56 protein-coding genes and 7 pseudogenes (1 of these 63 running past the window's edge) are annotated in these 57671 nt (G+C 51.3%); 24 read left to right on the forward strand and 39 right to left on the reverse strand.

The genetic code is table 11. The features are described from left to right. The 12 genes and pseudogenes from JK208_RS15915 to JK208_RS13305 form a co-directional block, all read left to right on the forward strand. Positions 1-236, forward strand: a pseudogene (locus JK208_RS15915) (hypothetical protein); the annotation flags it as partial. Between the two features lie 170 nt (positions 237-406). Further along, complete coding sequence (locus JK208_RS13255; protein ID WP_211576430.1) at positions 407-1366, forward strand: IS110 family transposase; 960 nt, start codon at positions 407-409, stop codon at positions 1364-1366. 310 nt (positions 1367-1676) lie between these two features. Next, positions 1677-2051 carry a hypothetical protein gene (locus tag JK208_RS13260; protein WP_211571860.1) on the forward strand — a complete coding sequence of 125 codons (375 nt, stop codon included), beginning with the start codon at positions 1677-1679 and terminating at the stop codon, positions 2049-2051. 65 nt (positions 2052-2116) lie between these two features. After that, positions 2117-2886 (forward strand): IS5 family transposase gene (locus JK208_RS13265; RefSeq protein ID WP_211571868.1). Its coding sequence is split into 2 segments (ribosomal slippage): positions 2117-2453 and positions 2453-2886, totalling 771 coding nucleotides; the frame shifts between segments, so codons are not numbered across the junction. Positions 2887-3171: 285 nt separating this feature from the next. After that, the gene (locus tag JK208_RS13270; protein WP_211571861.1) at positions 3172-3381 is read left to right on the forward strand and encodes a WGR domain-containing protein; all 210 of its coding nucleotides are present in this window, start codon (positions 3172-3174) and stop codon (positions 3379-3381) included. A 128-nt stretch (positions 3382-3509) separates the two neighbouring features. Further along, a complete protein-coding gene (locus JK208_RS13275; RefSeq protein WP_211571869.1) occupies positions 3510-4088 on the forward strand; it encodes a site-specific integrase in 579 nt (192 codons plus the stop codon). A 90-nt stretch (positions 4089-4178) separates the two neighbouring features. Then, on the forward strand, positions 4179-4808 hold the full coding sequence (gene parA / locus JK208_RS13280; RefSeq protein ID WP_211571870.1) for a ParA family partition ATPase: 630 nt from the start codon (positions 4179-4181) through the stop codon (positions 4806-4808). Then, positions 4805-5041, forward strand: coding sequence for a hypothetical protein (locus JK208_RS13285; RefSeq protein ID WP_081109572.1), 237 nt, complete (start codon positions 4805-4807; stop codon positions 5039-5041). Before parA ends, JK208_RS13285 begins: the two co-directional genes overlap by 4 nt. Positions 5042-5109: 68 nt before the next feature. Further along, positions 5110-5994 (forward strand): replication initiator protein A, encoded by an 885-nt coding sequence (locus tag JK208_RS13290; protein ID WP_231100940.1) that lies wholly within the window; start codon positions 5110-5112, stop codon positions 5992-5994. A 268-nt stretch (positions 5995-6262) separates the two neighbouring features. Next, positions 6263-7174 carry a 3'-5' exonuclease gene (locus JK208_RS13295; RefSeq protein ID WP_211576431.1) on the forward strand — a complete coding sequence of 304 codons (912 nt, stop codon included), beginning with the start codon at positions 6263-6265 and terminating at the stop codon, positions 7172-7174. Between the two features lie 469 nt (positions 7175-7643). Then, positions 7644-7880 carry a DUF4160 domain-containing protein gene (locus tag JK208_RS13300; protein WP_062446233.1) on the forward strand — a complete coding sequence of 79 codons (237 nt, stop codon included), beginning with the start codon at positions 7644-7646 and terminating at the stop codon, positions 7878-7880. After that, positions 7870-8277 carry a DUF2442 domain-containing protein gene (locus tag JK208_RS13305; RefSeq protein WP_062446236.1) on the forward strand — a complete coding sequence of 136 codons (408 nt, stop codon included), beginning with the start codon at positions 7870-7872 and terminating at the stop codon, positions 8275-8277. Before JK208_RS13300 ends, JK208_RS13305 begins: the two co-directional genes overlap by 11 nt. A 239-nt stretch (positions 8278-8516) precedes the next feature. On the opposite strand, the gene JK208_RS13310 is transcribed toward JK208_RS13305, so the two are convergent. The 3 genes from JK208_RS13310 to JK208_RS13320 all read right to left on the reverse strand — a co-directional run bounded on the left by JK208_RS13310 (position 8517) and on the right by JK208_RS13320 (position 9442). After that, positions 8517-8786 carry a hypothetical protein gene (locus tag JK208_RS13310; RefSeq protein ID WP_211571863.1) on the reverse strand — a complete coding sequence of 90 codons (270 nt, stop codon included), beginning with the start codon at positions 8784-8786 and terminating at the stop codon, positions 8517-8519. 43 nt (positions 8787-8829) lie between these two features. Beyond that, positions 8830-9084: a conjugal transfer protein TraD gene (locus JK208_RS13315; protein ID WP_211571864.1), complete on the reverse strand. Its 255-nt coding sequence runs from the start codon at positions 9082-9084 to the stop codon at positions 8830-8832. Between the two features lie 64 nt (positions 9085-9148). Then, positions 9149-9442, reverse strand: a complete 294-nt coding sequence (locus JK208_RS13320) for a conjugal transfer protein TraD (protein ID WP_211576432.1) — start codon at positions 9440-9442, stop codon at positions 9149-9151. A gap of 161 nt (positions 9443-9603) precedes the next feature. Here JK208_RS13320 and traA point away from each other — a divergent pair, with 161 nt between their 5' ends. Together traA and JK208_RS13330 are read left to right on the forward strand one after the other, a co-directional pair. Beyond that, positions 9604-12462, forward strand: coding sequence for a Ti-type conjugative transfer relaxase TraA (traA, locus tag JK208_RS13325; protein WP_211576433.1), 2859 nt, complete (start codon positions 9604-9606; stop codon positions 12460-12462). Next, positions 12456-13085 carry a hypothetical protein gene (locus JK208_RS13330; RefSeq protein WP_211576434.1) on the forward strand — a complete coding sequence of 210 codons (630 nt, stop codon included), beginning with the start codon at positions 12456-12458 and terminating at the stop codon, positions 13083-13085. The genes traA and JK208_RS13330 overlap by 7 nt, the downstream gene beginning before the upstream one ends. 400 nt (positions 13086-13485) lie before the next feature. Here the strand turns inward: JK208_RS13330 and JK208_RS13335 are convergent, their stop codons facing one another. The 13 genes and pseudogenes from JK208_RS13335 to JK208_RS13395 all read right to left on the reverse strand — a co-directional run bounded on the left by JK208_RS13335 (position 13486) and on the right by JK208_RS13395 (position 26540). Further along, a complete protein-coding gene (locus tag JK208_RS13335) occupies positions 13486-14562 on the reverse strand; it encodes an IS5 family transposase (RefSeq protein WP_211576435.1) in 1077 nt (358 codons plus the stop codon). A gap of 252 nt (positions 14563-14814) precedes the next feature. After that, a complete protein-coding gene (locus JK208_RS13340; RefSeq protein WP_077804040.1) occupies positions 14815-15741 on the reverse strand; it encodes a LysR family transcriptional regulator in 927 nt (308 codons plus the stop codon). A 33-nt stretch (positions 15742-15774) separates the two neighbouring features. Next, positions 15775-17370 carry an OprO/OprP family phosphate-selective porin gene (locus tag JK208_RS13345; protein ID WP_149026834.1) on the reverse strand — a complete coding sequence of 532 codons (1596 nt, stop codon included), beginning with the start codon at positions 17368-17370 and terminating at the stop codon, positions 15775-15777. Positions 17371-17397: 27 nt separating this feature from the next. Then, on the reverse strand, positions 17398-18330 hold the full coding sequence (locus JK208_RS13350; protein ID WP_086649673.1) for an AEC family transporter: 933 nt from the start codon (positions 18328-18330) through the stop codon (positions 17398-17400). Next, on the reverse strand, positions 18324-19199 hold the full coding sequence (citG, locus tag JK208_RS13355; protein ID WP_099287729.1) for a triphosphoribosyl-dephospho-CoA synthase CitG: 876 nt from the start codon (positions 19197-19199) through the stop codon (positions 18324-18326). The genes JK208_RS13350 and citG overlap by 7 nt, the downstream gene beginning before the upstream one ends. Next, positions 19196-19729 (reverse strand): citrate lyase holo-[acyl-carrier protein] synthase, encoded by a 534-nt coding sequence (citX, locus tag JK208_RS13360; protein ID WP_077804036.1) that lies wholly within the window; start codon positions 19727-19729, stop codon positions 19196-19198. Before citX ends, citG begins: the two co-directional genes overlap by 4 nt. A 25-nt stretch (positions 19730-19754) precedes the next feature. Further along, a complete protein-coding gene (gene citF, locus JK208_RS13365) occupies positions 19755-21272 on the reverse strand; it encodes a citrate lyase subunit alpha (protein ID WP_077804035.1) in 1518 nt (505 codons plus the stop codon). Positions 21273-21283: 11 nt separating this feature from the next. Beyond that, complete coding sequence (locus JK208_RS13370) at positions 21284-22150, reverse strand: aldolase/citrate lyase family protein (RefSeq protein ID WP_077804034.1); 867 nt, start codon at positions 22148-22150, stop codon at positions 21284-21286. Further along, complete coding sequence (citD, locus tag JK208_RS13375; RefSeq protein ID WP_077804033.1) at positions 22147-22443, reverse strand: citrate lyase acyl carrier protein; 297 nt, start codon at positions 22441-22443, stop codon at positions 22147-22149. Before citD ends, JK208_RS13370 begins: the two co-directional genes overlap by 4 nt. Then, positions 22433-23503, reverse strand: coding sequence for a [citrate (pro-3S)-lyase] ligase (gene citC / locus JK208_RS13380; protein WP_086649678.1), 1071 nt, complete (start codon positions 23501-23503; stop codon positions 22433-22435). The genes citD and citC overlap by 11 nt, the downstream gene beginning before the upstream one ends. 14 nt (positions 23504-23517) lie before the next feature. After that, on the reverse strand, positions 23518-23979 hold the full coding sequence (locus JK208_RS13385) for a lipocalin-like domain-containing protein (RefSeq protein WP_077804031.1): 462 nt from the start codon (positions 23977-23979) through the stop codon (positions 23518-23520). Positions 23980-24230: 251 nt separating this feature from the next. Beyond that, positions 24231-24749 (reverse strand): annotated as a pseudogene (locus JK208_RS13390) (transposase); the annotation flags it as partial. A gap of 105 nt (positions 24750-24854) precedes the next feature. Continuing rightward, positions 24855-26540 (reverse strand): alpha-keto acid decarboxylase family protein, encoded by a 1686-nt coding sequence (locus JK208_RS13395; RefSeq protein WP_077804030.1) that lies wholly within the window; start codon positions 26538-26540, stop codon positions 24855-24857. 104 nt (positions 26541-26644) lie between these two features. On the opposite strand from JK208_RS13395, the gene JK208_RS13400 reads away from it, so the two are divergent. The 4 genes and pseudogenes from JK208_RS13400 to JK208_RS13410 form a co-directional block, all read left to right on the forward strand. Beyond that, entirely contained in the window at positions 26645-27547 is a 903-nt protein-coding gene (locus JK208_RS13400) for a LysR family transcriptional regulator (protein ID WP_077804029.1), read from the forward strand. A 121-nt stretch (positions 27548-27668) separates the two neighbouring features. Beyond that, a pseudogene (locus JK208_RS13405) lies at positions 27669-27788 on the forward strand (transposase); the annotation flags it as partial. Positions 27789-27875: 87 nt separating this feature from the next. Further along, positions 27876-28007 (forward strand): annotated as a pseudogene (locus JK208_RS15920) (IS701 family transposase); the annotation flags it as partial. Between the two features lie 61 nt (positions 28008-28068). Then, a pseudogene (locus JK208_RS13410) lies at positions 28069-28677 on the forward strand (IS5 family transposase); the annotation flags it as partial. A 106-nt stretch (positions 28678-28783) separates the two neighbouring features. Here the strand turns inward: JK208_RS13410 and JK208_RS13415 are convergent. From JK208_RS13415 to JK208_RS13430, 4 genes are all read right to left on the reverse strand, one after another. Continuing rightward, positions 28784-29080 carry a DNA-binding transcriptional regulator gene (locus JK208_RS13415; protein WP_077804027.1) on the reverse strand — a complete coding sequence of 99 codons (297 nt, stop codon included), beginning with the start codon at positions 29078-29080 and terminating at the stop codon, positions 28784-28786. After that, complete coding sequence (locus JK208_RS13420) at positions 29077-29418, reverse strand: type II toxin-antitoxin system RelE/ParE family toxin (RefSeq protein ID WP_015075038.1); 342 nt, start codon at positions 29416-29418, stop codon at positions 29077-29079. Before JK208_RS13420 ends, JK208_RS13415 begins: the two co-directional genes overlap by 4 nt. A 519-nt stretch (positions 29419-29937) precedes the next feature. Continuing rightward, entirely contained in the window at positions 29938-31083 is a 1146-nt protein-coding gene (locus JK208_RS13425) for a hypothetical protein (protein ID WP_077804026.1), read from the reverse strand. Then, on the reverse strand, positions 31083-31577 hold the full coding sequence (locus JK208_RS13430; protein WP_077804025.1) for a DUF4365 domain-containing protein: 495 nt from the start codon (positions 31575-31577) through the stop codon (positions 31083-31085). Before JK208_RS13430 ends, JK208_RS13425 begins: the two co-directional genes overlap by 1 nt. A 389-nt stretch (positions 31578-31966) precedes the next feature. Here JK208_RS13430 and JK208_RS13435 point away from each other — a divergent pair, with 389 nt between their 5' ends. After that, positions 31967-32638 (forward strand): hypothetical protein, encoded by a 672-nt coding sequence (locus tag JK208_RS13435; RefSeq protein ID WP_077804024.1) that lies wholly within the window; start codon positions 31967-31969, stop codon positions 32636-32638. Between the two features lie 246 nt (positions 32639-32884). On the opposite strand, the gene JK208_RS13440 is transcribed toward JK208_RS13435, so the two are convergent. The 10 genes and pseudogenes from JK208_RS13440 to JK208_RS13490 form a co-directional block, all read right to left on the reverse strand. Then, complete coding sequence (locus tag JK208_RS13440) at positions 32885-34201, reverse strand: glycoside hydrolase family 28 protein (RefSeq protein ID WP_077804023.1); 1317 nt, start codon at positions 34199-34201, stop codon at positions 32885-32887. A gap of 113 nt (positions 34202-34314) precedes the next feature. Then, positions 34315-35685, reverse strand: a complete 1371-nt coding sequence (locus tag JK208_RS13445) for a hypothetical protein (RefSeq protein ID WP_077804022.1) — start codon at positions 35683-35685, stop codon at positions 34315-34317. Positions 35686-35736: 51 nt separating this feature from the next. Continuing rightward, positions 35737-36840: a Fic family protein gene (locus tag JK208_RS13450; protein WP_211576436.1), complete on the reverse strand. Its 1104-nt coding sequence runs from the start codon at positions 36838-36840 to the stop codon at positions 35737-35739. A 208-nt stretch (positions 36841-37048) separates the two neighbouring features. Continuing rightward, positions 37049-38073, reverse strand: a pseudogene (locus JK208_RS13455) (IS5 family transposase). A 109-nt stretch (positions 38074-38182) separates the two neighbouring features. Continuing rightward, a complete protein-coding gene (fdhD, locus tag JK208_RS13460) occupies positions 38183-38998 on the reverse strand; it encodes a formate dehydrogenase accessory sulfurtransferase FdhD (RefSeq protein ID WP_077804020.1) in 816 nt (271 codons plus the stop codon). A 105-nt stretch (positions 38999-39103) separates the two neighbouring features. Beyond that, positions 39104-41406: pseudogene (locus JK208_RS13465) on the reverse strand (FdhF/YdeP family oxidoreductase). A 4-nt stretch (positions 41407-41410) separates the two neighbouring features. Next, the gene (locus JK208_RS13470; RefSeq protein WP_077804228.1) at positions 41411-41872 is read right to left on the reverse strand and encodes a nitrate reductase associated protein; all 462 of its coding nucleotides are present in this window, start codon (positions 41870-41872) and stop codon (positions 41411-41413) included. Between the two features lie 372 nt (positions 41873-42244). Continuing rightward, complete coding sequence (locus tag JK208_RS13480) at positions 42245-43069, reverse strand: IS5 family transposase (protein ID WP_077804227.1); 825 nt, start codon at positions 43067-43069, stop codon at positions 42245-42247. A 101-nt stretch (positions 43070-43170) separates the two neighbouring features. Further along, positions 43171-44334 (reverse strand): EAL domain-containing protein, encoded by a 1164-nt coding sequence (locus tag JK208_RS13485; RefSeq protein ID WP_211576437.1) that lies wholly within the window; start codon positions 44332-44334, stop codon positions 43171-43173. A 132-nt stretch (positions 44335-44466) separates the two neighbouring features. Further along, positions 44467-45372 carry a LysR family transcriptional regulator gene (locus JK208_RS13490; RefSeq protein WP_077804225.1) on the reverse strand — a complete coding sequence of 302 codons (906 nt, stop codon included), beginning with the start codon at positions 45370-45372 and terminating at the stop codon, positions 44467-44469. A 107-nt stretch (positions 45373-45479) separates the two neighbouring features. Here JK208_RS13490 and JK208_RS13495 point away from each other — a divergent pair, with 107 nt between their 5' ends. Next, positions 45480-47120 carry an NAD-dependent malic enzyme gene (locus JK208_RS13495; RefSeq protein ID WP_211576438.1) on the forward strand — a complete coding sequence of 547 codons (1641 nt, stop codon included), beginning with the start codon at positions 45480-45482 and terminating at the stop codon, positions 47118-47120. 3 nt (positions 47121-47123) lie between these two features. Next, entirely contained in the window at positions 47124-48572 is a 1449-nt protein-coding gene (fumC, locus tag JK208_RS13500) for a class II fumarate hydratase (protein ID WP_211571181.1), read from the forward strand. Positions 48573-48641: 69 nt separating this feature from the next. Here fumC and JK208_RS13505 read toward each other — a convergent pair whose 3' ends face one another. The 3 genes from JK208_RS13505 to JK208_RS13515 all read right to left on the reverse strand — a co-directional run bounded on the left by JK208_RS13505 (position 48642) and on the right by JK208_RS13515 (position 51461). Continuing rightward, a complete protein-coding gene (locus JK208_RS13505) occupies positions 48642-49523 on the reverse strand; it encodes an MBL fold metallo-hydrolase (protein WP_167369419.1) in 882 nt (293 codons plus the stop codon). Positions 49524-49614: 91 nt separating this feature from the next. Next, positions 49615-50397 (reverse strand): SDR family oxidoreductase, encoded by a 783-nt coding sequence (locus JK208_RS13510; protein WP_194268044.1) that lies wholly within the window; start codon positions 50395-50397, stop codon positions 49615-49617. Between the two features lie 137 nt (positions 50398-50534). Next, positions 50535-51461: a LysR family transcriptional regulator gene (locus JK208_RS13515; protein WP_077804244.1), complete on the reverse strand. Its 927-nt coding sequence runs from the start codon at positions 51459-51461 to the stop codon at positions 50535-50537. A 149-nt stretch (positions 51462-51610) separates the two neighbouring features. Between JK208_RS13515 and JK208_RS13520 the strand changes: the two genes are divergently transcribed. Further along, positions 51611-52543: an SDR family oxidoreductase gene (locus JK208_RS13520; RefSeq protein ID WP_235993405.1), complete on the forward strand. Its 933-nt coding sequence runs from the start codon at positions 51611-51613 to the stop codon at positions 52541-52543. Here JK208_RS13520 and JK208_RS13525 read toward each other — a convergent pair. The 3 genes from JK208_RS13525 to repC form a co-directional block, all read right to left on the reverse strand. Then, positions 52437-52688 (reverse strand): Fic/DOC family N-terminal domain-containing protein, encoded by a 252-nt coding sequence (locus JK208_RS13525; RefSeq protein WP_235993406.1) that lies wholly within the window; start codon positions 52686-52688, stop codon positions 52437-52439. The genes JK208_RS13520 and JK208_RS13525 overlap by 107 nt on opposite strands. 382 nt (positions 52689-53070) lie before the next feature. After that, positions 53071-53355, reverse strand: coding sequence for a DUF2312 domain-containing protein (locus JK208_RS13530; RefSeq protein ID WP_077804220.1), 285 nt, complete (start codon positions 53353-53355; stop codon positions 53071-53073). Positions 53356-53407: 52 nt separating this feature from the next. Beyond that, on the reverse strand, positions 53408-54652 hold the full coding sequence (gene repC, locus JK208_RS13535) for a plasmid replication protein RepC (RefSeq protein ID WP_077804219.1): 1245 nt from the start codon (positions 54650-54652) through the stop codon (positions 53408-53410). A gap of 572 nt (positions 54653-55224) precedes the next feature. Between repC and JK208_RS13540 the strand changes: the two genes are divergently transcribed. After that, positions 55225-55572: a hypothetical protein gene (locus tag JK208_RS13540; protein WP_149026847.1), complete on the forward strand. Its 348-nt coding sequence runs from the start codon at positions 55225-55227 to the stop codon at positions 55570-55572. A 68-nt stretch (positions 55573-55640) separates the two neighbouring features. Further along, on the forward strand, positions 55641-55934 hold the full coding sequence (locus JK208_RS13545; RefSeq protein WP_194268045.1) for a hypothetical protein: 294 nt from the start codon (positions 55641-55643) through the stop codon (positions 55932-55934). A gap of 33 nt (positions 55935-55967) precedes the next feature. Here JK208_RS13545 and JK208_RS13550 read toward each other — a convergent pair whose 3' ends face one another. The 3 genes in view from JK208_RS13550 to JK208_RS13560 are tightly spaced (at most 48 nt apart) and all read right to left on the reverse strand, a layout consistent with a single transcriptional unit that may run on beyond the window. Further along, positions 55968-56495, reverse strand: a complete 528-nt coding sequence (locus JK208_RS13550) for a hypothetical protein (RefSeq protein WP_194268046.1) — start codon at positions 56493-56495, stop codon at positions 55968-55970. Next, complete coding sequence (locus tag JK208_RS13555; protein ID WP_211576439.1) at positions 56492-57505, reverse strand: thiol:disulfide interchange protein; 1014 nt, start codon at positions 57503-57505, stop codon at positions 56492-56494. The genes JK208_RS13550 and JK208_RS13555 overlap by 4 nt, the downstream gene beginning before the upstream one ends. 48 nt (positions 57506-57553) lie before the next feature. Then, positions 57554-57671 carry the 3' portion of a hypothetical protein gene (locus JK208_RS13560; protein WP_328750155.1) on the reverse strand. The gene runs 311 nt beyond the window's last position, so only the last 118 of its 429 coding nucleotides appear in the window; the start codon falls outside the window, past its right edge; its stop codon occupies positions 57554-57556.

A 57671-nucleotide genomic window follows, 5' to 3' on the forward strand; every position in this document is an offset into this window, starting at 1 on the left:
AAGCTACCCCAAAAACCGTCAATCAAATCGCCAAAAGCCTGAAATCAGAACCAAGGCACATCAACCAACGGTTCTTCAATCCCTCCAACTTAGGGCGAAGGCTCAAGACCCTAAACGGCCTCACCCCTTACGAATACATCTGCAAAATCTGGACTTCAGAGCCAGAAAGATTCATCATCAATCCAAACCATCGAAACACGGGACTAAACACCTTATGTGTTTCCAGCCTGATATGATGACCTCCTGAACGACCCTGGCCAGGGTCGTTCAGGAGGTGAGATACAGCGCTTAACATCTGGTAGCCTGACCACGTTTTCTAGCAGGCTGATCTCGCCTCTCTTCACCGTCTCGAACAGTTGACGGCGGCCCGGTTCTGGGACCGCGAACATAAGAAAGAGAGAGTGATATGTCTGCGGAAACCATCATCGGAATAGATGTGTCCCGAGACTGGCTTGATGGCTTCTGTCTGCCCGGAAAACAGAGATTCCGTTTGCAAAATTCACCTGATGGCTATGCCAGATTACTGGAAACCCTTCAGAGTATGCCGGACGATCTCAAGGTTGGGTTTGAAGCCACAGGCGGACAGGAATGGGCACTCTGGCGTGTTCTCATAAGTATGGGGATCAATGCGGTCCAGTTGCCACCAGCACAAATCAAGGCTTTCGCATTCTCCATGGGGAAGAGAGCGAAGACCGACCAGATCGACGCGGAACTGATTGCGCGCTTCATGGTTGTCCGCCCAGAGGCCGGCCGAGCACTGCCAGATGAAAAACTTCAGCTTCTCCGGGCATTAACGGCTCGCAGAGCTCAGATGGTAGACGCGCGTAAACGGCTTTCTGCCCAGATTTCGGCGCGTCGCAAGCAGGGTGTGAGCGCTGAACTGGAGGATATGGACAGCAGTCTCAAAGCATTTCTTGAGAGCCAGATCAGCGAGCTCGAACAACGGATTGAAGGAGTCATTGCACAGGGCAAAGAACTCTCTGCCAAAGCAGAACTTCTCCGTTCCATCCCCGGTATCGGCCCGGTATCAGTCGCCATGCTTCTCGCAGAAATGCCAGAACTCGGCCGTATGACAGCGACCGAAGCCGCTGCCATGACCGGACTTGCACCAATGTCTCACGATAGCGGCGCGCTGCGCGGGAAACGTGTCATTTCAGGGGGACGAAGATCTCTTCGCCATGTCCTGTTTCAGGCCGGATTGGCAGCTTCATGTCATAATCCGGTTCTGAAAGCTGTGGCAAAGCGCATGAAACAGCGGGGCAAGTCACATAAACTAGTCATCATCGCGATTGCGCGGCGTCTCGTCACAATCGCAAATGCTGTCCTGAAAACAGGCCTGCCGTGGCGCATTAGCCCCGTCGTTTAAACACAGTTGCTAGGAGAACGCTCCAAGTAGGTTACCAAGCCCACTCAACCGAGCAAGCCGCTCTTCAACGTCCAAGAAACCGGGTTGCGTCATGAGCCACTCCTCCAGTCATCACACAAGAGATGGAATTACAGAGAAAAGCTCAAAACCAGAGAATTTTTCGCCCCCTCCAGGTTCGGGTCTGTCGTTTCAGTTGCGAGATTGATGTAAAGCGCGTCCATCCCGCCACACGCGCAAATATTCGAATTAGATTAACTGTTTGTTATTCTCTCCAGCGCAAAATAGTTTCATCACAGATGGAGATATAACCATGACAAGTCAGATCGACTGGGACGCCGCCGAGAAAATGGGACTTGTCCTTCCTCTTTCCGACAGTGAATGCGTCGACATTTCATCTGGCCAACTGAACGTCTCTGGTGCCTCTTATCAGCTTGAAATTCCGCAATCACCATTTCAAAAATTATTAGAAAAACCGATAATGGATGCGACAAGCGACATTAAGTCGGCTGCCAATGAGCTTCTCCAAACTTACGGAGAAAAGGCGGCTATGATCGCAAGCGACCGAGCTACTTTCGCTTCGTATGCTCGGACCAAAGCCCGAAGGGATTTCTGGGTAGGTGTTTTCACTGAAATTCGTCGGACTTCTGTGAAGCAGCTACCTGTCACTGAGAAGGAAAATACCTAGGGCCTGTTAGGTCTTGAAAGACTGGCGGACGTGCATAGCTTTGTGTGATGAGCACGATGCAGTCTGTGATTTCCGATGATGCGTGGCAAGTCTGGGAGCCCCTGATCGAGGCCGTTCGCCCGAAAGGCAAAACGCCGCCGCGTGACCTTCGTCGGACCATCTCGGCCATATTCTGGCGCCACCAGAATGGATCGAAATGGCGCTCCGTCCCGTCGGACCTCGGCCCATGGTGGACCGCAGCACAGCTCTTCCTTCGCTGGACAAAGCTCGGGGTATGGCAGGCTCTTTTCGAGCGATTGAAAGACGGTGACCCGTCCCTCGGCATGGTCTTTCTCGACGGCACAAACATTCGGGCGCATCACAAGGCGGCGGGAGCCGCCAAAAAGGGGGACTCAGAGGCAGCCGAAGCGATCGTGAAGCACTTGGTCGCTCACGTGGAGGCTTTGGCAGCAAGGTCTGTGTCGCTGTAGACGGACGCGGAAAAGCCCTATCGTTTACCCTGACGCCAGGTCAGACACATGAATTGCCGTCAGCGATGGCGCTCCTTAACGCATTGCCGCACGCCCCACGCTATGTCGTTTGCGACCGTGGATACGCCTCGAACCAGTTTCGAGAAGCTTTATGGGACAGAGGCTCGCGCCCGGTCATCCCGCCGAAACGCAACGAGGCTCCGGTCGCCTGCCCCAAATGGGCCTATCGGCACCGACATCTCGTCGAAAACTTCTGGGATCGTCTTAAGGAGTGGAGGGCGGTTGCTACAAGATACGAGAAAACCGCCGCTTCCTTCATGGCCATCATCTGCATCGCAGCAACCGCAGATTATCTCAAGACCTAACAGACCCTAGTGGTCTCTGGCCTATCCGAGGTTAACAATAAGAATTTCAGCCATCGATAATGAAATATAAGAAAAAATCATTTATGAATTTTAAATATCAAAGGAAGCTGTGTGTTACCCTATTACCTATAGTGTAACACAACGCGCCTTCCGCTCCCATGCCTGGGGACACAGCTCCTCCCTGTTCCGCTCTCACAATCGGCGGAAAAGACCCGAAAACCTGCATCCCTGGAGAAAAAGCCCCTGACGGTTCTGATCCGGACCTGTTACACTTTTCGGGATCTGATGCCCAAAGCTCCGAAAACGGCCCCGTCCCGCCAGTTCAGCCTCTTTCCCGAGAGCGCCCGTCTGCAGCGGATTGATCCGGCGACCAACTGCTGGCGGTTCTACCGTCTGACCCTGCAGGATGATCTCTTTGGTGATCCGGTTGCCGCTCAGAAAGAGTGGATGCTGGTAAAGCAGGGTCGGGGCTATCGAGAGGATATGGACGGATGACAGCAAGCGATGTGACGGTGAAAACGAGGGCGCTGCCCTCGCGCTCCCGGCAGGAGCCTCAGGCTCCTGCACCTCGGGGGGGTAACAGGAAGACGCCGTCTGGCGGCGGCGGGGCGCCGCAGACGGGGATGCAGCTGTTTGATCCCTCGGGGGCACGGAAATATCTGACCGTTTCCGAGCGCACCGCTTTCCTGAAAGCGGCCGAGCGGGCGCCGCGCGATGTCCGCACCCTCGCCATGACCTTGGCCTGGTCGGGCTGCCGTCTGTCCGAGGCCCTGGCCCTGACCGCCGACCGGGTGGATCTGGCTGGCGGCGTATTGGTGTTCGAAAGTCTGAAGAAGCGTCAGGACGGGATTTACCGGGCCGTGCCCGTCCCCCCTGCCCTGCTCGACGCCCTTGATCTGGTGCACGGTGTCCGCGAAGCGCAGGCGCGTCGGGACCGGGGCCGCTCCCTGCGTCTGTGGCCGGTGGCCCGCATGACCGGCTGGCGGATGGTGCACCGGGTCATGGATGAGGCTGATCTGTCCGGACCGGCCGCCTCCCCCAAAGGTCTGCGGCATGCCTTTGGCGTGGCGGCGGTCTCCACCGGCATTCCGCTCAATCTCGTGCAGAAATGGCTCGGTCATGCCCAGCTTTCCACCACCGCCATCTATGCCAACGCCTCCGGCGACGAGGAGCAGACCATTGCCAGAAAAATGTGGAATTAGCTCAAACCTGAAAATCGTACAAAATTATTACATTAAATGCGATTGAACATTTTTACGCTTAATCGTAAAAACACAAAAAAGGAATTCGGTATGATAATTGGTCTTCTGAATCAAAAAGGCGGGGTTGGGAAAACGACCCTGAGTGTTAACTTGGCGGCAAGTCTTGCCCATACTGGTGCTCGCGTACTCCTGCTCGATGTTGATCCCCAAGGTAGCGCTTTAGACTGGGCAGCCGCCCGTGAAGGAAAACCACTTTTCCCGGTGGTGGGATTGCCGCGGGCCAGCGTACACAAAGATATAGATCAGATCGGAAAAGATTACGATTATATTATTATCGATGGCCCACCCCGTGTCACCGATTTGGCACGCAGCGCTATCATGGCATCAGATCTCATTCTAATCCCAGTACAGCCTTCCCCATATGATATTTGGGCTGCTGACGAGGTTGTCAAACTCATTGAGGAAGCTGGAATTTATAAAGAAAAATTGAAATCTGCTTTTGTGGTTAATCGTAAAATCGCAAATACGGCGATAGGTCGAGATGTAAAGGAAGCTCTCTCATCATATTCTGTTCCGGTTTTCACATCGAGCATTACTCAGCGTGTGATTTTCGCTGAAGCTGCGGCTCAAGGAAAGTCAGTACACGAAATAGATCCACAGAGTTCAGCTGCCCTAGAAATAGATGCTGTTAAAGACGAGTTGGTGGGATTCATCAAATGAGCGCAAAAAAAATCCAAATAGGTATGAAGCCTACGAACAAAGCCATCTCACCATCAGCTGATGCGTGGGTCGAAACACGGAAAAACCCAGATGAGCCTGAAGCGATGAAACGGCTTACGATTGATGTTCCAGCTAGCTTGCATCGAATGATTAAATCTTCTTGTGCCATGCGTGGGACAAAAATTGCCGATGAAGTCCGTGAACTTCTTTTACAGAAATACGGAAATCAGTAGAAATTTATAATCGTATTTAAGGTTTTCTGTCTTTTCGGATGAAACGGTGGGATAAGAGAAGCAATAAGATGTCCATTCGCAAAGCTCCAAAAGCAGAAAGCCAAGCAGATTTTTTTGTGCCCACTCTTTATGATGTAGGTACAAAGGACTCTCGTAGTATTATGGATGTAGCGGTCTTTCGCTTATCTAAACGAGATCGCCGTGCAGGTGAGATCATTCACTATGAACTCTCAGATGGTCATGTAACAGTTTCTGGTGGAGCTGCTGGTATGGCCTCAGTCTGGGATTATGACTTAGTCCTTATGGCAGTCTCGCATCTTACAGAACAAATGAACCGCTTCCGTGAAGGAAAAGCCGAACGTCCTAGCCGGATTTTTCGTCCGCATGTTGCAGATGTTTTGCGTTTTTGTCGCCGTTCCGATGGTGGCAAACAAAAAGATGACCTAGTCGAAACCTGCATCAGATTAAACACAACACATGTCGCAGTTCAGAGATTTAAAAAAAATAGTAAAGGTAAAACAATAACTGTTGATGAGGGGGAACCTCTTATTAGTAGATACAAAGTTATAAAAAGCGATACTGGAAAACCAGAATATATAGAAATAGAATTGGCAGATTGGATGTATAGAGAAATAACAGATGGAAAAAATCCAGATGTTTTAACTGTTCACCCAGATTATTTCTTAATAGATCCGGGCATAGGACGATTTATTTACAGGTTAGCTCGCCGTGCAGCGGGAAAGACCGAAGCAAGATGGTCATTTCAAACTATTTATGATCGGAGCGGTAGTTCAGGAACTTTGAAAAAATTCACCGAAAACTTGAGAAAAATTATTAATTCTAACGATTTACCTGAATATAATATTAAAGAAGAACTAGGAAATTCTGGTCCATTATTGGTTATGACTTATAGGAATTCGTCTCTCCAGATGGGGAACAATGCTGGTCCCTAATGTACGGACAGTTCGAATCTGCCTCTACGACACAAGATAGAAGCAGCCTTTTCCATCCTCAACAAGGCAAAAACAGACGTATGGATGTGAACAAACCGTACATTGGGGACCAAATCCCGTACATTGGGGGCCAAATCCCGTACATTGGGGGCCAAATCCCGTACATTGGGGGCAATAAAAACATTCAAGGTACTGAAAACAAACGAATAATCATCCATTTTTTGAGCTAAAACCTTTTAAAACCCTTTAAAACTATCTTGAAACCTGAATGCCTGTGGACAACTTTCCTCTTCCTGACCGCACTCTGGACGCTCTGGCTAACCGTCTGGAGGCTTCGGAAGATTACCGAGTACTCAGACGCCTGCGTCCTTCCGTTCTGAACCACAGACCCGAGGGCAGAGGGCTGCGTACCGGTCTGTTTGTGGATCTGGAGACCACCGGCCTCGATCCCCGACAAGACGAAATCATCGAAATCGGCATGGTCCCGTTCATTTACCGCATCGACGGGATCCTACTTGGAACCCTACCGGCCTTCAGCCGTCTGCGAGAGCCTTCCATTCCAGTACCTTCCCTTGTCCAGGATCTGACAGGGCTGACGCCCGAACGTCTGGCCGGCCAGACCGTCTCGGCTGATGACGTGGCGGCTTTCGCCCCGGATGCCAGTCTGGTAATTGCTCATAACGCCGCATTCGATCGTCCTTTCCTCGAACGTTTCTGCCCGACTTTTGTGAACAGACCCTGGGCCTGCTCCATGGAAGACGTTCCTTGGGAGCAGGCAGGCTTTGAGGGGCGCAAACTGGGACATCTGGGTCTGCAGGCCGGATTTTTCTTTGACGGGCACCGGGCCGTGGATGACTGTCAGGCTGCCATCGCCCTTCTGGGCCATACAGGCTTCCCGGAGAGCCGCTCCGCCCTGTCCCTCCTGCTGGAACGTGCCAGAACAGTCTGGAAGCGTCTGTGGGCCGAATACGCGCCCTTCGAGCTCAAGGATATACTCAAAGCTCGGGGATACCGCTGGAACGACGGTTCCGATGGTCGGCCCAAAGCCTGGTTCATCGACAGGCCGCCCGAAGAAGTCGAAGAGGAGATCCGCTTTCTCTGCTCTGAGATCTATCAGCGGAAGGTGGACATCACCGTCCGTTCCGTCGAAGCCGGAGACCGCTTCACCAACCGGGTCTGAGGATACGGATTCCGAGAAGTGAAACTGTAACAGAGGTTGGAACAGTCAAAAATCCAGCATTACGGACCTTCGATGGAGGGAAACGAACATTGGCTCTGATGATGGCGGAATCATGCTTGGACCACGCCAAGATGGCTGCCCCAACTGCCGGAGAGACTGACCGTCAAGCCCGGGCAGGGCGAGTTGCATTGCCCTGAAAAGTAAAAAGGCAAGGTTGGAAATGAGCTGTCTGATGTCAATCTTCTGCTCATACTGGCTATTGTTACTGACGGACAGGTTTGTCCGAAAACGCCCCTGTCAGGGTTCACAACTGTGCTAAGAGTATAGGATCACTTTGCAGGCGCGGCTGAGGCTCAAGCGTGATGAGAGTACTGGATACGGTATGGCTTCTGGCGCATTGCCGTATCATCCAGGCTAACAGCTTTTCGTTTTATATTGAAAAACCCAAGCGTTCAGGTTATGAGAGAACATGCCAACGCTTCTTCGCATCAATGGATTTCGTGTTGTGATTTACACGGCAGACCATGAACCGATGCATGTCCACGTGATAAATGCAGAGGGCGAAGCAGTGATCGTGATTGGCAGAAAAGCCCGGCTGATCCGATCAGGCGGCATGAAGGATAAGTCTATCCAGAACGCACTTGAGATTGTTCAGGACAATGCCGGGATGCTGGCCGAAGCATGGGAGACGATACATGGCGCATGACGTGAATTATCAGGCTGCTCGTGAAGCAGGAGACCTTCACAGGACTGCTGTTCCTCATGCCGTGTCTGCACGATTGATCCGCGCACGACGTGCTCTTCATGTCGTGCTTTCGAACGGTGTTGAAATGAGCGTGCCTGTGGACCTGTTGCAGGACCTGCAGGGAGCCTCTCTGGCAGACTTGGCCGAGATCGAGATGACTCCGTTGGGCACGGGTCTTCACTGGCCGCGTCTCGACGCTGACGTTCTGGTGGAGGGACTGATCCACGGTGTTTATGGCACCAGACGCTGGATGGCAGCGGAGATGGGACGTGCCGGGGGATCATCATCGAGTGAGGCAAAAGCCGCCGCTGCTCGGCGGAATGGCGCAAAGGGCGGCCGACCGAAGAAAGTGGCGTGATACAGACGATCAGGCTGTTGATACCGATATCCTCAGGGGTGATCTTCTCATTGCGAGAAGGAAACTCGCCCTGTCCTGGTGGTGTAATGGCTTATGAAAACATCGTTTTGCACAGGACAGCCCAAACAGCGTCTGGGTTTTCTGACGGGAAAGATTCAGATATCGGAGGATTTTGATCGCATGGGGCAGGACGACCTTCTCTCCCTGTTCTTCGGTCTGGAAGGTCATCCGGATGTTTCTCAGAACGACGACCAGTCCGTTCCGGATGAGCCCGGATCGGACGTTGCCGCTGGAGCATGATGAGCACTGTCATGATGATGGGACTGTGACGGGTATGAGGTCATCAGTTCCGTCAGAACAAGATCAGTGTTCGGGAGCGGAGCTGAGGAAGACGTTTCCCCTTTCTGATCTGAGGAAAGACCTTCCAGCCGTTTCAGAATCCTGGGGATCAGAATGGCTAGTCCGATCAGGCTGACCGGGAGCATGCAGGCAATCAGAATCTGGATCATGCAACGATTTTCCCCCGCGACTTCCGGCTTCCGTTCTGAACGATCATAACCCGTTTCCTTCGTCGTTCTGACGCTCCGCGCGGAAGCGGTTCAGCCCCCGTCGTCGCCAGCGTGTTTTCAGGTCAGTGATAGACGGGTTTTCATCTCCCTGAAGCTGCTCTACCAGCTCCAGGAAGGCTCCGAGCAGTGTGGCCCGGTCATCGGCAGTCAGCTCGACGAGACCGGCCTTCTGCACCAGTCCCCCGAGCTCGATCAGATGCCTGGTCCGTTCCCGCCGTTCCTTTACCCAGTCCCGCATGTCGCTCCGTGCCTTTCGTGCCTGATGACGGGCGATCAGGACGTCCTGTCTGCCAATCCGTTTTTCAAGCGTCAGAAGCTGCGTTCTGACGGTTTTCAGTGCCCTTCCGGCTGTGCTTCTTTCCGCCTGCCTGAAAGAAGGCGTGTCCACGTTCGCTCCACCTCGCGACAGCTTCCGGTTTGTCCGTAGCCTGCTCGACGGCTGCCAGCAGGATCCCCGCCAGAGCCTCGACGGCCAGCGTGTCCGCTCCCGTTGCCTCAACCAGCTCTCCCAGCTGGATGGTCCGCTGTGCTCTGAGCTGTTTCGCTTTTTCCTGAAGGGCTTTCAGTTCGGCATCAATATCCCGCGGTCTGCGCATGTCCCTGTTCCGTCCCGTAAGGTTGTCCTGCATGCCTGCGGCGCAGCGCGCCGCCCGTCACGTCTCCCTTATGACTGACCAACCGTTTACGTTTCGTTAGCGAGTGCGCGCTTATACGTCATTGCATGACGTGCGCTTTTTCGAACTGACCCGCTGACGCCATGGCGATCTATCACCTCTCGGTCAAACTGATCAGCCGTGCGACCGGTCGGAGTGCCGTAGCTGCGGCGGCTTACCGCTCTGCGTCCCGGCTCGAAGACGACCGCCTGCAGCGGACGCATGATTTCACGAACAAGACCGGGGTCGTGCATTCGGAAATCCTTCTTCCGACTGGCGCTCCAGAGCGATGGAACGATCGTTCGGTTCTGTGGAACGAGGTTGAGCGGACTGAAACCCGCAGGGATGCCCAGCTGGCGCGGGAAGTCGAATTTGCCCTGCCCAGAGAGCTGCCAAAGCATGCGGCCATTGCCCTGGCGCAGGACTTCGTGCGCGAACAGTTTGTCGCTCGCGGTATGGTGGCCGATCTCAACGTGCACTGGGATATCGGAGAAGAAGACGGACTGCTTCGACCCCACGCCCATGTCATGCTCTCTCTGCGGGCTGTTGAGGAAGTTTCCGGACCGGACAGTGCACAGAAACGGACCGGGTTCGGCCTCAAGAAACGTGAGTGGAACAGACCGGCTCTGCTGGCCATCTGGCGGCAGCGTTGGGCAGAGCAGGTTAATGCCTGTCTGGCTGAGCATGATCTGGATCTGAGCGTTGATCATCGCTCGAACGTAGCCCGGGGCATCGCTCTTGAACCGCAGCACAAGATCGGTGCTTCCGCCTTCCGGCGGAAGGTACGTGGTGAACAGAGTGAGCGTGTTTCGGACCATATCGGGATTGCACGCCGTAATGGCGACCGGCTGCGGGCTGAGCCCTCTCTGGTGTTGGAAACCCTGACCCGGCAGCAGAGTACGTTTACCCGTCAGGACCTGGCCCGGTTTGTGGACCGGCACACGGCGGACCCGGAGCAGTTCGTTCAGGTAATGGCGAAAGTGGAAGCCTGTCCGGAGTTGCTGGCGCTCGGAAAGGACGGACGCGGTCAGGAGCGGTTCAGCACGCGTGATATGGTTGCAGTGGAGCAGCGGCTGGCCGAGATGTCTGTGACGCTTGGGCAGACACAGGGCCATGCCATGTCCCTGCGGATCCGGCAGGCTGCCATGCGCGTACCCGGGCTTGGGGAGGAACAGGCTCTCGCGGTGGGAGAGGTGACGAAGTCCCGAGATCTGTCTGTCGTGGTGGGCTATGCCGGAACAGGCAAGAGCACCATGCTCGGTGTGGCCCGCAAAGCCTGGGAAAAGGCCGGGTACCGGGTGCGGGGTGCGGCGCTGTCGGGGATTGCCGCGGAAGGACTGGAAAGTGGATCCGGGATTGCAAGCCGGACACTGGCGTCTCTGGAACTGTCCTGGGGTCATGGAGACGGTCTTCTGGAACGCGGGGATGTGCTGGTGGTCGATGAGGCCGGCATGGTGGGGTCACGTCAGATGGAGCGGGTGCTGTCTGCGGCCTGTGCGGCCGGGGCCAAGGTGGTTCTGGTGGGAGATCCCGAGCAGCTGCAGGCGATCGAGGCGGGTGGAGCGTTCCGGGCGGTGGCCGAGCGGGTCGGGTCGGTGGAGATCACGACGGTGCGCCGGCAGCGTGAGGAGTGGCAGCAGGGGGCCACAAAGGAGCTGGCGACAGGCCGGACAGGATCAGCACTGGAGCGTTATGAAACAGCCGGCCTGGTACAGGACCATCAGACGCAGGAAGAGGCACTGTCCGGTGTGGTGGCGGACTGGGACACCGAACGTCAGGCGCATCCCGGAGAGAGCGCGATCATGCTGGCGCATCGGCGGGTGGATGTCCGCGCCCTCAATGAGGCGGCGCGCAGGATCCGTCAGGAGCGTGGCGAGCTCGAGGCGGATGTTGAGCTTGCGGTGATGACCACTCAGGGAGAGCGGCAGTTTGCGCAGGGGGACCGGCTGTATTTTCTGCGCAATGACCGGCATCTGGGCGTGAAGAACGGAACTCTGGGGACGGTGCGGGGACTGTTCGGGATGGAGGACGACAGGGTCCTCCTGTCCGTACAGCTTGACGGACCGGACGGTACGGGCACCGGACGGACCGTGGCCGTACGGACTTGGGAATATGACGCGCTGGATCATGGTTATGCGGCGACCATCCACAAGGCACAGGGCGTGACGGTGGACCGGACGCATGTGCTGGCGACGGGAAGCATGGACCGGCATGGGGCTTACGTGGCGCTCTCGCGGCACCGGGACAGTGTGTCCGTCCACTGGAGCCGGGATGATGTGGGCAGCCGGGAGGGGCTGGTGGCGAGGCTTTCCCGCGAACGGCTGAAGGATACCACGCTGGATTATCCTGTCCGGGATGAAGACGCCGTATCTCCCAGACGACGTGGAGGGGATGTTTCAGAAGATGGAATGGCCTCCGGGGCTGGCAAAGAGGGGTCTGTCCCATCCAAACCCGCGCAGACATCAGATCCGGAACACCCTGATCTTCTGTCTCCTGATTTTCTGCAAAAGGGACGGGCTGAAGCCCGGAAAGTTTATGGGGACTGGCAGCGCGAGAAGGCGCTGGCCGTGCAGGCTGAACGCTGGTGCCAGGACTGGGGGCAGTCCTGGCAGGCCTATGCTCAGGCCGTTCATGGTCTGGTTCCCGGACAGGCCGTGTCTGAACAGGTGAAGAGGGGTCTGTCTGACTGTGCCCGTGCCCTGCAGCAGGATGCCCCTCTCCGGCAGAGGGTTCTGCGGGACTGGGAGCGTCTGGATCCGGTCAGGAAGGGGGAAGCGTGGTTCAGGAATGTGGTGCGGCAGAATGTGGAGGCGTCCCGGACGCTGTATGCGGGTCTGTCTGCCCATGAACAGGGCGTTCTGGACAGGATGCGACAGCAGCGCCGGATGATGGAGGAAAGCCGGAAGCTGCAGAGCCTGCGTAGCATTCCGTATCAGCCGGAGAGGGATCGGACACCATGGTAAGTGAAACGGAACGGCGGATCTTTGGTCTGCTGGAAATGGCTGAGCGTCAGCAGGCCCTGTCCGGGGATCTGTTGCAGGCACTGACACGGGAGAAAGAGGCTCTGGCGCGGGAGCGTCAGGAGCAGCACGCGGCCCATGAACGATGGAGGCGGGATGTGCGGCAGGCCACGCAGACGGAAGTGCGGCGCGGTCTGGAGGACATGCTGGCAAGCGGGACGGAAAGTGTACGGCTGACCCTCTCAGGACTGCGCTCCGAACTGAATCATCTGCCGTTGCAGACGAGCCGCGCCGTGCAGGCTCTGGAGCGTCTGGTCCATTACGCCACCTGGGGGCTGTTTCTGCGGGTTGTGGCAGGGTTGCTGGTGCTGGGAGGCGGGCTGTGGCTGATCACCTCCGGACTCCTGCTGTGGCAGCAGGGACGTCTGGTTCAGCTGGAGGACCGCAAAGCTGTTCTGTCGGAAGAGCTACGGCATATGGAGCAGCGGGAACAGGACTGGAAACAGGCCGGGATGTTGCAGGATATAACCCGCTGTGGCCCGGAGCAGCGATGGTGTGTGCTGACTGATCCCGAAGCCGGATCTTATGGAGATCACGGCGAGTTCAAGGTGCTGCAGGGAGGGTAATCCGGAAGAATTTACGATTATTTAGTAAAGAAAATATAATGTAAAAATTATATATAGGGGAGTAAATATGAATAAAATAGAAAGAAAATAAAAATATCATGAAGGTTACGAATCTTTCGTTGTTAGTCTAGATTGTGAAATAACAGAATATGATTTTAATTGTATTCATCCATTCATACCGGTTTTGATGAATGAAGGTGAGAAAGACATATTTGGTGCAAGCTGCGGGTGTGCCTTTTTCACAGCCGTTGCGATGAGGCGTGCAGATGGAGGGATCGAAGAACCGTTGATTGATGTGCCTTGGTTCTGATTTCAGGCTTTTGGCGATTTGATTGACGGTTTTTGGGGTAGCTTTTGATCTGCGTTTTGAGCAGATCGAGGATTGGCACCCGCTGAATAGCTACGCGCTCGCGTTCAACCTCTCCAGGAACAGAAAGCGCCGCATGTTGTAGACGATATTGGCCAGGCCGATCCTCATGGTGGCCCGGGTGATACCCACGGTTCGGGCGAACAGACCCGTCTGCGATTTCTGATCGGCAAAGACATGCTCGACACGCGACCGGATCACCGACTTCCCTGCGTTGGACCGCTGNTGGCGGGGCATGGGCTTGAGATGCGGCTTTTTCCTGTGGACCTTTGAGACAAAGCCCTGCTTTTCCATGAAGTCTTCGTTGGCTTTCGAGCGATACGCGGTATCGGCCCAGACGCCTGAGGCGGTATTGGCTTTATCCAGCAGGCCCTCGCGCAGCCTGGCACCATCACTGGCAGCGGCATCCGTCGTCTTCCATTTCCGGATCAGTTGAAACTTCCGATCGATGGAGATGTGCGATTTGTAGCCAAAGAACGGGATGGCGAGGTCCATGGACGGCATGGTTCCATCTTCCTGCCGTTTTGCTTTCGTGAACTTCAGCGTCCAGCGCGCATGCCTGTCCTTGTGGGACAGTTTTGCCGACTTGTCTTCCCAGCCTTCGGGGATCCGTCCTGCCCGGAGATCTGCCTTCTCAGCGTTTGTATTGCGCTGCTTTGGAGCTGCCACCAATGTCGCGTCCAAGATCTGGCCTGACATGGGCAGATATCCGGCGTTGCGCAGGGTGGTATCAAAACGATCAAACAGCCTTTCAATCGCACCAGCCTGCGTCAGGCGCTCGCGGAACAGCCAGAGTGTTTTGGCGTCCGGCACACGGTTCGACAGTCCCAGACCAAGGAAACGCATGAAGGACAGGCGATCGTTGATCAGATACTCTGTCCGCTCATCAGACAAATTGTTCAGCGTCTGGATCACCAGAATCTTGAACATCAGCACCGGATCAAATGGCGGACGCCCGCCTTTACGGCCGTCCGAATAGGCCAAAGCCTGCTCCAGATCAGGGCGGAACACCTCAAAATCCACAGTCCGGGAAAATGCTTCGAGCTGATCGCCAAGCCCGCTCAACCGGGCAAGCCGCTCTTCAACATCAAAAAAGCCAGTCTGCTTCATAGCGCCATTCCCACAGTCAGAACTGGACAAATGGAATCACAGAGCTGGTTTCAAAACCAGAGGGTTTTTCGAACCCTCCAAATGGGTCTGTTCGTCCGAACTGTCGGTATCACCCGGGCCATCATGAGGATCGGGCTCGCCAATATCGTCTACAACATGCGCCGCTTTCTCTTCTTGGAGCGCATCAACCAACAGTTTTTCGATCCATCCACCTCTATTCGAACTATCTATATTATAACCGTACAGACTATATCATATAGTTTGTATTGTAGTATCTATATTATCTTTCGCAAACAATTTTAGCTCATCAAGAAAAATACGAACACTCCTTTTTACATATGACTTCGAAGGTAATACAGCATATAAAGATATAATTTCTCCGTTATAATTAGGAAGTATTCTTACAAGCTTTCCTGTTTGTAAGCTCTCCGATAAATCCCAATATAATTTATATGCAATTCCGTTACCGGAAAGTGCCCATCTATGTATAATCTCTGCACTCGTACTGCTAAATTTGGGCTCAACCTTAATGATAAATGATTCTTCATTGTTTTCCATCAACCACTGATTAATAGCTTCCATGGTTTTATAACGTCTCAAACATAGACATGTATGCTGCTGAAGCTCTTGTGGAGACTTGGGCTCACCATGTATCCTAATATATTCAGGAGAAGCACATGGCACACGAATAGTCGATGCAATTTTTGTGACGATTGCGCTTGAAGACTCTGGAAGTCCTATACGAATAATTATATCTAAATAGTCATCGAAATTATATGAGCCTTCAGTCGCCACTGCAAGATTAACATTGATGTTCGGATATTTCTTCACAAATTTTTCAACGAATGGCGCTATTTTATTTGATCCAAGCTCTAATGGAGCACCTATGCTTAAAAAGCCCTCAATTTTTTTGTCTGAAGAAGAAATTCTATAATCAAGTTCATCAATATCTGATAATATCAATGATCCTTTTTCGTAGTAATAATGCCCATGATCGTTTAAATGAAAATGTCGTGTATTTCTTTCTATAAGTTTTATTCCGAGTCTTTTTTCTATTTTACTTAGACGCCTCGAAACAGAAGGTGGTGTTACACCAAATCTCAGTGCCGCGCTTGTAATACCGCCTGCGTCTACCAGGTCGACAAAAAATCTTAAATCGCTGATTTCTTCGAGACTCATCTTCAGTATTCCACAGCAACCGAAATTTCGATATTAGAAGGTTATAGACATTCTTCCACCGAGAGTATTACCGGAATTGTAACCGATATACAAACCATGTGTATTTAAAACATTAGCATGCGTAAAATTAAACATAAAACGAGCGTAATTCAAAAAATACCAATTAACTCCTAATGTAACGGTAGATGCATTCGAACTACCCAAGCTCCGGGATACACTCGCACGATCATATCGAAGAGAAACTTCCCACGCACCCAATCCGCCTTGTGTTACTGGATGGAGAACTCTTGGTGCAGCCCAAACACCTGAATGCGCGAAGTAATTAGGCGTCTCACCCGTCAAAAAAACGCCTCCTTGAACACTAAGGGCCTCTTCGGAGCCAGATTTTCCGGCCCAAAGAGCATAATTTGGATACGATGAATACGTGCGCCTTAGCGATAACTTTCGTAAGCCAAACTCGAATAATGCCCAAAAAGATTTCCAAATACCAAAAAGCTCAACGCCACCAGATAAAGAATGAGAAAGAGGAGCTGTTGGTCCGACCTGAAAATTAAATGCGTTATCCGTATAATTTAATAAATTCACGTTCTGGGTAAAATTTTGTGTCGGTTTTGAATCTTCGTAGAACCCCCAAAACCCTAAATGAATTAACGATACCTTATCCTTGAAAGGTATATAGTGAGCACGCAGAAGATACGTTAAATCATCTCTAACGTTGTTAGTATTATTTGTTGAATTGACTTGATCGCCAGATATTTGCGTCGCAATATGCCAGTTTTTACCATATATCTTATATGCACCGCCTAAGCCGTACCAACCCATCATGGGCACTAACAGATTGGCAACAATATCTCTATTAAGAAATACGGTATCACTCGACCCCGTAGAGCCATCAAAACCTCGTTCAGAAAATTTATTTCCGATTGTGTATTCTGATAGTAACCCAGCTGTTTTGTCAGTCCAGGTTGCAAATGCACTCATGAGTTGCAATGTATTGCTAGAAAAATCCCCTTCCAATACCCACGATAAATTACGGGCCCTACCTTGAACCCCTAGTCTAGCCGCGCGAAGTATTGTTCTTGAAATATTTTGTTGCGGAAAGCGGCTCGAAAACGACGCACCATAATCTGCCAATATTCGACCACGAACTCTGAAGCTATAATTGCCATCAGGCGTCGAGAACGATGGTAAACCTTTTCCCCATTTTAATACTAAACCATCAAACTCAGTAGTTCTATTTGGTATTTGTGATGATATACCCAAAATAGAACCGGAATTTGAAGGCATATTTGAGACGGCTCCAAATGTTCCTGGAGGAGATGCAACCAATGGGAAATTTATATAATTATTATTAATTTCTCTATGTGAAATTTTAACAGACCTAAACTTCTTCTGCTTATAATATGGAATGTCTAATATTGAATGATCATTATAATTATTTTTTACTTTCTGCTTTTGATAGGAATGCCCTTGCAGTTCAATAATTTCTTTTTCTAAATATCTAATTCTTTTATCTTGTTTTTTTAATTCATTGACCAATTCAGATATTCCTGAATTGGTCTGGGCGAACGATACGGATGTTGAAATAAAAAAAGACAAAAATGAAAAAATGAAAAAAGATTTTTTCATCGTAATAATTGCCAAATCTTTATTTATTCACGATGTGAGAGCTATGAGTGCTCCCATCGTGAATATGGACACCACTGTAGAAAAGAATACGGTTGATGCGGCCTCTCTCTCACCTTTTTTAATTTGATTTGATAAAATCACTATCACTGATGCTGAAGGCATAGCAAATGTTAATACTGCTTCCCTTAAGTAAAAAGGAGAAAGGTGTGCAGCAATAGCTAACCCCCATGCGACCATAGGTGCTGCGATATTTCTGAAAAATACCGATGTAATGACCATCTTGTTGATCATTGGTTTCATAAGGCAAAGTAAAATGCCAGCTGCGAACATCGCAGCTCCGCCAGTTGTCTTTCCAAGCATTATGAAAGAAATATCAAGTAATCTTGGAATCGGAATACCTGATAAAACCCAGATAAATGCGCAGAGTGGTGCTAAAACGACAGGTTGTTTTAGCGCATTTTTCAAATGAGAAACCCAATTCTCGCCATTCCCCATAGTCTCCTTATTGTCACTAGACAGTAAAAAAAATACTACAGGAATAAGAATAACATTTATTGTTAAGCTCGCCAAAGAAACGGCAAGCGCACTTTTCCCACCGAAAAGAAATCCCAAAACAGCAGATCCCACAAATGGGACCGACGGATTTCCGATAGCCAAAGCCTGAAGTGTCGCAAGCGACACTGATCGCTTAAAAACAAAACGCGAAATCCAATAGGTTATAAAAAAGCTGCCAATCATCCAGAAAATAATAATTGCTGCAAAACTACCAGAATGTAAAATTTGCGTACGATCAATTTTAGAAATTCCAACAAATAAATCCATTGGAAGTGCAAATTTAAGTACCATTCGATTTATCGCAGTTGCTTGATCGCGATCAAACATACCCATAGAAGCACCGAGATATCCGAGCATCATCGATACTACAATCGGGAAAATAGCTCCGCAAATAATCTCTAACATACGCTCTCTCCATTCAAGAAATAACGCTCGAAATCAACAAGAAATAACATCACGGACAAAAGGTCGGCACTTCCACCTGGGCTGATATTCCGTGAAATAAATGCAGTATTCATCTCAGAAACCTCTGTTTCAAAATTTCCAAAACCTTTTTCCCGCAAAGTATTTAAAGCTTTTTTGGAGAAAACCTTAGCGTAGTTCAATCCATATATTCCGGATCTTGAAATAACATTTGTGTCATTATTGTTTGATATTAAAGAAATAAGCGAAATTAACTCGGATTCAACTGCGGAGTATCCATCGCACAAGGCATCGCGATAAGCGGGAAGCGCATAACGTTGAACGGTTAAGAAGCCAGATTCTGCTTCAGCTCGTGCACCACCGAAGCCGTATTGTCGATAAATAAGCTGCCCCGCTGTAGGGGGTGCGCATCTTTCATTTCCCGATCTTAAATCATTGTGCAATAACCCGTCGCAGATCCGGCTTACTTCGATGCAGACGTTTTCTATAGTACATTCCTGATTGTTAGAAATTAATCTTCCTGATGCACCACATAAAAGACCAAGAGCGAAAATCCCACCTTTATGGGTATTGACTCCATTAGTCGCGGAAAACATTGCATTTTCACATTTCACGCCGACTTTACGCAAATCATTAAGCGCCTCTTTCGAAGACGTCGACGCACAGCCGGATTCATAAAATAACGAAAAAAAAGGACTTATTGCATCTATGCTCTCTAAAAATAGAGCATGATCCATATCTGAATGGGCACCGTTATCAAAACGATCGACCAGCCCTGGCTTAGGCGAAAGATTAATTTCTTTAAGCAAAGCACATCGTGCTATTTGGGATATCTTCTCTGACGTAATCAATTTTTTTTCTCCTTTTCGAAGAGAAAAAAAATCCGCTTCATCTCTCTACGAAGGTCCTCTATGGAGTGTTTTCTACTTCTCGCACAATTCATTGCAATATCGGAACACAAAAGACATCTACGCGCAGGGAAATCAAAATTTTCTCTAGAAAGGGAAAATTGATCTGGTGCGATAACATCCAGATCCCACAACCTGCCGAGAGGATGCGTTTCCTCTAATAGCATAGTCATTTTCTTGATATCGATTTGAGACAAAGCCGATACCACAAAAATCGCCTCCGGCCCCGACGAGCTTACACTTGCTTCTTCCAGCAAAACACGTGAGCCCGAACTTTTAACAGTAGAGCAAATACTCTTACGCGCTTCGGAAAATATTTCCATTATGATAGGAGAACATTTATCACTCCCTGGAGAAACAACCGTTACCGAAATAATCGGGCGTTCGAAGCGTCTCAAAATAAATAACTGCCTGCGAGCGCGCTCTTCGCGCGCTCGCAGGATAGAATCAAAAATCTCAGGACCTTCTGTCATTTCATCAGGTCTCCGCGCTATCGTCTTACGACGCAACCTGACGAACGATATCCATCACACTTCCATCGCGATAGCGGACTACAGCAACTACTTTATCTGTGTACTGAATAGGATCAGGTTTTCCGGCGAGGAGAATAGCTTTTTTCTGAAGCTCCTCAATAGTTGTAACAGGAAGTCTCGCATCTACGAGGCGTTTTTTGAGATCTACATTATTCGGATTAACGGCGATCCCATGATCCGTCACCACTACGTCGACAGTTTTTCCTGGTGTGACCACCGTATTCACACAATCAACAATACAGGGCATTCTTGCTCGAAGAAGAGGCGTAACAATAACCGTCAAATTTGCAGCTGCAGCAACGTCACAATGCCCGCCAGAAGCCCCACGTAGTACGCCATCTGAGCCAGTTAGCACGTTAACATTAAAATCGGTGTCTACTTCAAGCGCACTTAGCAAAACAGTATCTATACGATCGACGTATGCACCCTTTGACGAAGGATTTGCATATTCATTCGCGGAAATTTCGGTGTGAGCTGGGTTATCTCTTAATGACTGAGCTGCGTCGACGTCAAAGGACTGTACATCAGCAATCGCTTCAATCATGCCTTTTTTTAACAAATCAACGATAGAACCCGTTACACCGCCAAGCGCAAAACTGGCTTTAATATTCTTTTCAATCATCTTCTCTCCCAAGAAGATGGTAGTTGCAGTTGCAGCACCACCGGATCCTGTTTGAAGAGAAAATCCTGCTTTGAAATAACCTGAATTCTCAATGACAGATGCCGCAATTCGTGCCAGCAACAGATCTCGAGGGTTTTTTGTAAGCCGAGCTGCGCCAACACTGATGAGAGATGGGTCTCCTACTTCGTCAACCTGCACAACCGCGTCTACCTGGTCTTGAGAGAGGCTTGCTGGATAATTCGGAAATTCCACTATATCTTGTGTTAAGACCGCAACATAGCGTGCGTATGCAGCGTCAACCTTTGCATACCCCAACGATCCACAGCTTAGCTCACCATGACTTCCATTCGCATTTCCAAACTCATCTGATGATGCAACGCCCAGAAAAGCCACATCAATTGAAATTTCGCCCGTTTGAATAAGATGAACACGCCCACCATGAGAATGAATCTGAACGGGTGTGTTCATGATCCCCTTAGAAATAGCTTCTCCCAACTCACCACGCAGGCCTGACGTAAAGATTTTCGCAATCACGCCCGATTTAATAAATTCAAGAAGTCCATCGTGACAATTCAACAGCGAACTGGGAGCAATGGTGAGATCTTTAAAGCCCATTTCGGCAAGTTTTTTTACAACCTGCAAAACTACTTTATCGCCTTCGCGAAAGGCATGATGAAAAGAAATCGTACCGCCATTCTTTAGACCTGAAGACTTTATAACGTCCTCAAGAGAAGGCTTTAACTTACGCTTCTGTTTCGTCGTAATGTCTTCCAGCTGCGGAGAATTAGCGAAAACTCCTTTAAAAGCTGGGATATTATTCTTTGCCGCATAATCTTCGGCTGCTTTTTTATTGTAAGCCATTTCTTTCCTCCTCAAGAATGTTCAGCTAGGAGAAGTACACGCTGCGCTTCATGCACAACCGGCGGATCAATCATTTTTCCATCAAGTGAAATGACCCCAAGACCTTTTTTTTCGGCATCTTCAGCTGCCGCGACAACTTTTCTAGCGTGATCGACATCTTTCTGGGCCGGAGCATATGCTTTGTGTAAGAGCTCGATTTGGCGAGGATGAATCAGCGATTTCCCGTTATACCCAAGATTTTTTGCAATCTCGACTTCGCGTAAAAATCCCTCTTCATCATTGACGTTTCCATAAGCGACATCGAATGCGTCAATTTTTGCTGCTCGGGCAGCATGCAGTACTGCAGCTCGTGCGTAAAATAGCTCGGGCTCACTGCCTGAGCTCCGGGAGGTCTGCATGTCAACCAAGTAATCAAAACCCGCCAAAGCAATTGCCACCATACGCGGTGTCGATTTTGCAATGGCGACTGAGTTTACGACGCCACAAGCAGATTCAATAGCGGCCATAATTTTTGTATCGCCGATTGTGCGTCCACAATCTTTTTCAATTTTTGCGATACGTTGCTCGAGCTCTTTGACTTCTTCTACAGTTTCTGTTTTAGGCAAGCGAACAATCTGCACACCTGCTCTTACGGCCATATCAAGATCGTCTTCCCAAAACGGCGTTTCTACCCCGTTAATGCGAACAACAGTTTCAATATCGCCATACAAGTTTTCTTTTAATGTATTGAATACCAGAAAACGTGCACTATCTTTTTCTGTCAAACTCACTGAGTCTTCCAGATCAAACATCACTGAATCAGGTTTGTAGATATATGAATTAGACAACATTCCAGCGTTAGCTCCTGGAATGAACATCATACTACGGCGAAGTCTCATGACAGATCTCCAAATTTTACGGTTTTTTCGTCAGAAGCCCGGTAAACAGCGGCTTCAACACGCGCTCTGATTACACAGTCCAACGCACCCTGATCTCTCACGTCAACTACTGCTGACAAAACACCGCATTTTGTGAGTGTATCTTTGACTGTTTTTCTGATCGAAGAACCGAATTGTTTTTCAACTTTACTCTGCACAATCAATTTTATTTCTTGAGAATCATGGGGATTAATTACCACCATGACATCACTAGACTCTAGCGTGCCTGCGATACCACGTTTGTTAATTTTCATGACACGATTTCCTTTCTTCTTTTTCATTCACAAAGAATTTGTTGAGATATAGATATGTTGACTTTGGAACCAAATCCGCAGTTTCTCTATATCTATTTTCCTGAATTAGGCTTCTTACACGAGAAGCCGATACAGCTATATCTTGAAATTTTACTCTTTCTATCTCTTTTAATTCGATTTTCTTATCTGAATAAGAGCAATCTTCTAAGAACTTCTTCAAAACAACGTTGTACATAGCTGTTGTTTTGTCCGTTGGCTCTGTCCCAACATACCTGATATTTATATTTAATGATGGCGCGATATATTTCCGAAACATTAAGGCATCGATTGCAGATGCTTGTTCCGTGATTTCTTCGTCCTTTTTAAGAAAATATTGAGGAAATGTTGCGTGAGAAATAATATAATCAGAACCCTCATGAACAACGACATTTCTTAAATCGGAAACTCCGTCTCTGACGAGAGTGAGGCGAGTGTCATACGAAAAAAAGGAGACATCTTCTCGTACTAGAAAAACATGTACCCAATCACACTCTTTAGACGCCTGCTCTACCAAATATCGATGGCCATTTGTGAAAGGATTAGCATTCATTACTATGCTTCCTATACGCTCTCCTGCCCTTAAGGTTGATTTCAAAGTATCAAGATAATATTCTAACTGCGTAGAATCATAATCCATAAACGAGACTACATTTGGAATTTCAACTAGGGACTTAAATCCCCATCCATCAAAAATCCTAGAATTTATATATTTTGTGAATAAAAAAAGGTCATCGTAACCTTTAGACAATCCTTGCATTATAACTTCTGTACCAAGGCGCACACTCAGACCAGAACCACGAAGCTGCTTGTCAACGCAAACACATTTAACAACATTCTTGTCCAATCCAGCACAAGCGACAATCCGTTCATTATCCTGGCTCAAGGCAACTACGAACGTCGTAACTTGATCATCGATACGCAGATCCCCGGTCGCTAAAAAATCGATGATATCGTGTTTCTTTCTTTCAAGGTCAGATCCCGAAAGAAGAGAAATCGAAATATCATCTGAGTTCCGATACATATCGATAACTGTTTCTAGTGTGCACGGACGAATTTAATGATACTGCGCGACATTTGATCTTTTGCCCAATTAGGCATTTTTCGCCACGGAGTCACAACCTGAGCTGTATCACCCTCAATTTTGACAGTACGACGCTGTTCCGTACCCACCCATTCAGGAGCCCATGCAGTTTGTACCGTCGTGACCCACTGATTGCCTTCAATACGATAGCGACCAATATAAGCAACCAAAGTTTGCATTAAACGAGAGCGTTCCGCATCGCTATGCGCCGGCTCCCGGCCGGTGCCCTCAAGGTTAAAGGCAATCCAACCATCGTTTGTAAAAATCACTCGACCACGGGGGTGGTCACCCATTGCGTCTATAAATTCACCCGTGGCCTGCAATTCCACTTGGTAAGAAACAAGTTGCCACGTTCCAATGATTTGCTCCGCAAGCTCCATTGACGGTGTTTCCTTCACATGAAGTGAGTTTTTCATTCCTACCCCGTGATATTTACTGCCCTTCTTTCATTCAACTTAATACATCCCCCTATGTATTCTAGATCTAATTGACGTAAATAACTATTACGTTTGACGTAATTAATTTCTATTTTAATAATTGAATGTCTTTCTACAAATTTGTGAGGCGTCCCATCAATACCAAGGAATGCTGCGACTGATTCATCCCTGAATAGAGTTAGCCTGGTTTTTTAGACTGAAGGCTACGCTAACCCAGCCTGATAGCCCTTTTGGAAATTCACGGATGAGCGTTTCGCGCGCAGCATGGCTTTCTTAGCGTTGGTATGGTGCGACTTTGTAGCTGCGACCAGCGTTGCATCCAGGATCTGGCCTGATATCGGCAAATAGTCGGCGTTGCGCAGGATTGCGTTGAAGCGCTCAAACAGCCTTTCAATGGCTCTCGCCTGTGTCAGGCGTTCACGGAACAGCCAGACTGTTTTGGCATCCGGCACTCGATCTGAAAGCTCCAGACCAAGGAAGCGCATGAGCGACAGGCGGGCGTTGATCAGATATTCCGTCCGTTCATCAGACAAATTGTTCAGCGTCTGGATCACCAGGATCTTGAACATTAACACGGGATCAAACGGGAGACGACCGCCCTTGCTTCCACCTAAATAGGCCAGAGCCTTTTCCAGATCAGGGCAGAAGACCTCAAAATCCACAGTCCGGGGAAAAGCTTCGAGTTGATCACCAAGCCCATTCAGGCGGGCAAGTCGCTCTGCAACATCAAAAAAACACGGCTGCTTCATGATCCATGCCCAAATCAACTCGGGGGAAATGGAATCACAAAGGCAGCCTCAAAACCAAAGAGTTTTCGAACCCTTCAGTTAATCTACAAGATGAATTTCCTATACTCAGACAGGCTTACGGGAATTCGCAGCTGCAACAAATTTACCCCACTGCACGAGCGTTTCGGTGCAATCGGTCTGATCAAGCTTACATTCGATCAATGTTGGCCCGCGCGTATTCTTCTTGGCCTTTTCAATGGCATCAGCCAGTTCTGCACCTGTCGTAGCGTGCAAGCCCAGTCCGTATTTACCACTTTCTACGCCGGGAACACCCTGGTTGAAGACCTGCATCAGAGCGGCATAGTCCCAGTTCTGGATATAATTATAGGGGCCGTCATGAATTTTGATCTCAATGACGTAACCAAAATTATTGATAAGGAAGATGATAACCGGCAGTTCGTAACGAACCATCTGCGCCACTTCCTGTGCCGTCAGCTGGAACGAGCCATCGCCAACCATCAGAACATGCTGACGCTCAGGAGCAGCCAAGGCATTACCGAAAATAGACGGTACAGACCAGCCGATATGTCCCCACTGCATTTCCGACTCAACTTTAGCACCCTCAGGCAGATGCATGCGTGTTGCATTGAACCAGGAATCACCGGTCTCGGCGTATAGCGTTGTGTTGCCATCAACCAACGCATTGATCTGACGGGTCATCTCATCATTAGTGAGCGGCTTGGCAGCGTCAACAACTGGCAACGCAACGGGAGTATACGGCTTCACCAGAGAGGCAGGCTTACTGGACACCCGCTCCGTCAGAGCAGCCACAAATTCCTTCAAACGGAAACCTTCAAAAGTCTTTCCGCTCACCGTGACACGACCCGGGTCCACTTCAAGCACACGCTCTCCACGCACGGAATCCCGCCAACCGACAGTCGAATAATCATTCCAGACCGGGGCCAGAGTGATAACAGCGTCAGCGCTCTTGATGACATCTTCAACGCCAGGGCTGCTGACCTCCCCCCAATAAACTCCGCGGAAACCCGGATGCGCTTCAGAAAAAAAGCTCTTGGCCGCAGCCATAACAGTCACAGCACAACCAAGCTTGTCTGCGAGAGCCACTGTTTCAGTGAGTGCCTCACAAGAGCGTAGCTTGCTCCCGACAAGAATGGCAACATTCTGCGCTTTTTCAAGAAACGCGAGACTTTCTTCGATCGCCGCTTTGAGGCTAACTTCGTCTGCTTCCAGGTGCGACAGAAGCGACGAGACCGGACCTGGTCGAACGCAAGGCTGACTCGCAACGTTACAGGCGATTTCTAGATAAGCTGGCTTCTTCTCGCGCAGTGCGGTCCGAATGACGTGATCGATTTTTGCAGGTGCAGTGTCTGCCGAGGTGATGCTCTCAGCCGCACACGTAACGTGCTTCACCATCTCCATTTGATAATTATAATCTGTCGTGCCGATCGTGTGGTGCAGGACATGGCCCGACCCATGATCATTAGAGTTCGGCGCACCAGAAATCAGAATAACGGGAAGATTTTCAGCATAAGCCCCACCCAGGCCATTCATTGCTGAAATTGCACCGACACTAAACGTCACGACAGCAGCAGCAGCACCATTTTCGCGTGCATAACCTTCTGCCGCAAAGCTGCAATTCAACTCATTGCAGTCATAGATCTGCTTCATACCGCCATGCTCAATCAGTTGATCAAGCAGGATCAAGTTGTAGTCACCAGCAACAGCAAAATGGTGCTTCAAGCCGATTTGCGTTAGCCGCTCAGCCAGATAATGCCCAACAGTGAAAGCCATAACTCAGTATCTCCAACAAAAATTCTTCGGACAGAATGGAGGCCCCCTTTTCAAACGTCCAATATATATTTTGACTGATTGTCATACGTGTATCATATGGATATATGGACCTTCGTCACCTACGCTATTTCGTGGCCATCGCAGAGCATGGCAGCTTCACAAAAGCTGCGGAGACGCTTCGCATTGAGCAGCCTCCTCTCAGTCAGCAGATCAAATCCCTGGAAACAGAACTGGGAGTGCAACTCTTTATACGGTCCAAACGTGGAGCCGCATTGACGGATTTTGGAGAGCAGCTTTTTGAAAAAGCCCAGACAATTTTGCGTCTTGAGCAGCAATTTCACCTTCTAGCCAGGGGATTGTCCCTCGGTGAACAAGGACGCCTCAGGATCGGCATGGCAGGTGCCGTCGCACTTCTTCCTCTGATACCCAAAGCCATACGGGCATTTCGTGAGCAGTGGCCGGATATTGTGATTACACTCGAAGAAAGTAACACTCCTGCTCTCTGTGAGGCCTTACGGGAGCGCCGGGTGGATCTCGCCATTGTGCGTCCACCAGCGCCAGATCCGGACATTGCACTCCATCCCCTCTTTGATGAACCAACCCTGATCGCCATCCCAAAAGGCCATCCACTGTCCAAACGCCACACCCTCAGATTGATTGATGTAGCAAAGGAACCATTTCTTATTTTTGATCGATCACTCGGTCCCGGTTTCTACGATGCTATTATCTCGGCCTGTCAACAAGCCGGCTTCACTCCGCGTTTCGGACAAGCTGCCCCTCAGATCGCTGCAACAATCCCGATGGTTGCAGCTGGGCTAGGTGTTGCGATTGTCCCTGCCTACTTAAGTCAAATCCATGCCGATGGCGCAACATTCCATCCAATTTCAGGACCCTCACCTCGAGCCAGCATCTCTCTTGCCACTCTGGAAACAGAGTTGACTGGTCCAAGCGCCAACTTTCATCAAATTCTTCTTACTGCAGGAGATAATAATCAAATTCTAACTTAAGAGCCTGGCCGAAAATGAATTGCGCAATTCCAGTGGTTTGTGATTCCTCGGTCTTTGCAAAGAAAAGGAGTGAATTGTGGCCTAGACTGAACTCACCCGTCGTCAGTATCGTCGCGATGATCTGACCTATGAAAGCGATCTACGCGATCGGAAATGGGCGCTTCTGGTTTCTCTGATGCCGTTCAGAAGAACGGAACTCTGGCGGGTTGTTGAGGCGGTACTGTACATCGTCTCGACGGGATACTAGCACTACTTTGGCAGAAGTATATTTTTTAGGATTCCCATGGGGCTGATTGCGTGATTCATGGTGAGCCAGCTTTGACGGAGGCTGGCATTGGAAGAAGACTGGCAAGCGGATCTTGAGCAATGGCTCGTCCCGTATCTGGAAGGTCTTGGTAACAAGACGCGGCGTAAAATATGCCCGGCCTATATCGCAGGTCTGATCGGGCCAGGAGATCGGCTTTGTTGCATAAATGGCGTGCGGGGATTTCGGTTTTGCCTTGGGTTTATTATCTGAGGGGATGAGTGCAGTGACCCCCACGCGCTACCGCACGACGAACTGGTCTTCCTATAATGCGGCGCTGAAAAAGCGTGGCTCCCTGACGGTGTGGTTTGACCCATCCATGCTTTGGGAGGGCATGGCGACGGGGCGTCGGGGACGGCGGCAGAGTTATAGCGATGCTGCGATACAGACCTGCCTGACGCTGAAAGTCCTGTTCGGTTTTGCACTACGGCAGACGACGGGTTTTGTTGAAAGTCTCCTACACCTGGCGGGACTGCCGTGGTCTGTTCCAGATTTCAGTACGCTGAGCCGCAGACAGGAAAGCCTGACGGTCGATATCCCCTATCGTGGTTCGAACGGCCCACTTCATCTTTTGATCGACAGCACCGGGATCAAGGTCGAGGGAGAAGGTGAATGGCACACCCGCAAACATGGCGGTTCGAAGCGTCGGATCTGGCGTAAACTTCATATCGGGATCGACGAAGGATCAATGGAAATCAGAGCCGTAGACATGACAAGAAACACTGTCGGTGATGCTCCGGTTCTGCCCATGCTTCTTGAGCAGATCCCTGAAGATGAAGACATTGTCAGTGTCACGGCTGATGGCGTGATAGAAAATTCGTCATGTAGAAGAGAGGCATGTCCATTTTATTGATTTTTCTACTCTAAACCGGACATGCCGCTTCCCCCCCCATATCGGTCGTCTGAATGAGCGTGTCGGGACCTGTGTTTTCTCAACGAACGGCAGCAAGCAGCTCACTCACTAACGACGGTCGCTTATCCAACATCGCCAGCAAAACCTGAGCCGGTCCGGTTGGCTGACGACGGCCATGCTCCCAGTTCAGAAGGGTCCCCTTGGCGACCCCGATGCTTCTGGCAAACTGGGCCTGAGAGAGTCCGGTCCGGGTTCTGATGGCCGCCACGTCAACCGACGGAACACGCACCTGGTGGGTCACACAGTCGTCGGCCGGAGCGTCCGAATAGGCAAGAGCCTCATTTAGCCCCTGCAGAATGCTGTCATAAGCGCTCATGATGGTTCTCCGTATTTCGCAACAAGCGTCTTGCTCAACTCTACCAGGGCGGCCTGTTCAGATCGCGTCAGATTGTCTTTCTCGTTTTTGGCAAAAACAGTCAGGAGAAACAGAGGCATCTGTCTTCCACCAAAAACGTAGAGAGTTCTGTACCCTCCCCTCTTCCCACCATTCTCGCGGGAAAAGCGGACCTTTCGCAGACCGCCGCCTAAAGAAAGGCCAGCATCTGGCATCGCAGCGAGCATGTTAATCAGAGCCATACGATCGTCGTCTGACATCAGGGCTTTTGCCCGCTTTATGAATTCAGGCAGTTCGACAACGGTCTGCAGCTTTGACATTCACAATGGAATATATGCCAATAGCATATACGTCAACGGCGTATAATTCAAAGAGGCGAGCGGTATGGCGTGTATCCAGACAAAGAGCACCCCAGAAACTGCACGAAATCTCCAAAACCGGCAGTTTTCCGCCATAAAACCTATGTCCGTTTTTTCTTATTATCGGACATAGGGTAGAATGCATAAAATCCTCCCCAAAAGGCCCTTCCGATGTGCTGGCCTGAAGCCATCTTCAGTAGACAATGGCGCCTCGTGGAAAGTTGGTTCCATCGCTTCTGCCATGCCGGGTGTGAGGAATTATACCCCCGCACAGGCCTGCAATCCTTTATCGGTTTTGCGGCGGCTTTGGGGGGGGGGGAAGCCGACAGTCAGCTTTTGAGCAGTGGCTGGAGATAGCTGCCGTCCCGAAGACGATGGTGAAAGGGAGCCGTCGTCGGGATCAGCTGTTTTGCTCCCCAACGGAGGAGCGTCTGTACAATAATGGAACACAGATCAATGGTATGACTTTTGCAAAGGGGCCTAAGCCTCATCATCGCTATGGTCATTTGGAATGACATGCATACCTCTTGGATGTTCAAGAACCCATCTATGACCGGAGCGTACTAAATCTCCATGAATAGTCACCATCTGACGTGCTTCATGAGCACGTACAGCCTCTTCATAGTGATTAGAAGGTAAGGTCGTTTTTATAGACATCAATTGGTTGTCAATATACGCTTTCAGGGTAACACGACCACTATCAGAACCAAGCTGTCTGTCCAATCCTACGACAAAAGCTTCCAGATGCTCGTCGGGACGAGGCTCCATAGCCCGCAGCACTCTAGCAGCCTCACGAAATATTTCACCTTCTGCCTCTGAAAAGCTAATAACGCATCGTGCTTCTGGTGTTGGCCTTGTTCGTGCCCATGTGACGGATACTTCTAGGCCCTCGTTACGGGAAATCAGGATAGACAGAGCATCGCAAAGATTGGCGCTTACTCCATCCTGAATTGCTTGATGAAACGCACTGCTTCCACTCCCACGGACGATTGCTTCAGCGGCTCGACGGGAGGACGTGAGGGCTCCAACCAAGGTGCGTGTTACTTTTCGATCAAAGGGTTCTTCAGAAGGAAGAGGCCAAAAAGAAGCTTGGGTTCCTATGTCCAGAGCGGGTGGCACTGGAGCTAGTAATGATATGATAAAGCTGCCTTGCTCTGTTTGGCCAAGTTTTACTCTTTCCATATACTCAGAAGCGTCTTTAACCTTGCCAGCCCGGTAAGTTGCTCGCGGCTCCTTGGCCGCGCATGCTGCAGATAGAAGCAAATCTCGTCCTTGAATGACGAGTTCTACGCCTGCATCAATCGAGATTGCTCCATCACTATCCGCATATGGAGATCGTAAGCGGACAACATCTTTGTCTGCACTCACAAGATCTCGATAAATTTGCAACTCGTCCCGATTTTCTTGCTTTGATAGCAATCGCAGGATATCACTAACAATTGTAGGATAATCTGCAAGATTGTCTGTACCAGGTAGAATTAACTCAGGTTTTCCAGCACATTCATATACGTCACTATGCTGGCCGTAACTATCGGTACGATACCAACCTTCTGCTCTCACATAAGCGACCATCGCGGTCGGTGAGACAGCTTTCAAAGCCTCTAAATCTATAATTTTTGTTTTCATCAAACGGTACCGCTTCGTGATCGGTCCATTAGGAGGCGTAGCGATTGAATGTGGAATCTATTTGTTGTCGGTATGTAAATGGTTTGTCCGGTTGCATTTTCACAATCCGGGTAACCACGAAGTGACATCCAGTAAGCACAGTGCCTGATCACTAATTGATCACTGGAGAGATTTATCCAATCTTCCCTATTTTTCGGTAGTTTCATAACTAGTAGTAATCTTGGTGTTTGTGTCGCTATGTTCAACAGGTTATAATTTCTTTTTCGGCAGAAATAAGAGATCGTCTCAGCGCTATCATCGATATTTATGCTTGCCTTTAATTGTAAATCTATTTTTGGTCGAAACGAGTCTCCGGCTTCGATAGTTATGTCGATACCATCACGGTCAAAATTCTTATGAGCCACTACGTAGCCTGCCATGCTGGCTACGGCAGTCACGTAAGCTTGGGAAAGCGCTTCTTCAATATCGGTATCTGCAAGAAGGGTATCGGGCATGGTGTCATAGTTAGTGACATGGGAGTATTGTTTCTACAAGAAATTATCTTCCTTCACTGAACCGTCCCAGGATCGGTGAAGACCGGCTCCTTGCGCGTCCTGAGCCACTTCCGCTTCGAGGAAGCGGCCTGGCCGTGCCACGGCGTCCGAGAAGTAGGCGGAAGGAGCCATCCCCCAACGATCTGGGTAGTCTGTTACGACTTAATTGCTTTTTAGCCTGCGAGGACGGAATTTTTTGCCTTGCGTTCGGCAAGGGATTCCAAGGGGCTGGAAAGCCCGGTGTCCGGCGAGTTATCCGCATATTCTGGAATTTTCCTATTGGCTTTCGGGTCGTATTTCTTACCTCCCACAAAGAGATTTAGTTTGTCGGTGCTAGATGGAGGATGTAATTGGAAAAAAACATAAAAGATGGTGACGCAGAACAACTACTGCCGCGGCAGATCAGGTTGGTTCAGTCCCTCGCTGATTTCCAGATGGCATGCAGTGCCATGGAATTTATATGTGAACTTGACGAAGATCGCCTCGTTACTCGCGTTGAGCGACGGCGCTATCGATGTTTTGAAGACACCGCTGTAATTGCCTATGGGCGCGCCTTCACAAATGCTAATAATTTGCCTTTGCTTAGTTTCAAACAGATCAAGATTAGCCCCAGCTCTGACGAACGTGCTCTGCATGAGCGACTGTTAGAGCGGCGCAACAAGGTCATAGCTCACTCCGATGCTGATCGGCAGCGCATTAGCTTCACAACCGAATGCTTCAGTTTGGAAAACAAGCTGGTAATGATGCCACGTTGGGACTTCGACGATGCGCTGGAATTTTTTGCTGAGCGGGAGGCGTTGGTTGCGTGGTTTGGCACCCTTATATCGGCGACTAGCAAACGTCTATTTGAACAAGTGCAAAGCATGTCGGAGATACGCTTCGTTCGTGATCATACTTTGATTGTAAGTTCCGTGCAGAAGAGGGCTAGGATTCAAAGGTACTATGTATTCGCCTACGGACTAAGATCACTAATTAATCGGGCACAAGGCCAATACGTTACCAAAATCCTAAGCCTCGCGTGAGGAAATGTAATAGATCACAGCGGGGTGTGAGCCACCTCTCGGCAGAAAGAAGTAATGCGGGTGTTGCTCGCCAATATCCCCAGCTACTTTATGATGGTCGTAACGGGGCTGCGTGTCCGGTCGTAAACGAAAGTCCGCTTTTAAGACGGGCTCCAAAGAGCTTGAGCGTCCGGCATGAGGCGATTACCGCCTGTCTGCTGTGTTTTTTCTGAGCCGACAGACGGTCAATCATGACGAGTAAAAAACTCATTCATGAACTCTTCTCTCATCCGTGCAGCGCAGATCTGATCCGTCAATATGCACACCAGGTCCACACTGAAGAACTGGAGGCGTCTGGACTGTAAGCGTGATTCCAGAGGCACTTCCGCTAACATGACTAAGCTGAAGCCCAGTCCGGGCCGACAGTCGAACATGTCTCAGAGTCAGCCGCTCCATCGGTGCCTCGGGCAAGCCCAACACGACGCCAGCCGTCTCGGCATCTGTCGCAGCTATATCTGTTATGGTGACATCATGAATATGCGGGGTCGTGGATGTTACCGGAGCAGCGGGATCGTTCATTAACGCAGTCTGCTGCATTCCCCCCGGCTGCCCTGCATAATAATCACTGATCGACAGCGGAACCCGGACATGGTCCATCGTCAGGTGTTCCGCACTAATCCAGCCAATATCTCCGCCGCGATCCCGCCCAGACTTAATCCGCAGTCCGGACAGCGTGCTCTGAAACGAGACGTCAGAAATTCTGATATGATGGGCCCCATTGGCCAGTTCACTGCCAATGGACAGACCGTGTCCTTCGCCAAAACGAGACTGTGTAATGCTAATATCGCTCGCAGCCCGGCCCGGCTGCATCAAACCGGACTTGATGGCGATGTTGTCATCTCCTGTCGCAATATCGAGAGTACTCATCGTGACATGATCCGAGGAGACAAGATCAATACCATCGGTATTCCGAGACGAGGCCGGGTTGCGGATCGTGAGATGATCGATCCTGATCTGACCGGAATCCCTCACGACCACCGTCCACATCGGAGAATTGGTCGCCATAACCCCTGAGATCCGTCCATGCTGCACATGCGAGAACTCAATCAGCCAGGGGCGTGGCATACCATTCGCAGCAGGAACTCCCGGATAGTCTGGCCCGTAAGGTAAAGGACCTGAGGTCTGCGTCTTGTGCGCCTGCACGGCTTGAGGCCACCAGACAGCAGCGCCATTTCCATCAATATGACCCTGACCAGTTATGGCTACGTCCTGAACGTCAATCGCAGAAATAAGGGCTTCACCGGGTTGCGCTGGATTCCCCAGAAAGGCCCAGTGGAAAAGATGAGTGTCCGAACTTCCCAGAAGGGTACTTCCCTTCTCTAAGTTCAGCGTGACGTGGTTTTTGAGAGATAAAGGGCCGCTCAACCATATTCCAGACGCCAACGACACCACACCACCGCCAGCCTCGCTACAGGCTGTAATGGCACGTTGAATGGCCGGACCGTCATTGGTGCGGCCATCATGCCGTGCACTATAAGTAACAGGATCACAGCGAGACGAAGCGGCATGACCGGTCATGGGCATGCACAACAACGCCGCGACCACTCCACCTAAAACGAGGCGCCTGTCTCTCATAGAACAGCTGCCTAAAACAGATTTTTGGTCCGACTGGTTGTGTTGTTGGCCAGCAATGCCTGTCACTTCCGCAGCCCCTTGATACCCAGCTCTTCCCACATCCAGTCAAAGCTGAAAGAGGACCCTGCCCCCTCACGCCCCAAGCCTGCTGTCGTGGCTTCAATCTGCTTCAACCAGGCCGCAACTTTCTTTTTCCCCGCCGCTGTTTTAACAGCCTGCCTCGGCGTGACACGCCCAAGCCCCGGAACAACCTCATCCAGAACACGACGATAATGCTGCTCCAGAACAGCAGCCAGAATTTCCGCTTCCTCTTCAAGCGGGATCTCATCTTCACGCACGTCCCCTCGGCCAGAGGTCCGCTGCTCTTCTATAGCCTGCTCAGCAGTCATAATCTGTGTCAGAGGAGATCCAATCAGACTCCCCAAGGTGTTGCGGAGTAAAGCTGTACCTTGCTTAGCCCGCGTTTCTGAATCGACCTGCAATTTCAGCTGACGGCCTTTCAGTTCAAGGTTCCCCAAAACAAGACCACCATCATCCAACGTCGTGCTCAAAAACTGAGCTTTGCTGTCTCCTGCCTTAGAATTGGCCTCAGGAACATGGCCACCCGCCTGACGCGTCCAATTCCAGATCATGCGCCCCGCATGCTGCAAACAAGGTATCGTCTTCAAAACCTCAGCAATGCTCTTCTGAGTGCTTCCCTTGCTGAGAGGAAAACACACGTCATGAAAGACCAGGTCTTCGCCATCGCTGTTAAACAGAACGGGTGGCTCGGAGGCGCTCAGCATGTTTTCCATAGTTCTAAAGAGCCAGGTCAACGTGAAGACCGGAGCCAGATCACGAAGCACATCTGTTTTGATCTTTGGAAACTCAGCCTGCCCCCGCTTACGCTTGAGAACCTCGCGTAAATTCTCAGCCAGATCTTCGCAAGCCTGCTGAGAATATGCCAACAGACCCCCTGCCAAAACCATTTTGCCATCTTCAGAAACAAGGCGTGCGGCGATGCGTTCCCAAGGCTTTAGGGACTGTGTGGCTGAGCGCTCATGAACCAGAACAGGATCACCACCCCGCAACAGGTCACGAACCATCATGCTTTGACCCGGCACGATCTGCGAAACCTCATACAGGCTCATGACGGCCTCTTTGAGGCCCCGCATATAAGCGCTTTTGCGTGGACCTTCTTTCCAGCCCCGTCGTTTCAGATAGACCTCAACGAAATTTTCGTTATCCCAGTTCTGCCCCAAGAAATCTTCGAAGGCACAGCCCCAGAGTGACATGGCCGCACCCTGCCCTAGGATATCTCCCAGGTCTTCGAAGCTGATATCCGCCGCCTCCAAAGCCGGTCCCAGATGCTCACCCAACACCTCTTCAAAACAGGATTGCCACTGATCCTGCTTCAGATATCCGATAAGCCCTGTCAGATTGTCAGCGTTCATAAATGCGACGACCTCCACTATTGTTCTGCGGCGGAACGGCAAACACCCTGTTTACCCGAGACAAAGAGAGTATCGTGCATAGCGGTTTTCTCCCGTCCGATTAAGGGCACCGAGAGATACCAGATCGGCCAGATCACGTGTCGCGGTGGCAGATGTGGCGCCGGTGATGGAACGATAGTTCTGGGCACTCAGACCGCCTTGGAAGCCGTCAGGCCCTTCTGCCAACATCCGAAGCAGAACCTTTTCCTGACGAGTGTTCAGCTTGTCACGGAGGCGATCCAGAAAACGCGTTTTCTCAATCAAAAAACGAATATTCTGAAGCGTGCGAGACTGGGCTTCCAGAACGACATTTCCAAACCACCCCATCCACGCATCAATGTGATTGGTTTCGCTGGCACGATGCAATTCGAGATAATAAGCTTTCTTGTGTGCATTGATGGTTGCAGCCAGTGCTGTAAGCGTCGGGGCCTCAAGGCTTTGCGCTAATGCTTTCTCAGCAAGAGCCCGTCCGATACGGCCATTGCCATCTTCGAAGGGATGGATGGTCTCAAACCACAAATGTGCAACCGCCGCCCGTTCGATAGCAGGGAGAGGCTTCGCTCCGGTTGGCGCTGTTTTGTTAAACCACTCAACAAACTGCGCCATCTCGCTCGGCACATTTTGTGACGGCGGAGCTTCAAAGTGGATATGCGGCGCATGGAGAGGGCCTGAAATAATCTGCATAGCTTCTGCATGCGCCCGATATCCGCCGATGATTTCCAGATCACGCCGCCCATTCATCAGCATGGCATGCCAGTCGAACAGGATTTGGTCGGTTAAAGGAGCCGCATAATGCCGATAGAGATCGGCCATTAATTCCGCAGCCCCAGCCTCCGCTGGCGTGGAGCGCCGCTTGTCTTTAGCAAAGCCTAATTGTCGGGCAATCGAGGATTGCACACTGGCCCGATCAAGCACCTCACCCTCAATGGCGGAACTCTCGACCATCTCCTGTGAGATAAGCTGAACAATGAGCTGCTGATTGGCGTCTTTGTCCAGATGCTGCATCGCGCCCACGACAACGCCTGAACCTTTCAGGAACTGCGTTTCAGCTTCGCGCAAACGGCTTTTCTTAAACTGAAATTGCGGCCAGTCCGGACGCTGCCAATTCCAACGCATGATCGATACCCCAACCTTCTATCAACCACTTTAACTGCAAATTATGATTGATAGAAGTGCAATCTATCCATCACCTGGAGGGATCGAAGAACTGTTGGTTGATACGCTTGGCTGGTGATTTTTGGCTTTTAGCGCTTTGATTGACGGTGCTTTGGGTTATTTTTGATCTGCGTTTTGAGCAGATCGGGGGCTGTTACCCTCTGGATAGCTATGCTTTGGTGCTGATCCTCTCGAGGAAGAGGAAGCGGCGTATATTGTAGACGATATTGACTAGCCCGATCCTCATGGTGGCCTGAGTTATACCGACAGTTCGAATGAAGAGCCCCGTCTGCGATTTCTGGTCGGCAAAGACATGCTCGACGCGTGATCGGATCACCGACTTCCCTGCATTAGATCGCTGGCTATGCCGGGGCATCGGTTTGAGATGCAGATTTTTTCTGTGAACCTTTGAGGCAAAGCCCTGCTTTTCCATGAAGTCTTCATTCGCTTTTGAGCAATACGCCGTGTCAGCCCAAACCGTTGAGATCGTATTGGTTTTATCCAGCAGCCCTTCTCTCAATCGCGCACCATCACTGACGGCGGCGTGCGTCGTTTTCCATTTGTGGATGAACCGGAACTTCCGGTCGATGGAGACATGGGACTTGTAGCCAAAGAACGGAATGGCCAGATCCGTTGCGGGGATCGTCCCGTCATCCTGCCGCTTCGCCTTCTTGAACTTCAGTGTCCATCGTGCATGACGATGCTTGTGGGACAATCTGGATGGCTTATCCTGCCAGTCCTCAGGAATACGTCCTGCCCAGAGGTCGGCTTTCTCAGCGTTGGTATTGCGCTGTTTTGGAGCAGCTACCAATGTCGCATCCAGGATCTGGCCGGACATCGGTAGATAGCCGGCGTTCCGCAGAGTTGCATCAAACCGGTCAAACAGCCTTTCAATGGCTCCCGCCTGGGTCAGGCGTTCACGGAACAACCAGACCGTTTTGGCATCAGGCACCCGATCTGAAAGCCCCAGACCAAGGAAACGCATGAAGGAGAGGCGATCGTTGATCAGATACTCTGTCCGTTCATCAGACAAATTGTTCAGCGTCTGGATCACCAGGATTTTGTACATCAGTACCGGATCAAAGGGCGGAACACCTCAAAATCCACAGTCTGGGAAAACGCTTCAAGCTGATCGCCAAGCCCGCTCAATCGAGCAAGCCGCTTTTCAACATCAAAGAAACCAGACTGCTTCATCTTCCAGCATCCCCAATCAACGCACGAGAAATGAGATCACACAGAAAGCCTCAAAACCAGAGGGTTTTTCGAACCCTCCATTTGCCTCGCTACAACCGTCATCTTCTGGCTACGAGTCCTGTTTCCTAATCAACCGCGCTTCACCACAGAAAACGAACTGCCTGTCCTGTCGTGCAATTGCAATCAGTGTCTGATTCATTTTCTGGGCCAATCGAAATGCGCGATCCGTCGGAGCTGAAACGGCGACCACCGTCGCCATACCCGCGCGCGCAGTTTTAAGTGCCATTTCGTATGAATAGCGACTGGTCAGAAGACAAAATCCATTTTCAAAAAGACGATCATCGCACATCCATGCACCAATCAGCTTATCAAGCGCATTATGACGGCCGATATCCTCACGGATTAAAAGGATTTTCCCATTCTGGTCGGCCCAGGCTGCTCCATGAACCATGCGTGTCGCTGCATTCAGGGTTTGCCACTTTTCAAGATCATGCAGGGCCCGCAGGATCGCAGTCGGCGCAATCTTGGCATTGATGGGAAAAGGCACCTCTTCATGGGCATCAACGGACAACACAGTATCAGTCCCGCAAAGGCCACAACTTGAATGCCCGGTCTGGGCACGGGGTCTGCGTCGTAGCAGGATTGAAAGACGGTCCCCTGAAATCGTAGCGTCCAAGGTCAGACCATCTTCACCATCCAGAACAGAGACGGAGCGGATCTGCTTTTTATTCGTAATGATTTGTTCAGTTAGGCAGTAGCCATAAGCAAAGTCCGTCAGGTGATCCGGGGTCATCATCATCACCCCGTGCGGAACAATGCCATTAAAGACGAGCCTGACCGGAACTTCATCGGCAATATTCAGAACGATCTCTTCCTCTGGGCGACTAAGGAGGGTTGCCGTTCGACTCTGAAATAATGGCGTCATACGCCTTTCTCACTGATACTGCCTGTCAGGAGTGCAACGCCCGCTCCCGGCAACAAAAAGCTTGTATATGCTCTCATAGCTCTTTCTTGCCGATACGGCTCCCACTTAGCCCGCAATTCGGATTGGGGCTGCAGACGTCACGCTTGGCACAACTTTAACTGGAATAGCCTTGGCCGCTGGCGTACCGCTGATTTCATCGAAAAAATCCAGCGGTAGAAGAGGATTTAACTCTGGATAATAACCCGCAATAGATCCACGAGGCATTGGATAATCCAGAATGGTCAGCCCATCGACATAGCGCCGATATCCATCGTCACTGTAGGTTTCCAGCCCCACGACAGCCCCGTTTTCCAATCCCCGCGCTTCACGATCTTCTTTGTTCATGAAGATAACCAAACGCGTGTTATAGACCCCCCGATACCGGTCGTTGTTGCTGTAGATTGTCGTGTTGTACTGATCGTGCGAACGGATTGTGGCCAGCCGAAGCATTGCCGGATCATCAATCACGTCGTCCACCGTTAGCCCCGGCAAAACAAGAAAATTCGCTTTTCCATTCGGGGTCATCCAGACACGACGACGAGGCGGAATATCGAGATGAAACCCGTGAGGGTCTTTCATTTTTTCCGAGAACCCCGTGTAAATCGCCGGATAAACCTCAGCAATCTTGTCCCTGATTAAACTATAGTCTTCGATATAGTCTGCCCACGGAATTTTTGACTCTGGAAGAGTGGCCATAGCCGCCCGACAGACGATTTCAGTCTCAGGCCGCACATCGGGGCTAACCGGTTCGAAAACGCCACGCGACGGCGTAACGTTCGACATTGCATCTTCAATGGTCACGAACTGTTCACCCGCTGACGTACGGATAATCTCTGAACGAGCCACAACAGGCAGAATAAGAGCTTCCTTGCCATGGATCAGATGCCCGCGATTGAGCTTTGTTGCGATCCCCACCGTAAGATCGAGCTTTGCCATGGCGGCATAAGACCGTTCGGTATCAGGAATTGCGCGGACAAAATTCCCGCCCATGCCGAAGAAAACCTTGGCGGTTCCGGCTTCCATGGCTTCAACAGCTTCAATCACATGATGGCCATGCTTGCGTGGCGGCTCGAAACCGAAAACATCCCGCACACGATCAAGATAGGCCTGTGTTGGCTTTTCATCGATGCCGACCGTGCGGTCACCCTGGACATTGGAATGTCCCCGGATCGGCGCAATGCCCGCGCCTTTCTTGCCGATATTTCCCTTGAGCAACAGAAGGTTCGCAACCTGCTGGACAAGTTGGGACCCTTCCTGATGCTGCGTTATGCCCATTCCATAACACATGATTGTCGCGTTGGATTTGGCATAAATCCCGGCAATCCGGCGGATCTGCTCTTCCGATATGCCAGAGATACGAGTGATATCTGCCCAGGAAACTGACATGACGTCAGCGCGCAGAGTTTCCAGCCCTACTGTATGCTCAGCAATAAAAGCATGATCCAGCACTGACTCGCCGCGATCTTCGGCCTCGAACAGCGCGCGATCATCCCCTTAAAGATTGCCAGATCGCCACCAATGCGCACATGAACAAATTCACTGGAAATGGGTGTCGAACCAAACGTGCCCATCTGCAGGATATCCTGCGGTTCCGTAAAACGGATCAGCGCCCGTTCAGGCATCGGATTGATCAAAACGATTGGGATGCCGCGCTTGCGAGCCTCCACAAGGTTCGTCATCATACGGGGGGAATTGGTTCCGGTATTCTGCCCAATGACAAAGATGGCTTCGGCATGGTCGAAATCCGCCATGACGATCGTGCCTTTTCCAATCCCGATCGAGGAAGGCAGCCCGCGGGATGTCGGCTCATGACACATATTCGAACAATCGGGGAAATTGTTGGTCCCGAACTCGCGGACAAAGATGGAATAAAGAAAAGCGGTTTCGTTAGCCGTTCTACCGGACGTATAGAACTCTGCCTGATGAGGACTTTCCAGCGCCCGAAGATGCTTTCCAATCAGGGCATAGGCATCATCCCAGGCAATCGGCACATATTTGTCGCTTGCAGGATCATAGCGCATAGGCTCGGTCAGGCGTCCCTGCATTTCCAGCCAGTAATCGCTACACTCCATGAGCTCCGTGACAGTATGCTCTGCAAAGAACTCTCGTGTCACACGGGCTTTGGTAGCCTCATGCGCGAGGGCCTTTGCGCCATTCTCGCAGAATTCAAGTTTCTTTCGGTGATCCGGGTCGGGAAACGCACAACTGGGGCATTTGAAACCACCCGGCTGATTCATGGCAAGCAGGCCGCGTGATCCTTTGACCAGAACGCTCTGCTCCATCAGAACCTTCGCGGTTGCACCGGCCGCTCCCCAGCCGCCTGCAGGGTGATGATAAGGCTTAAACTCGGACTCTCTGTCTTTGCTCATGATATCAACCCTCCCCTTGAAGGACGCCAAACTCCTTCAACGCAGGTACAAAATTTTCGTTCTCATGTTTCAATCTGGCGAGCTTGATCAATGCGAAACGTTGAAGCGGAGTTAACGCAGCCCATTGTTCCGGTGTAGGTGATGGAACGGCGTCTGCCTCAGCCTGAGACGAAACTGCCGCCGGCATCCGATCCTTCTCTCGCCAGTCTTCAAATGTCTGCGACGGGAGGAAACTGACAGGCTCATCTGCTCGAACGTCAATCAGATCCTCGACAAGAGTGCGATAGGCGGTCTGTTCCTGAGCCGTCTCACATGGTGCCTCTACCAAATGGCTCCTTTCCTCGCGCAACAGACGGCTCCACTGACGAAGCGTCATTTTGATTCCCACAAGGTCGAGCTTCTGTCGTGCGATCATTGGAATACATCGCAAAGAGCCTGCAAAATCCCGCTCGAATTCAAAAATCATAGGATTTTCAGACATTGTATTTACCTTTGCGATCAATGTGACGAATGATAAATCGGTTAAAAAAATAATTTCTCTTACATTAATCAGTTATTGTTTTAATTAAACATTAAATACACTATGAGGAAATATTGAGTTCATATTATTCAAAATATTTTAAAGTGAGTCCTTCTTTGCTTCTTTCAAAAAAGGAGGAACGACCTGTTCGGAATGTCTATCAAGAGGCATGCGTTTGTTCTCAATGGAGACTGGGTGGTCGTCCGATCCTATCTCGATGACTTCTTTCTTAAATATTTTCAAACCTCTTCCAAGATCTCCCATAGTGGACGATAGACGTTTCCCGCCACCAAAAACAATAAGAGCCTGTTTGGAAAATCACGGGTGAGCATTTCTGCGCATGAGATTGGCGCCCATGGCGACGAAGATCATGGCCTGTGACACGTCGACGCGGCGTTCGTAGTCACGCACGAGCCGCCGCCAGCGGGTCATCCAGCCGAAGGTCCTCTCGACCACCCAGCGTCGCGGCAGCACCTCGAAGCCCTTTGCTCCGTCGCGGCGGCGGATGATCTCGACGATGAAATTCAGATAAGTCGCCTTGTCCATCAACTGCAGGCGGTCATAGGCGCCATCGGCGAACAGATGCTTCACCCATGGCCAACGCTTGCGGATCGCATCCAGGATCATCTGGGCGCCGGCACTGTCGGAGATGTCGGCCGGGGTCAGGTTGACCATCAGGAGGCGCCCGTCCGTATCGACGGCAATATGGCGCTTGCGTCCGACGACCTTCTTGCCGGCATCGTAACCCCTTGTCTTTGCATGAGGCGCCTTGATGCTCTGGCTGTCGATCACCGCCGCTGTCGGACTGGCCTCGCGGCCTGACTGCTCCCGGTCGAGCATCAGTTCAACGTCATGAATGGTCTGGAACAGGAACCGTCGCGCCAGTTCCCGAAACCAGCCATAGACCGTGCGCCAGTGTCCGAAATGGATCGGCAGCATGCGCCAACCGCAGCCTGAACGAACAAGATAACGCACCGCGTTGATCACCTCACGGAATTCGACTTCCCGTGGACGGCCACGACGCCCAGGGCCTGGCATCAATGGCGCAATCCGCTCCCATTCCTCGTCCGTCATGTCAGACGGGTAGCGTTTCGTCTTGCGGCTGATCCTGGCCATCCGGCCCCTCTGCTCTGGCGTCCACATCCAGAGCTTGAATCACATCAGACCGATTTTCCAAACAGGCTCTGAGCTGTAATTACATCAGAGAGAAGGCGTCTTCCCGAATGACTTCCAGAATATGCAGGTTACCAGACGTTCAGCCGTTTCTGCGCCATTATCCCATTAATTGTCTTGTTAAATATTTCGAGTGAAATAATTGAATAACCTAGAATTTCTTCTGATTCGTCCCTGACCTGGGTCAGCATAACAAGGTCGATGTCACCACTCTCCCGCGTAAACCTGTAGGGAGGATAAGGTAGACCGCGTTCTCTAAAAGACTTCAACCATTCGAGCATCGTACGCGTATCAGGCAGAAGCACATGGATATCGGCACCAATAACCTCTTTTTTGTCAAAACCAATCCGACGACAGAATGTCATACTAGCATCCCGGATGATATAGTCTCGATCTATAAAACAAATCGCAACTTCTCTCGAATTATAGAGAGATGATATTTGAAATGCCCTCTCTTCAATAGATAGTCTTTGATATTCGTTTTCCGTATGTACCACCGGATTGGAATTCGGGTTTCCAATCCTTTTTAATGGCCGAGGAGGACTGAACAGATACCCCTGCCCTTTCGTACAACCAATTTTCCGTAACAGATCTGCCTGCTCGACCGTCTCTATCCCTTCTGCAATCACGTCAATATCGAGGCTATTCGCCAAGCCAACAATCGCAGATATTATTTTTCTATCCTCCTTACGACTGACACAGGAATGCACGAATTTCTGGTCAATTTTTACACCTGAAAATGGCAAAGAACTCAGGATCGTGAGACTTGAATAGCCGGTGCCGAAATCGTCCATGACGAAGGAAATTCCGGTTGTATTCAGCTTTGTCATAAATTCAGTACAAAGCGCGAGATCAGAAATAATCACGCTTTCAGTAATTTCGATTTTGATGCGCTCGTGCGGGAACTCATAGAGGCTGATGAGGGACAGGATGCCATCAAGAATACAGGCATCCGATATCTGCGATGGTGAAAGATTAAACGAGAAAAACAGGTTGGGATTGAATTTAAGTCGGTGACGGAAAGTATATTCCAAAAGAAAAATAAGGAGTCCATCAAGGAGTTTTTTATTTTCGAACCGCTCGATACTTTTCTTGGTATCGAGAAGTTTTCCACAATCAAAAAATCTACTCAAAACTTCATAACCAATAATTTGATCAGATTTCATTGATACAATTGGTTGGAAATAAGGCAACACAGAAATCGTCGTTTCACCAATTTTGAAATGCCGGTTCATTGTCTTTCCCTTTTCAGGGTTAATACGGTGTAAAACGTTCCGATATCGTTAACGTATTATGCGTATCAACGTTTACTGGTCTTCCTCTGTTTTATTTTCATAATGTATCGACACTTACCTCTCCTCATATAATCAAGACTGAGGGTGCGCCAAAAAGTCTCTTAAATTATCGAGAAAAGTTTTAACGCGTAGAGGGACGTTGCGTCGACTGGGCATCGTTGCAAATAGCCCGATTGTTTCCCCCTGATACTCTGGAAAAAGACGGACCAACCTACCGCGTTGCAGGTCGTCGCTGACGTCCCACAAGACTTTGAATACGATGCCTTTGCCCTTGAGGGCCCAGTCATGCACCACTTCGCCGCTCGTCGTCGAGAGATGAGGAGTTACCTCTACAATCTGAGCTTCACCCGAACGAGATAGTCTCCACTGGTCGAGCATCCCCAGTTCATGCCCCCGCATCAGGCAAATACAACGGTGCTCAGTTAACTGGGCAAGGGTGGTCGGCATGCCAAACCTCTCGAGATAGGCTGGAGAAGCGCAGATGACCCGTTCACTATTCATGATCTTCGTCGCGACAGTTCCTGCTTCATTTGGCATTCCAATCCGAATGGCTAGGTCAAGGCGACTATTAACGACATCCAGTCCTTCGTCTGACAGGAGGAGATGCACACGCAGCTTTGGAAAACGATCGGCAAATTTACTGACAAAATCAGCCAACCGACGGCGCCCCAGTTCAAGTGGCGCCCCGATCCGCAGGACACCACGAAGCTCCTTCTGATTGGCAGAAATCTCTGCTTCAGCCGCCTCGATATCAATCATGATCTCTGCAGCACGCTCATAAAACGTCTGTCCCTCGTCCGTCAGGTCGAAGCGTCTTGATGTCCTTGTGACCAGACGTACGCCAAGCCGCTCCTCCAGCCGAGCCAGTCTTCGACTGGAAGCTCCTGCCGAAACGTTGAGGTGACGCGCGACTGCAGTCAGATTCCCCGCTTCAACGAGAAGTACGAAAAATCTCAGATCACCAGCGTCATCGTGCATTGAGAGTACCATCTTTGCATTTTAAACACAGATACAATGTCTTTTATGTGACTACCAGCGCGATAAACACACATCCATTGTGAGTACATCAATGAACGGAGACAGACATGACGTCCGATCGCACTGTACCTTCACTCCCTCCCCTTCTGGATGCGGTTCACAACCGCGAAACTGCCTTCACAAACGAAGAGCGGCACAAGAATGGTACGCTCGGCCTCTTGCCAGACGCCGTCGAAACCCTTGATCGGCAGATGGAGCGCGTCCTATGGCAGCTTGACAGCAAGAGTAACGATCTCGAGCGCTTTCTCCATCTGAACGGATTGTCACAGCGTAACGAGACCCTGTTCTTCAAGGTTGTGATGTCTGATCCGAAGCGCTTTCTTCCCATTGTTTACGATCCGACAATCGCTGATGCCTGCCTTCAGTACAGCCGTCTCTTCGAGAGACCACAGGGGATGTATCTTTCGCTACGTCACAAAGGTCGTGTGAAAGAGATACTCGCCAACTGGCCCGAAAAAGATGTGCGCTTCATTTGCGTCAGTTCCGGCGGCCGTATTCTGGGGCTCGGAGATATCGGAGCCAATGGCATGGGGATCCCGGTAGGCAAACTGCAGCTCTATACGGCCTGCGCCGCCATCCCGCCTCAGGGCCTGATGCCAATGTTACTGGATATCGGTACAACCAATCAGGAGTTGATTGACGATCCACTCTATCTCGGTTTGCGGCAGGCACCCCCATCGTCAGACGAACTCGACGCATTCGTTGATGAACTCGTGGCAGCCATTCAAGAGCTTTATCCTCGTTGCTGCTTACATTTTGAAGACTGGAAAGGAGACGATGCCATCCGCCTACTGGCGCGATACCGTGACAAAATCCTTTGCTATAATGACGATATTCAGGGGACTGCGGCCATTACGATCGCGGGCCTCGACACCGCCCTGTCGATCAAAGGCGAGGCGCTGAAAGAACAGCGTATCCTGTTCTACGGTGCAGGGTCTGCCGGGATCGGTATCGCAAATATGATCGTGAGTGCATTACAGGACGAAGGTCTTTCTGAAGCTGACGCCCGCACCCGCATTTCCATGATGGATATCAACGGTTTGATCGAACCTTCGCGGCAGGATCTTAATCCGTCTCAGAAAGTGTTCGCCCACTCCCATGCCGCGACGAAAGACCTTGCGGCGGCAGTCAGAGCCATTAAGCCCACTGTTCTGATCGGCGTTAGCACCAACGCGGGTGGCTTCACCGAGGAAGTCGTTCGCACCATGGCGAGCATCAACGACAAGCCCGTTATTTTCGCGCTCTCCAATCCCACCGACAAGGCGGAATGTACCGCGGAGCAAGCTTATCGCTGGACAGACGGCCGTGCCCTCTTCGCTGCTGGCGTCCAGTTCGACGATGTTACTTTGAATGGCAAAACGCTCACCCCCGGACAGGCCAATAATTTTTATATCTTCCCCGCCGTGGCACTGGCTGTCTGGGCAACACAGGCACGACGCATCACCGACGAGGTCTTCCTTGAAGCTGCGAAGGCAACCGCTGAACAGGTCACAACGGAACAACGTACCCATGGCCTGCTTTTTCCGCCGCAAAAAGATGTCCTACGTGTGGAGATCAACACGGCCATCAAAGTCGCGCGTCAAATCTTCAAATCGGGCCTGGCTCAGGTTCCTGAACCCGAAGACATCGTGGACTGGATTGAAGCTAAGCTCTACCGTCCGGAATACTCTACGTTAGAGGAGAACTGATCCGTGGCTCTTCCGCTTCATCTGCGAGACACCTCGATTGGCCTCAACGTTTCGGGAACGCGTGTCGAAACAGACTCAATGGGGCGGATCGACGTCCCAGCCGACCGCTACTGGGGTGCCCAGACGCAGCGCAGTCTTGAGCATTTTTCCATCGGCAACGACCGGATGCCAATGGAAGTCTATCATGCCTATGGGATCGTCAAGAAAGCTGCAGCGCAGGTCAACGCGGCAGGTGGTCGCCTGACTGCTCTCAAAGCAGGTGCAATTATTCAAGCTTGTGACGAGGTCATTGCTGGCGAACTGGATGCTCATTTCCCGCTCTTTGTCTGGCAGACTGGATCGGGGACACAGAGCAACATGAACATCAACGAAGTGGTGTCCAACCGGGCGATCCAGCTTTTAGGTGGAACACTCGGTAGCAAAAACCCTGTTCACCCAAACGACGACGTTAACATGGGCATGTCGAGCAACGACAGTTTCCCCACAGCGATGCATATTGCGACACTTACACTGCTTGATAAGCGCCTGCTTCCGGAGCTGGACGCTCTGGCCACCACCATCGAGGAAAAAGCAGGGTGCTGGATGGACGTTGTCAAGATCGGACGCACTCACCTCGAAGACGCCGTACCGCTGACGGTTGGGCAAGAGTGGTCCGGCTATGCTCATCAGATCCGAGAGACCATCGCAAACCTGAAGCTGGGACGTGCAGGGTTATTCGAACTCGCGATTGGCGGTACCGCAGTTGGAACCGGCCTAAATGCACCTAAAGGTTTCAGCGTCGATATGGCCAATGCCATAGCCCAACTAACAGGCGAGCCATATGTTACAGCGCCAAATAAATTTTCCGCCCAAGGTACTCTAGATGCCATGGTTCGCATGAGCGCAGCTTTGCGAGGCGTGGCCGTAGCACTCATGAAGATCGCCAACGACATGCGCTGGCTGGCTTCCGGGCCACGATGCGGGTTGGGTGAGTTGCGGCTGCCAGAAAATGAGCCCGGATCGTCGATCATGCCGGGCAAGGTCAATCCTACTCAATGCGAGGCCCTCGTCATGATCGCGATCCAGGTCATTGGTGATGATACCTCGGTCGCTTTCGCCGGCAGTCAGGGCAATTTCGAACTCAACGCCATGCGACCGATCGTCATCAATAACGTCCTGCATGCAATCCGTATTTTGTCTGATGGTTGCCAGAAATTCCGTCAGTATTCTGTCGAAGGTACAGAACTTAATCTGAAACGTATTCGTGAAATGGTCTCACGGTCGATCATGCTGGTAACAGCACTAAGTCCTGATATCGGATACGATAAAGCCTCTGCCATTGCCCATGTGGCGATGGAGCAGGATATGACACTTAGGGACGCTGCTCTCAAAAGCGGCTATATTGATGAGCAGACATTCGATCGGCTCGCCGACCCTATGACAATGATCGGTCATGGGGTCGGGGGAGCCTGATGGCGATAGCACCCTAAAATTGCACAATTCCTCTTTTTCCTAGAGCCGAGTGCTTTTTAGTAAGAGCCGCTAATCAACATCGCGAGACTGTTGCTCGTAAAATATTTGGAACGAATCTCCGAGAGTTTCTATTTTTGCTCTAACGGGTGCATTGAAGTGTACACCCGTTACATATCGACCATTCTGGGAAAGCTCGGTGAGAATCTTACGACGTGTTTTTGCAGCCAAATCGGGAGTGTAATCGAAGGCAAATGTGGCGTCAGGACGTGCCACCTGAATATAAGGGAAATGCAGGATATCTCCCCAGACCAGGAGGGAGTCGCCTTCGCTTTCCAAAAGATAACCGGAATGACCTGGTGTATGTCCTGGTAAATGGACAGCTGTGATCCCGGGAAGCAGAACATCTCCGTCCTCGAAAGGTGTGAGCTGCTGCTGGTAAGCATCAAGGACGTTGCATGCCACGTCGAACAGACGCTGATAATCGGCAGATGCAACCTTGCGTGCCTCATCGTCTCGCCAGAAATTCAGTTCCGCCCTATGCAGGAAAACTTTTTTGACGTTACGGAAATGTTTTGTGGCGAGAGGACCGGCCAAACCTCCAACATGGTCGCTGTGCCCATGTGTGAGAAGGATCGTGTCGATCTGTAGGGGATCATAACCTGCAGCAACCATGGCAGGAACCAGACGTCCGCCCCACCCGTTGATATTTCCGGCACCCCCATCAATCAAAATGGTCTGTGTTCCGATTTCGACGATAAAAGCATTAATGAACATACGCGGCAAAGATGAGACATTCGCCGCGATCAAAAGTGATAATACCTCATCATTGTCGATGCCTTCAAGCATGTCGAATGATCCGTCCAGAGAGCCGTCACTCAGAACCGTTACGGCGAACTCGCCGACACGGTAACGGCTAATTTCAGGGGCCTGAAACATTCGTTTTGATGACATGAACTTGTCCCTTGGGTGCTCATTGAGTTGCGGACAGACGACAGAGTCCGCCCGCAACAATCCGACACCATGTCAGCAGTGCTTTACCTGATCAGACGACGCCGTTCAGTTTGCAAAGGACGGCATGACGAGCCGCTTTCACCGTCTCAGGTGTCGTGCGGTTGTCGATAGCCTGCTGCTTGGTTGCGGCATCGCCGCCAACGACCATATCTTCATCTTGCATGAGAGCGTCGACACCCTGCTGCGCTACGATATGCAAATCATTTTTCGGCCCGTGGTCGATCTTGCTGGTGGCCATGCCGGCATTCTTGTGAAAACGCGTGTTTGTTGCACCCGGGAGCAGAGCAGTGACACCCACGCCCGTATCGCGAAGCTCTTCACGCAGGGATTCTGCAAACATAAAACCGAATGCCTTGGAGGGACCATAGACCGTTTCGTAAGGCGTCGGTGTGGTTGCCGAGAGGGACGAGACAATCATGATCCGGCCGGCCTTGTTGGGCACCATGTGCTGCACTACACGCTTGGCCAGATGCACCGTCCCGGAGATGTTGATGGCAATGACCCGGAAATCATCTTCGAGCTTGTTATCAACAAAGGCACCGCCCAGGCCGATGCCAACATTGAGAACGGCAATATCGACGTTTCTGCCAATATCTTTCGTAAACTGCCAGAACCCTTCGACGCCGTCATAGGTCGCTGCATCCGCCTGAAAGGCATAGACTGTCACCCCGATCTTTTCGAGTTCTGTTTTGGCGTCGTGGATTTTATCGCTGGCCCCCGAGATGGCGAGATCATAACCCATGCCGCCAAGGATACATGCAATCTCGAAACCAATGCCCGAGGACGATCCGCTGATCATGGCAAGTTTGCTCATCTGTCTTCACTCTTCCCAAAGTTGGATAAAACGGAGTGACAAATCGCAAGGAATATCTACTGCCACTCCCCCCGGAGATAAGCGCTCAATTCTTAAAAATCCACATGATCGGCGAAGAGCTATAATCAACGGGGTGATCACTCCTGTTCACCTGGACTGCTGTAGACAGCCTTTTGTTCCTGTACCAGGCGAATAAGAGCCCGTAATGCTTCAGGTAGTTGCCGACGACTGGGATAATACAGAAAGAGCGGTGGTCCCATAGAAGCCCATTCGGGCAGGACCTTGACGAGCGACCCGTTTGCAATCTGCACTGCCGCCCGGCTTTCAAGGTTGTAACTGATCCCCCCATCGCGTTCGGCGATCTCGATAGACAGAACGGTTTCGTTGACGATCACTGACCAGTCCGTGTCCAAAAAGACTTTCTCCTCGCCGCGTTCCAGCTCCCAGTGATAGATTTTTCCGCTTCCCATCCGGATCCCTATACAGCGATGCTGGTGTAGGTCGGCCGGGCCTCGAAGGGGTGGAGCTGAAGCAAGATAGGCAGGCGATGCGACTGTCACCCATCTTAGATCGGGACAGAGCGGGACCGCGATCATGTCTTCCGGTATTGTGCCACCATAGCGAACACCTGCATCAAAGCCCTGTTCGATGATGTCTTCCACCACATCATCCACTGCGACTTCCAGACGCACCTCGGGATAAAGGGCGACATAGCCCGCTATAACGGGAGCCAGAATCAGACGGGCGGCATCCGTCGGTACGTTCAGACGTAACTGACCCGCAGGGCGGTCCCGATAACGATTGAGCGCTTCGAGCCCATTGGTGATTTCCGAGAGTCCTGATATGACATGCGAGAGCAATTCCCGTCCGGCCGGCGTTAGCGTGACGCTGCGATTGGTCCGGTTAAAGAGACGGACACCCAGGCGCTTTTCCAGTCCGCGGATAGCGTGGCTCAAGGCCGATGGAGAAAGATCCAGTTCTGCTGCAGTTTTGCGAAATCCACCTGTTTTGGCGATGGCGCAGAACAGGTTGAGATCTCCCAGATCTCCACGTGAAAGATGCATGATGCGTTTCGCCCGCTCGTTCATTCATATTTGTTGAATGTAAGCATACACCATGTGCTTTTTGACTCAATTCCAGGCCTTATGAGGTTGCGCTAGGATCCGTTGATAAATCACCTTTCTTGGTGCCCCAGACAGAAGGAGCAACGTGCATGTCAGAAAGAATGCGGAAAATCGTCGCAAAGGATCGTGTCGCAGTCATCACCGGTGCAGCAAAAGGCATTGGTGCTGCTCTTGCCCGAGAATTTGCGACCCGCGGGATGCGCTTGGCACTTCTTGATCAGGACGGAGACGCGCTGGAGGCGCTGGCGCCCACGCTTCCCGTTGACGTACTGACTGTCGTGGGTGACGTGACCGATGATACGGTGCTTCTGCGCTTGCGTGACGAAACGTTAACCCGCTTTGGGGACGTTGGATTACTGGTGAATAATGTTGGTGTGCTGAGCAAAGCCGGTCCATGGGCTTCACCAGATGAATGGGATCGGACTCTAAACGTAAATTTTCGCGCCGTCCTCAGCGCACAACATCTATTCGTGCCACATATGACCGCCGCAAAACGTCCATCGGCCGTGGTGAATCTTGGCTCCAAGGAAGGAATTACTACGCCGCCTGGTCACGCCGCCTATTCTGTCGCCAAAGCAGCAGTGAAGGTGCTCACGGAGCAGTTGGCCCATGAACTGCTAGTCTCCACGGGAGGAACTGTTTCGGCCCACCTTCTGGTACCAGGTTATACATGGACCCCTATGAATTTCCACGGCAAGGATGGGCCTCATGACCGTAAACCGGAGGCTGCATGGACAGCGGAACAGGTCGTAGATTATTTTCTGCAGCGGATATTCAATGAGGATTTCTACATCCTGTGTCCGGACAACGAAGTTACATCCGAAATGGATACACGCCGCATTCAGTGGTCGGTCGACGACATGATTCACAATCGCCCCGCACTCTCACGCTGGAACCCGGCTTGGGCGCAAAAATTTACGCAATGGATGAGAGCCGATGGTACAAACCGCTCCAAAGCCAGCGCGTATCCCGAACCTGTCGAACCGTCTGCCCTGCCTGATCGTCATCTTCGTCGGCGATAAGAAGTTCATCCAGGGTGCTATGGGTTCTTTCCATCGCCGAACTGCTGACGGCTTCGCGGCGGCTGAGAATACGACTGATTTGATAAGGGGCTGGAAGACGGACCAGACGCTCACGGACACCACCGGATAGCTCAGTTCGCTTCATGCCCCAAACCTTTATCAGAGAACTTGAAAAACAATCTTATTAAAGGTTGTACTGAAAACCTTTCAATAAAATTTTCTGTTGGAGATCTCTTAAAGGTTTGTGCCCATTCTTCTGCATATTTTCAGAACACAAGAAAAGCGACGGCGATATTTATGATCGCTCCACAGAACACGATCACAAGAAGCCGCTCGGTCGTCGCGGCCGACAAGCCAGATGACGCGGGGTGAGACTGGAGATATTTCAGTCGCGCATACCCCGCGAGAATTAGGCTGATCCCAACGGCTCCGGACACCATGGCCACACGGTAGGATAAGGCCGCAACTGTTGGCGTAGAAATTCGCTCTCTCCTAACGGGTGTGTCCGCAATGGACACACTACTGTTTCACATTCCCAGAGCACGACGGTAAATGTCCAGAAGGGTTTCCTGCTCCTCGACCTGGGCGGGCTCCATTTTCCGAAGTTTCAGGATCTGTTTGATGATCTTGACGTCGAAACCAGCCGACTTGGCCTCGCTGAAGATGTCCTTGATATCGCCAGCCAGCACCTTTCGCTCTTCTTCCAGCCGCTCGACACGCTCGATGATGGATCTAAGACGATCCGCCGCAATTCCTCCGGTCTGAGCTGGAGCCTTAAGAGCCGCTACGTCCTGTTTCTCATGTGCCAACATACAATTCTCCTTTCACTCGCCCATTCTGCAGATCCCATCTGCGACTGACACCTCAATGGTAGGTGCGGTCGGCCGAAAGATCTGACGCCAGGCCATAGAGCGTCCGGTCCAGAGCCAATGTACCGTCCAGATGACGCTCGATCATGGCCCGTAGCAGGCCACCGGACGACCGGACTTTGCCCTTTCGCGCCTTGGCGGAAATGACGCACACCGCGACAGCCGCCTCATATCGACCCATCACACTGCACGCCTGACGCCAGGCATGAGACGAAATCCCCAGAGAGCCAGTGAGCATCTCCACGGCGTCGATCAGTTCGGCCTCATGGGGACGGCTGCTGGTGCAGAGATCGCGCAGGTCCGGGACGAGCTGAAGGAGGAAGTTCGGTCCGGCCTTGAAGCCCCGAAGCGGCGAGGCCTTGGCAGGGGAGGCACTGTCAGACCCAACTACTCCTTCTTCTATGCCAACGCCGGCGCAGCCGGCTCCGCTTACAGTAACTTTAGGTATCGTATTTGGGTTTGTATCAGTATTGTGGGGTCCATCAGTGCGCCCCATGGGGTCCATTTCCACAGGGTCAGCACCTGCGATCAGGGCTTCCAGACGCTCGACCAGCCCCTCCATCTGCTCTACCAGCGGAGAGAGAATGTCCAGGTCGTGGTCATTGCCACGCAGCGCCAGGAGCTGATGCCCGTTCTGCTGGATGCTCATGACCTCTGCCTTGTCGCTGACCGTCTCAAGCGCCGTGGCAGAAAGGGCCGTGATGCGGCGGCTCAGGATCATGGCACGCTTGTGCAGGCGCTTTCCTTCGCGCTCCCGCTCTCTGAAGGCCTCAACGCGTTGGAGCATTTCGTCGTAGCGCCGAGAGAGCGGCGACAGATCGAACCCGTATCCCTCAAGGATGGCCCCATTGCGGCCGTCACGTCTCAACCAGCGCTGTTGATTCGGACTATCGCGCATGATGATCCAGCCTAACTCGCTGAGGCCTCGTAACCAGCGTTTGACCGTGGACCGCTCGATGCCGAACCGCTCGCAGATGTCACGATTGCGCACGGCGCAGATTGTGAGGTTGTCGTCCTCCCAGTCCACCGGCTTCGTGCGGCTGATCAGAAAGCCAAGCAGATCGGACTGGCGCGGCTGAAGGCCAAGCGCACGAGGCTCTGTGTGCAACGCACTGAGGATCTGCGCCTTGCTGGCACCACTTCGCGGCAGGGCCTCGCACTGCATCTCCGCGAGGATCATGGCGGCGGTGATGCGCCTCACGCCCGCCTGGTGGGGGTCATACGAAAGAGAATAGGTCATGGAAAACTTCTCAGGATTTCGGGGTTTCCGAAGCCCTGCTCTCCAACCCTTCAAACAAGCCCCTCCCGTTTGCAAGAAACTCTTGCATTCGAGGCTGAAATGTAGGATTGAAAATTCAGCAGTGAAATTTCAATCCAGTTCAATCGGTCGCCAAACCGATGGGACTACGTTCTTAGGGCCTCGTGAAAGCGGGGCCTTAAACGTATCTAGGCTCTGGCTAACTCACTCAAATAATTCCTTCTTCAAGCCCAAATAGGCGGCTGACTTGTATGCGTGTCCTGCAACGAGAAAGAAAGATCCTCATCACATTCTCCTCGCCGTTCAGAGAACATCACGGCGATCTGCGACTTTCATCTCTACCCTGCTCCCGCGCGGTCCTATTAGGACCTTATGAGAACAAAAGAGGCCTTTCATAACTTTTTTTCACAATTTGTTAATGAAGACTTTTTTCTTTTCACATCTCCGTGTTAGGAGAAAATTGAAGATAAAATAAATAAAGGTCGTTTTGGTCCGTACCTGGAACCCTGGTGCGGTCAGACTTTTGTTTTATATGGTATTAATAAAGGTGTCTGATGGGTTCTGTTGTGCTGAAATATAATAAAGAATTATATTCGATACTAAGCGTATGCGATGAATTATCTTTGTGCGCACAAGCCCAATTTCTTATTGATGGAATCCATAAAACCATTACTTTGATGTCAACGATGGTTTTTATATCTCCCGCCCTGATACGTGACTATATTGATCAGGTTGAAGAGTGCGCTCGCTATGTGGATGAGCTTAAAAAACTAGAGTGCCAAAACACTGTATTTCTCGAACTCAGAAGCGAATGTTTGAAGAAATTCAGTGCATTTGAAGCGGACATGGCTGGAGATCCCTTTATCATTCATAAGGAATCAGCTCGCGCTTTCAAAGCCTGAGACGTTTTTGCCACCTTAGTCGCAGATGTGCATGCCAGTTTCCATGATACCAAAGCGGAGACTGGTCAATGAAACTATATTTCCTACCTGCGATCGCATTTTTTGCTTTAGCGGCCTGCTCAGGCAACGTCTCGGCCGGTCATGGCCCCAAGCCGCCCCCACTTCAACATGCTCGCTATGAGCCGGGCGCGGCCTACGGGTCGTCAAGAGCCGTCTGGGCACCTCCTGTCTATGACCGGCAAGGTCATATCGTAAAAATCGAAGATCCGCATAATTCCGGAGGCCGTGAGGACTACGAACACGCGGGCTGGGCCGTTGGTGGCCCCAACAATAATTCCACGCACCCACCCGGAACCTTCTAAAAGAAAAGCGGCCCGTCTGGGCCGCTTTCTGCTTCAGGGCCGTCGAGGGAAAAGGGTGTCGGCCTCTCTGATATAGGCCAACATGCCGGCCTTTTGCCTCTGGCGGAACTGCCAGTTCAGCCAGCCATTCTGCAGAATATAAAGCCCCAGAGCGAACCAGAACGGCATCATCTCGATCGCTGTCACGAGAGTCTGGCTGTGCCATGAGCCGCTAAGGCCTACAATGATCCATGCCGCGAGCAAAAGAGCCCCAATGAGGCCTGCGGACCAGGCCCGTTGATACGTCTTGGTTTGCTGGTTCTGGAGATAGATCTCGACTGCGGCCGGACTGACATCGTACATCTCTGCCGTCGCACGTAGGTCTATGCGACCCGCTCCATCCACTTGGAATCCGTCCTCCGCCTCAGGCTTTCTCCGGACAATGCCCCAGAGTGTCCGAAGCAGACTGTAGCCGTCACGGATACTCGTGGCCCCGACTGCGACGGATGGAGAACCCACAACAAGCCGGGCGGCCCGGCCTGTGTTGGCCAGGACTCCCTTCTTTTCGCTCGCCCCGCTCACTGGCTGACATCCTTCTGGAACTTGTCCAGATCGGGAGGCACGCCGTCGAGACGCCCCAGAGATCCGTCATGATGCTTCCAGAAGAAGGTCGGTGTGCCCGTCAGCGAGACCGCCTTCGCGGCGGCCATGTTCGCGTCAAGTCGTGATTGCGCTTCGGCAGAAGGCTGATCCAGGGCAGTCGAGAGGCCTCCGGACGTCCAGGCCTGAACCATGCTGGCGTCTGCGGGCAGGGAGGTCATGGCCCTGGCGTAGCGCGTGCTGGCTCCCCCGTCTTCATAGTCCAAGAGCGAGAGCGGCACGACTCTCAGGCGCAGCTTGCCGCTATCGACGGCGGGCTGAAGGAGCTGCATGGCGCGGATCGAGAACGTGCAGCGCGGATCAATGAACATGATCACCTCCGGCGCGCCCTTCTGTCCGATTGCACCGGCATAGATCTGCTCGGATAGCGAACCGACCGAGGCCTTTCCGCCGCCCGGGACATCAATTCGAACCGTGGGGACAGCTCCTAGAATATAGCGGATCTGCTGACGGGTGATGTTCTTCCCCGCGGCGTCCCAGACAGTGCCGGCGATGGCGGCCTGACCGTCTGGCGTCGCATAGAGCACCTGAAAGCGGTCGCCATTGCGCACAAACATGCCCTTTGTTCCGTGCCAGACCTCAAGATCTGTCGCCCGTTTGCCCATCAGCTCGTGAAGGCGGTCATAAGGGACGGGAATAAGCGTCCCGCCAATAATGAAGCTGTGATTTTCCGGGGTGAAGAAAACAAGAAGCTGGTTGTCCCCATGAGCCACGCCAGTCTGGAGGCCGTGCTGTGGCTCTACCCACAGGACCTCGCTTCCGGCCTGCACCAGGCGTTGGATTGCGTCAGTCGGCTGAGGCCCTGATGCTATGGCCTTTTGCGGTGCGGACGTCTGGGGAGGAGGGGAAGGAACGGCGCATTGGGTCTGCCCCATTGCCGGTCCTGCCAGGAGCAGAGATCCAGCGAGATAAAGAGAGGTACGAGAACGCATGAAGGGTCTCCCAAAGAATTAAGGAGACCCTATCGAGGGGAGATGCGACTAAGAGCTGCTTTTCTCTGTTGGTGGAAGAGGGCCGTAGAGGGCACGATACCGTGCGAGTGAGGCTTCGGCATCGTCAGCCCAAGTCTTTAGGCGGCTCAGATTGCTATCGCCCTTA

The organism is Gluconobacter sp. Dm-74, assembly GCF_018256135.1.
GTDB lineage: Bacteria > Pseudomonadota > Alphaproteobacteria > Acetobacterales > Acetobacteraceae > Gluconobacter > Gluconobacter cadivus.

Coding starts and splice junctions, on each gene's coding strand:
- citC (WP_086649678.1), bottom strand. CDS start 23,503: ATGTATCGGAACTCAGATGATATTTCGATTTCTCTTCTTTCGGGATCT.
- traA (WP_211576433.1), top strand. CDS start 9,604: ATGGCGATCTATCACCTCTCGGTCAAACTGATCAGCCGTGCGACCGGT.
- JK208_RS13290 (WP_231100940.1), top strand. CDS start 5,110: ATGTCCATTCGCAAAGCTCCAAAAGCAGAAAGCCAAGCAGATTTTTTT.
- JK208_RS13520 (WP_235993405.1), top strand. CDS start 51,611: ATGTCAGAAAGAATGCGGAAAATCGTCGCAAAGGATCGTGTCGCAGTC.
- JK208_RS13320 (WP_211576432.1), bottom strand. CDS start 9,442: ATGCGCAGACCGCGGGATATTGATGCCGAACTGAAAGCCCTTCAGGAA.
- JK208_RS13430 (WP_077804025.1), bottom strand. CDS start 31,577: ATGCCCGATACCCTTCTTGCAGATACCGATATTGAAGAAGCGCTTTCC.
- JK208_RS13370 (WP_077804034.1), bottom strand. CDS start 22,150: ATGAGACTTCGCCGTAGTATGATGTTCATTCCAGGAGCTAACGCTGGA.
- JK208_RS13305 (WP_062446236.1), top strand. CDS start 7,870: ATGGCGCATGACGTGAATTATCAGGCTGCTCGTGAAGCAGGAGACCTT.
- JK208_RS13540 (WP_149026847.1), top strand. CDS start 55,225: ATGGGTTCTGTTGTGCTGAAATATAATAAAGAATTATATTCGATACTA.
- JK208_RS13400 (WP_077804029.1), top strand. CDS start 26,645: ATGGACCTTCGTCACCTACGCTATTTCGTGGCCATCGCAGAGCATGGC.
- JK208_RS13525 (WP_235993406.1), bottom strand. CDS start 52,688: ATGAAGCGAACTGAGCTATCCGGTGGTGTCCGTGAGCGTCTGGTCCGT.
- JK208_RS13480 (WP_077804227.1), bottom strand. CDS start 43,069: ATGTGGACGCCAGAGCAGAGGGGCCGGATGGCCAGGATCAGCCGCAAG.
- JK208_RS13490 (WP_077804225.1), bottom strand. CDS start 45,372: ATGCACGATGACGCTGGTGATCTGAGATTTTTCGTACTTCTCGTTGAA.
- JK208_RS13345 (WP_149026834.1), bottom strand. CDS start 17,370: ATGAAAAAATCTTTTTTCATTTTTTCATTTTTGTCTTTTTTTATTTCA.
- JK208_RS13395 (WP_077804030.1), bottom strand. CDS start 26,540: ATGGCTTTCACTGTTGGGCATTATCTGGCTGAGCGGCTAACGCAAATC.
- JK208_RS13450 (WP_211576436.1), bottom strand. CDS start 36,840: ATGCGTTGGAATTGGCAGCGTCCGGACTGGCCGCAATTTCAGTTTAAG.
- JK208_RS13330 (WP_211576434.1), top strand. CDS start 12,456: ATGGTAAGTGAAACGGAACGGCGGATCTTTGGTCTGCTGGAAATGGCT.
- citX (WP_077804036.1), bottom strand. CDS start 19,729: ATGACAGAAGGTCCTGAGATTTTTGATTCTATCCTGCGAGCGCGCGAA.
- JK208_RS13340 (WP_077804040.1), bottom strand. CDS start 15,741: ATGAGTCTCGAAGAAATCAGCGATTTAAGATTTTTTGTCGACCTGGTA.
- JK208_RS13315 (WP_211571864.1), bottom strand. CDS start 9,084: ATGCGGGACTGGGTAAAGGAACGGCGGGAACGGACCAGGCATCTGATC.
- JK208_RS13255 (WP_211576430.1), top strand. CDS start 407: ATGTCTGCGGAAACCATCATCGGAATAGATGTGTCCCGAGACTGGCTT.
- JK208_RS13425 (WP_077804026.1), bottom strand. CDS start 31,083: ATGAAAACAAAAATTATAGATTTAGAGGCTTTGAAAGCTGTCTCACCG.
- fdhD (WP_077804020.1), bottom strand. CDS start 38,998: ATGACGCCATTATTTCAGAGTCGAACGGCAACCCTCCTTAGTCGCCCA.
- JK208_RS13505 (WP_167369419.1), bottom strand. CDS start 49,523: ATGTCATCAAAACGAATGTTTCAGGCCCCTGAAATTAGCCGTTACCGT.
- JK208_RS13415 (WP_077804027.1), bottom strand. CDS start 29,080: ATGAGCGCTTATGACAGCATTCTGCAGGGGCTAAATGAGGCTCTTGCC.
- JK208_RS13555 (WP_211576439.1), bottom strand. CDS start 57,505: ATGCGTTCTCGTACCTCTCTTTATCTCGCTGGATCTCTGCTCCTGGCA.
- JK208_RS13485 (WP_211576437.1), bottom strand. CDS start 44,334: ATGAACCGGCATTTCAAAATTGGTGAAACGACGATTTCTGTGTTGCCT.
- JK208_RS13285 (WP_081109572.1), top strand. CDS start 4,805: ATGAGCGCAAAAAAAATCCAAATAGGTATGAAGCCTACGAACAAAGCC.
- JK208_RS13495 (WP_211576438.1), top strand. CDS start 45,480: ATGACGTCCGATCGCACTGTACCTTCACTCCCTCCCCTTCTGGATGCG.
- JK208_RS13270 (WP_211571861.1), top strand. CDS start 3,172: ATGCCCAAAGCTCCGAAAACGGCCCCGTCCCGCCAGTTCAGCCTCTTT.
- JK208_RS13295 (WP_211576431.1), top strand. CDS start 6,263: ATGCCTGTGGACAACTTTCCTCTTCCTGACCGCACTCTGGACGCTCTG.
- JK208_RS13385 (WP_077804031.1), bottom strand. CDS start 23,979: ATGAAAAACTCACTTCATGTGAAGGAAACACCGTCAATGGAGCTTGCG.
- JK208_RS13515 (WP_077804244.1), bottom strand. CDS start 51,461: ATGCATCTTTCACGTGGAGATCTGGGAGATCTCAACCTGTTCTGCGCC.
- JK208_RS13275 (WP_211571869.1), top strand. CDS start 3,510: ATGCAGCTGTTTGATCCCTCGGGGGCACGGAAATATCTGACCGTTTCC.
- JK208_RS13350 (WP_086649673.1), bottom strand. CDS start 18,330: ATGTTAGAGATTATTTGCGGAGCTATTTTCCCGATTGTAGTATCGATG.
- repC (WP_077804219.1), bottom strand. CDS start 54,652: ATGACCTATTCTCTTTCGTATGACCCCCACCAGGCGGGCGTGAGGCGC.
- citD (WP_077804033.1), bottom strand. CDS start 22,443: ATGAAAATTAACAAACGTGGTATCGCAGGCACGCTAGAGTCTAGTGAT.
- JK208_RS13310 (WP_211571863.1), bottom strand. CDS start 8,786: ATGATCCAGATTCTGATTGCCTGCATGCTCCCGGTCAGCCTGATCGGA.
- parA (WP_211571870.1), top strand. CDS start 4,179: ATGATAATTGGTCTTCTGAATCAAAAAGGCGGGGTTGGGAAAACGACC.
- citF (WP_077804035.1), bottom strand. CDS start 21,272: ATGGCTTACAATAAAAAAGCAGCCGAAGATTATGCGGCAAAGAATAAT.
- JK208_RS13440 (WP_077804023.1), bottom strand. CDS start 34,201: ATGCCCATGACCGGTCATGCCGCTTCGTCTCGCTGTGATCCTGTTACT.
- JK208_RS13445 (WP_077804022.1), bottom strand. CDS start 35,685: ATGAACGCTGACAATCTGACAGGGCTTATCGGATATCTGAAGCAGGAT.
- JK208_RS13530 (WP_077804220.1), bottom strand. CDS start 53,355: ATGTTGGCACATGAGAAACAGGACGTAGCGGCTCTTAAGGCTCCAGCT.
- JK208_RS13510 (WP_194268044.1), bottom strand. CDS start 50,397: ATGAGCAAACTTGCCATGATCAGCGGATCGTCCTCGGGCATTGGTTTC.
- JK208_RS13300 (WP_062446233.1), top strand. CDS start 7,644: ATGCCAACGCTTCTTCGCATCAATGGATTTCGTGTTGTGATTTACACG.
- JK208_RS13545 (WP_194268045.1), top strand. CDS start 55,641: ATGAAACTATATTTCCTACCTGCGATCGCATTTTTTGCTTTAGCGGCC.
- JK208_RS13420 (WP_015075038.1), bottom strand. CDS start 29,418: ATGTCAAAGCTGCAGACCGTTGTCGAACTGCCTGAATTCATAAAGCGG.
- JK208_RS13260 (WP_211571860.1), top strand. CDS start 1,677: ATGACAAGTCAGATCGACTGGGACGCCGCCGAGAAAATGGGACTTGTC.
- JK208_RS13470 (WP_077804228.1), bottom strand. CDS start 41,872: ATGATTTTTGAATTCGAGCGGGATTTTGCAGGCTCTTTGCGATGTATT.